The 53194-nt window shown below is 70.8% G+C and carries 34 protein-coding genes; 16 read left to right on the top strand and 18 right to left on the bottom strand.

Translation table 11 applies throughout. The features are described from left to right. Window positions 1-5512 (bottom strand): type I polyketide synthase (locus GTW40_RS01850; RefSeq protein ID WP_237525276.1); only part of this gene is annotated, 5512 nt, incomplete at its 3' end. Window positions 5513-5803: 291 nt separating this feature from the next. Here GTW40_RS01850 and GTW40_RS01845 point away from each other — a divergent pair. Together GTW40_RS01845 and GTW40_RS01840 are read left to right on the top strand one after the other, a co-directional pair. Beyond that, the gene (locus GTW40_RS01845; RefSeq protein WP_161178377.1) at window positions 5804-6193 is read left to right on the top strand and encodes a nuclear transport factor 2 family protein; all 390 of its coding nucleotides are present in this window, start codon (window positions 5804-5806) and stop codon (window positions 6191-6193) included. Between the two features lie 199 nt (window positions 6194-6392). After that, window positions 6393-7883: an aldehyde dehydrogenase family protein gene (locus GTW40_RS01840; protein ID WP_161178376.1), complete on the top strand. Its 1491-nt coding sequence runs from the start codon at window positions 6393-6395 to the stop codon at window positions 7881-7883. A 228-nt stretch (window positions 7884-8111) separates the two neighbouring features. Here GTW40_RS01840 and GTW40_RS01835 read toward each other — a convergent pair whose 3' ends face one another. After that, a complete protein-coding gene (locus GTW40_RS01835) occupies window positions 8112-9368 on the bottom strand; it encodes a cytochrome P450 (protein ID WP_161178375.1) in 1257 nt (418 codons plus the stop codon). A gap of 241 nt (window positions 9369-9609) precedes the next feature. Between GTW40_RS01835 and GTW40_RS01830 the strand changes: the two genes are divergently transcribed. The 3 genes from GTW40_RS01830 (at window position 9610) to GTW40_RS01820 (ending at window position 13366) form a co-directional block, all read left to right on the top strand. After that, window positions 9610-10377 (top strand): SDR family oxidoreductase, encoded by a 768-nt coding sequence (locus GTW40_RS01830; RefSeq protein ID WP_161178374.1) that lies wholly within the window; start codon window positions 9610-9612, stop codon window positions 10375-10377. Between the two features lie 278 nt (window positions 10378-10655). Next, entirely contained in the window at window positions 10656-11840 is a 1185-nt protein-coding gene (locus GTW40_RS01825; RefSeq protein ID WP_161178373.1) for an acyl-CoA dehydrogenase family protein, read from the top strand. 56 nt (window positions 11841-11896) lie between these two features. After that, complete coding sequence (locus tag GTW40_RS01820) at window positions 11897-13366, top strand: FAD-dependent oxidoreductase (protein WP_343245594.1); 1470 nt, start codon at window positions 11897-11899, stop codon at window positions 13364-13366. Window positions 13367-13466: 100 nt separating this feature from the next. Here GTW40_RS01820 and GTW40_RS01815 read toward each other — a convergent pair whose 3' ends face one another. Further along, window positions 13467-13988: a flavin reductase family protein gene (locus GTW40_RS01815; RefSeq protein ID WP_161178372.1), complete on the bottom strand. Its 522-nt coding sequence runs from the start codon at window positions 13986-13988 to the stop codon at window positions 13467-13469. 273 nt (window positions 13989-14261) lie between these two features. Here GTW40_RS01815 and GTW40_RS01810 point away from each other — a divergent pair, with 273 nt between their 5' ends. Together GTW40_RS01810 and GTW40_RS01805 are read left to right on the top strand one after the other, a co-directional pair. Then, window positions 14262-15878, top strand: a complete 1617-nt coding sequence (locus GTW40_RS01810; protein WP_161178371.1) for an aminotransferase class III-fold pyridoxal phosphate-dependent enzyme — start codon at window positions 14262-14264, stop codon at window positions 15876-15878. A 183-nt stretch (window positions 15879-16061) separates the two neighbouring features. Beyond that, complete coding sequence (locus GTW40_RS01805) at window positions 16062-16424, top strand: helix-turn-helix domain-containing protein (protein ID WP_161178370.1); 363 nt, start codon at window positions 16062-16064, stop codon at window positions 16422-16424. Window positions 16425-16654: 230 nt separating this feature from the next. Here the strand turns inward: GTW40_RS01805 and GTW40_RS01800 are convergent, their stop codons facing one another. Then, a complete protein-coding gene (locus tag GTW40_RS01800) occupies window positions 16655-19111 on the bottom strand; it encodes a BTAD domain-containing putative transcriptional regulator (RefSeq protein WP_343245593.1) in 2457 nt (818 codons plus the stop codon). 763 nt (window positions 19112-19874) lie between these two features. On the opposite strand from GTW40_RS01800, the gene GTW40_RS01795 reads away from it, so the two are divergent. From GTW40_RS01795 to GTW40_RS01780, 4 genes are all read left to right on the top strand, one after another. Beyond that, on the top strand, window positions 19875-20276 hold the full coding sequence (locus GTW40_RS01795) for a nuclear transport factor 2 family protein (protein WP_161178368.1): 402 nt from the start codon (window positions 19875-19877) through the stop codon (window positions 20274-20276). A gap of 197 nt (window positions 20277-20473) precedes the next feature. Continuing rightward, window positions 20474-20662, top strand: a complete 189-nt coding sequence (locus GTW40_RS01790) for a hypothetical protein (protein ID WP_161178367.1) — start codon at window positions 20474-20476, stop codon at window positions 20660-20662. A 3-nt stretch (window positions 20663-20665) separates the two neighbouring features. Further along, window positions 20666-22444 carry a fatty acyl-AMP ligase gene (locus GTW40_RS01785; RefSeq protein WP_161178366.1) on the top strand — a complete coding sequence of 593 codons (1779 nt, stop codon included), beginning with the start codon at window positions 20666-20668 and terminating at the stop codon, window positions 22442-22444. After that, the gene (locus GTW40_RS01780; RefSeq protein ID WP_343245592.1) at window positions 22441-23442 is read left to right on the top strand and encodes a beta-ketoacyl-ACP synthase III; all 1002 of its coding nucleotides are present in this window, start codon (window positions 22441-22443) and stop codon (window positions 23440-23442) included. The genes GTW40_RS01785 and GTW40_RS01780 overlap by 4 nt, the downstream gene beginning before the upstream one ends. 90 nt (window positions 23443-23532) lie before the next feature. Here the strand turns inward: GTW40_RS01780 and GTW40_RS01775 are convergent, their stop codons facing one another. Next, window positions 23533-24687, bottom strand: coding sequence for a glutathione-independent formaldehyde dehydrogenase (locus GTW40_RS01775; RefSeq protein ID WP_161178364.1), 1155 nt, complete (start codon window positions 24685-24687; stop codon window positions 23533-23535). 185 nt (window positions 24688-24872) lie between these two features. Continuing rightward, a complete protein-coding gene (locus GTW40_RS01770; protein WP_161178363.1) occupies window positions 24873-25364 on the bottom strand; it encodes a hypothetical protein in 492 nt (163 codons plus the stop codon). A gap of 121 nt (window positions 25365-25485) precedes the next feature. On the opposite strand from GTW40_RS01770, the gene GTW40_RS01765 reads away from it, so the two are divergent. From GTW40_RS01765 to GTW40_RS01750, 4 genes are all read left to right on the top strand, one after another. Beyond that, complete coding sequence (locus tag GTW40_RS01765; RefSeq protein ID WP_343245591.1) at window positions 25486-26451, top strand: endonuclease/exonuclease/phosphatase family protein; 966 nt, start codon at window positions 25486-25488, stop codon at window positions 26449-26451. A 169-nt stretch (window positions 26452-26620) separates the two neighbouring features. Further along, on the top strand, window positions 26621-27130 hold the full coding sequence (locus tag GTW40_RS01760; protein ID WP_161178362.1) for a BMP family ABC transporter substrate-binding protein: 510 nt from the start codon (window positions 26621-26623) through the stop codon (window positions 27128-27130). A 241-nt stretch (window positions 27131-27371) separates the two neighbouring features. Beyond that, complete coding sequence (locus GTW40_RS01755; RefSeq protein WP_161178361.1) at window positions 27372-38003, top strand: LamG-like jellyroll fold domain-containing protein; 10632 nt, start codon at window positions 27372-27374, stop codon at window positions 38001-38003. Between the two features lie 31 nt (window positions 38004-38034). Further along, complete coding sequence (locus GTW40_RS01750) at window positions 38035-38463, top strand: DUF4265 domain-containing protein (RefSeq protein WP_161178360.1); 429 nt, start codon at window positions 38035-38037, stop codon at window positions 38461-38463. Window positions 38464-38491: 28 nt separating this feature from the next. Here GTW40_RS01750 and GTW40_RS01745 read toward each other — a convergent pair whose 3' ends face one another. The 7 genes from GTW40_RS01745 to GTW40_RS01715 form a co-directional block, all read right to left on the bottom strand. Continuing rightward, complete coding sequence (locus GTW40_RS01745; protein WP_161178359.1) at window positions 38492-39115, bottom strand: HEAT repeat domain-containing protein; 624 nt, start codon at window positions 39113-39115, stop codon at window positions 38492-38494. 329 nt (window positions 39116-39444) lie between these two features. Beyond that, entirely contained in the window at window positions 39445-39969 is a 525-nt protein-coding gene (locus tag GTW40_RS01740) for an O-acetyl-ADP-ribose deacetylase (RefSeq protein WP_161178358.1), read from the bottom strand. Further along, window positions 39966-41375, bottom strand: a complete 1410-nt coding sequence (locus tag GTW40_RS01735) for an NAD(P)/FAD-dependent oxidoreductase (RefSeq protein WP_161178357.1) — start codon at window positions 41373-41375, stop codon at window positions 39966-39968. Before GTW40_RS01735 ends, GTW40_RS01740 begins: the two co-directional genes overlap by 4 nt. Window positions 41376-41575: 200 nt before the next feature. Further along, entirely contained in the window at window positions 41576-42421 is an 846-nt protein-coding gene (locus GTW40_RS01730; protein ID WP_161178356.1) for an inositol monophosphatase family protein, read from the bottom strand. Window positions 42422-42534: 113 nt separating this feature from the next. Further along, complete coding sequence (locus GTW40_RS01725; protein WP_161178355.1) at window positions 42535-44406, bottom strand: gamma-glutamyltransferase; 1872 nt, start codon at window positions 44404-44406, stop codon at window positions 42535-42537. Window positions 44407-44566: 160 nt separating this feature from the next. Continuing rightward, window positions 44567-45079 carry an SRPBCC family protein gene (locus GTW40_RS01720; RefSeq protein ID WP_161178354.1) on the bottom strand — a complete coding sequence of 171 codons (513 nt, stop codon included), beginning with the start codon at window positions 45077-45079 and terminating at the stop codon, window positions 44567-44569. Window positions 45080-45200: 121 nt separating this feature from the next. After that, on the bottom strand, window positions 45201-46358 hold the full coding sequence (locus tag GTW40_RS01715) for an alpha-lytic protease prodomain-containing protein (protein ID WP_161178353.1): 1158 nt from the start codon (window positions 46356-46358) through the stop codon (window positions 45201-45203). 305 nt (window positions 46359-46663) lie between these two features. Here GTW40_RS01715 and GTW40_RS01710 point away from each other — a divergent pair, with 305 nt between their 5' ends. After that, window positions 46664-47350 carry a hypothetical protein gene (locus GTW40_RS01710; protein ID WP_161178352.1) on the top strand — a complete coding sequence of 229 codons (687 nt, stop codon included), beginning with the start codon at window positions 46664-46666 and terminating at the stop codon, window positions 47348-47350. Window positions 47351-47452: 102 nt separating this feature from the next. On the opposite strand, the gene GTW40_RS01705 is transcribed toward GTW40_RS01710, so the two are convergent. From GTW40_RS01705 to GTW40_RS01685, 5 genes are all read right to left on the bottom strand, one after another. Continuing rightward, the gene (locus GTW40_RS01705; protein WP_161178351.1) at window positions 47453-48979 is read right to left on the bottom strand and encodes an NCS1 family nucleobase:cation symporter-1; all 1527 of its coding nucleotides are present in this window, start codon (window positions 48977-48979) and stop codon (window positions 47453-47455) included. Window positions 48980-49190: 211 nt separating this feature from the next. Then, the gene (locus tag GTW40_RS01700; RefSeq protein ID WP_161178350.1) at window positions 49191-50210 is read right to left on the bottom strand and encodes a TIGR03842 family LLM class F420-dependent oxidoreductase; all 1020 of its coding nucleotides are present in this window, start codon (window positions 50208-50210) and stop codon (window positions 49191-49193) included. 11 nt (window positions 50211-50221) lie between these two features. After that, window positions 50222-51625, bottom strand: coding sequence for a dihydropyrimidinase (gene hydA / locus GTW40_RS01695; RefSeq protein ID WP_161178349.1), 1404 nt, complete (start codon window positions 51623-51625; stop codon window positions 50222-50224). Between the two features lie 45 nt (window positions 51626-51670). Beyond that, window positions 51671-52513 carry a nitrilase-related carbon-nitrogen hydrolase gene (locus GTW40_RS01690; RefSeq protein WP_161178348.1) on the bottom strand — a complete coding sequence of 281 codons (843 nt, stop codon included), beginning with the start codon at window positions 52511-52513 and terminating at the stop codon, window positions 51671-51673. A 156-nt stretch (window positions 52514-52669) separates the two neighbouring features. Beyond that, window positions 52670-53194, bottom strand: a 525-nt coding sequence (locus tag GTW40_RS01685) for a helix-turn-helix domain-containing protein (RefSeq protein ID WP_161178347.1), incomplete at its 5' end; no start/stop codon positions are given.

Raw genomic sequence — 53194 nt, 5'->3', positions numbered from 1 at the left:
GGCGGAGCAGCGCCACGGCGGTGGCGGGCCGGGCGGTGCGGCCGGCCGGGTCGGTGCGGTCGTCGAGGCAGCGGGCGGCGAGGGCGGTGAGGACGGCGTCGGGGCCGCACTCGACGAATACGGTCGCGCCGTCGTCGTGGAGGGTGTTGACGGCGTCGGCGAAGCGCACGGGGCGGCGGATCTGGCGGGTCCAGTACTCCGGCGAGCGCAGCTCGTCCTCGTCGGCGAGCCGTCCGGTGACGGTGGACACCAGGGGCACGGACGGTGCGTGGTAGGTGAGTTCGGCGGCCGTACGCCGGAACTCGTCGAGCACCTCGTCCATGTGCGGGGAGTGGAAGGCGTGGCTGACGGTGAGGCGGCGCTGCCTGCGGCCGCGGGCCGCCCAGTGCTCGGCGATCTCGGTCACGGCGTCGGCGTCCCCGGAGACGACCACGGAGTCGGGGGCGTTGACGGCGGCAAGGGCGACCCGGTCCTCGTAGCCCGCCAGGGCGGCCGTCATCTCCGCCTCGCTCGCCTCGACGGCGGCCATGGCGCCGCCCTGCCGCGCGGACTGCATCAGCCGGCCTCGGGCGGCCACCAGCCGGGCCGCGTCCGGCGCCGACCACAGGCCCGCGACGTGCGCGGCGGCCAGTTCGCCGATGGAGTGACCGGCGACGGCGTCCGGGGTCAGGCCGTGGTGTTCGAGGAGCCGGTGGAGGGCCACCTGGAAGGCGAACAGGGCGGGCTGGGCGTAGCGGGTGGTGTGCAGCAGAGGAGTCGGGGCCTCGGTGTCGGCCGTGTCCGTACCGTCGTCGTCGCCGAACATCACGGCCCGCAGTGGCCGGTCCAGGTACGGGTCCAGTTCGGCGCAGATCGCGTCGAGTGCCTCGGCGAAGACCGGGAACGCGGCGTACAGTTCGCGGCCCATGCCGACGTGCTGGGCGCCCTGTCCGGTGAACAGCATGGCCGTGCGTCCGGCGCGGGCGACGCTGCCGTGGGCCAGCCGGGGGTGGTCCTGGCCCAGGGCGAGGGCGTCGAGCCCGGCGAGCAGGTCGTCGGTGCGGGTGCCGGTGATCACGGCCCGCTCCTCGAAGGCGGTGCGGGTCGTGGCCAGGGAGAGGCCGATGTCGGCCGGTCCGGGTGCGGTGCTCCCGCGAAGCTCGTCGCGCAGCCCGTCATGCAGCCGGTCGCGCAGTCGTTCCGCCTGGGCGCGCAGCGCCTCGGTGTCCCGCCCGGAGAGCACCCACGGTACCGGGGTCGAGACCTCGGTGGCCGGTGGGGCCGGGTCGGGGTCGCCCTGCTCGACGACGACGTGGGCGTTGGTGCCGCTGATACCGAACGACGACACGGCGGCCCGGCGCGGGCGGCCCGTGTCGGGCCAGTCCCTGGCCTCGGTGAGCAGTTCGGCGGCGCCCGAGGACCAGTCGACGTGCGGGGTGGGGGTGTCCACGTGCAGGGTGCGCGGCAGGACGCCGTGCCGCATCGCCTGCACCATCTTCATCAGTCCCGCCACGCCCGCGGCGGCCTGCGTGTGCCCGATGTTCGACTTCAGCGAGCCCAGGAAGACCGGCGCGGCGCCGTCCCGGTCCTGGCCGTAGGTGGCGAGGACGGCCTCGGCCTCGATGGGGTCGCCGAGGGTGGTGCCGGTGCCGTGCGCCTCGACGGCGTCGACGTCGGCGGGGGTGAGCCGGGCGTCGGCGAGGGCCTGGCGGATCACCCGTTCCTGGGACAGGCCGTTGGGCGCGGTCAGCCCGTTGGAGGCGCCGTCCTGGTTGACGGCGGTGCCGCGGATGACACCCAGCACCCGGTGCCCGTTCCGGCGGGCGTCCGAGAGCCGCTCGACGAGCAGCAGCCCGACGCCCTCGGCCCATGACGTGCCGTCGGCGGACGCGGCGAAGGACTTGCTGCGGCCGTCGGCGGCCAGGCCCCCCTGGCGGGAGAACTCGACGAACATCCCCGGTGCCGACATCACCGCCACGCCGCCCGCCAGCGCGAGCGAGGACTCCCCGGAGCGCAGCGAGCGCACCGCCATGTGCAGGCCCACGAGGGACGACGAGCAGGCGGTGTCGACGGTGACGGCCGGGCCGGTGAGGCCGAGCTGGTAGGCGATGCGGCCGGACATCACGCTCGCGGTGGTGCCGGTGAGCACATGCCCCTCCACCCCGTGGCCGGTGTCGTCCATGCGGGGGCCGTAGTCGAGCACCGTGCCGCCGATGAACACGCCGGTACGGCTGCCGTGCAGGGAGCGCGGGTCCAGTCCCGCGCGCTCGACGGCCTCCCACGCCGTCTCCAGGAGCAGCCGCTGCTGGGGGTCCATGCCGAGGGCCTCACGCGGCGAGATGCCGAAGAACGCGGCGTCGAACTCGCCCGCGTCGTGGAGGAATCCGCCGCGGTCGACCTGGCTGCCGCCGGGGCGGTCGGGCCGGTCGGGGTCGTACAGGTGCGGGTCCCAGCCCCGGTCGGTGGGGAAGGGGGAGATCGCGTCGACGCCGTCGGCGACCAGCCGCCACAGGTCCTCCGGCGAGGTGACTCCGCCGGGGTAGCGGCAGGCCATGCCGATGATCGCGACGGGCTCGTCGTCCTGACGGGCGACCGGGGCCGTGCCGGTGCCGGTACCGTGCGCGTCCTGGTCGCCGTCACCGCCCTGCAACCGGGACAGCAGGTGGTCGACGACGGCCGCGGGGGTGGGCCGGTCGAAGAGCAGACCGCTGGGCAGCCGCAGTCCGGTCGCCGTGGCCAGCGCGTCGCGCAGTTCCACGGACATCAGCGAGTCGAAGCCCAGGTCCTTGAACGTGACGTCAGGACCGATCCGCGAGCCCGTGTCGTCGTCCGCGTCATGGCCCAGCACCGCGGCGATGTGCGCGTGGACGGTGTCGGTGAGCGTGCGGCGGCGCTCGGACTCGGGCAGCGCCGTCAGGCGCACGGTCAAGCCGGCCGGTGCGGCAGCGGGGCGGGACACGTCCGAGAGGGGGTCCGGCAGCGGGGCGGGGCGCCGGGCTGCGCCGTCGATCCAGTGCCGGGTGCGCTGGAACGCGTAGGTCGGCAGGTCGACGCGGTGGGCGCCGAGGCCGTCGTAGGCGGCCGTGAAGTCCACCCGGCCGCCGCGCACGAACACGGTGGCGAGCGCGGTGGCCAGGGTTCGCGCCTCGGGGCGTCCGGCCCTGAGGGCGGGTACGGCCACGGCCGCCTCCGGGTCGCGCACCGAGGCGTCCACCATGGCCGCGCACACGCCGTCGGGGCCGAGTTCCAGGTACGTGGTGACGCCCTCGGCCTCCAGGGTCCGGGCCGCGTCGGCGAACCGCACCGGTCGGCGCACCTGCTCCACCCAGTAGTCGGGCGTGGCCAGTTCGGCGGCCCGTGTGGTCGTACCGGTGACGGTGGAGACGACCGGGACGCGGGCCGGACGGAAGTCCAGGGCCGCGATCTCCTCACGGAAGCGGGCCAGCATCGGTTCCATCAGGGGGGAGTGGAAGGCGTGCGAGACCTGGAGCCGCTTGGTCCTGCGTCCCCGTGCGGCGAGGGCGGCGGCGACATCCGCCACGGCGTCCTCGATGCCTGAAATCACCGTCGCGGCCGGGCCGTTGACGGCGGCGAGGCCCACCTCGTGCTCCCGCCCGGCCAGCAGCGCGGCGACCTCGTCCTCGGCGGCCTCCACGGCGGCCATCGCGCCACCGGCGGGCAGCTCCTGCATCAGCCGCCCGCGGGCCGCGACCAGCCGGGCGGCGTCGGCCAGGGAGAGCACACCCGCCACATGGGCGGCGGCGATCTCGCCGACGGAGTGACCGGCGACGAAGTCCGGCCGTACGCCCCACGACTCGGCCAGCCGGTAGAGGGCCACCTCCACGGCGAACAGGGCGGGCTGCGTGAAGCACGTCTCGTCCAACTCCGTTCCCGAGGCGATCACTTCGCGCAGGGGTCGCGGCAGCAGCGGGTCGAGCTGCGCGCACACCTCGTCGAAGGCGGCGGCGAACACCGGTGCGCTCTCGTACAGTTCGCGGCCCATGCCCACGCGCTGGCTGCCCTGCCCGGTGAAGACGACGCCGAGGCGGCCCGGCCGTACGGTGCCGGTCACGGCGTACGGCGACGGCTGTCCGTCGGCCACGGCGCGCAGGCCCCGCAGCAGCCCGTCGCGGTCCTCGGCGAGGACGACCGCGCGGTCGGGGTGGGCGGCGCGGGTCGCGGCCAAGGACCAGCCGATGTGGGGGAGTTCGGGTGCCTGCGGGGCGGCCGCGAGGTCGTGCAGCCGCGCGGCCTGGGCGCGCAGGGCGTCCCCGCCCCGCCCGGAGACCACCCAGGGCAGCACGCGTGGGCCGGCCTCGGGGGTGGCGGCCGGGGCGGCGGGGACGGTCCGGGGGGCCTCGGCGACCACGAGGTGGCAGTTGGTGCCGCCCATGCCGAAGGAGCTGACGCCCGCGACCAGGCGGCGGTCGGGATGCGGCCAGGCGACCGTCTCGCGCGGGACCGTCAGGCCGAGGTCGGCCAGCGGGATCGCCGGATTGGGGGTCTCGAAGGTGCGGTTGCCGGGCAGCAGCCGGTGCTTCAGGGCGAGCAGCACCTTCAGCAGCCCGGTCAGCCCGGCCGCGCCCTCCAGGTGCCCGACGTTGGTCTTGGTGGAGCCGATGAGCAGCGGGTCGCCGCTCGGGCGCCCGGCGCCGAGCACCGCGCCCAGGGCGGCCGCCTCGACCGGGTCGCCGACCGGGGTGCCGGTGCCGTGGGCCTCGACGTACTGCACCGTGCGCGGATCGACGCCCGCGCGCTCATAAGCCGCCCGGATCACCTGTTCCTGGGCGGCGGCGCTGGGCACGGTCAGGCCCGGGGTGGCGCCGTCGTTGTTGACCGCGCTGCCGAGGAGGACCCCGTGGACGCGGTCGCCGTCGGCCAGCGCGCGGTCGAGCGGCTTGAGGACGACCACACCGGCGCCCTCTCCGGGGACGAAGCCGTTGGCGCGGGCGTCGAAGGCGTAGCTCTCCCCGTCCGGCGACAGCGCCCCGAACCGCTCCTCGGTGAGGGTGGTCTCGGCCAGGAGGTTGAGGTTCACCCCGGCCGCGATCGCGGTGTCGGCCTCCCCGGAGCGCAGGCTCTCGCAGGCCAGGTGCACGGCGACCAGGGACGAGGACTGGGCGGTGTCCACGGTCAGGCTCGGCCCGCGCAGGTCCAGGAAGTAGGAGACGCGGTTGGCGATCAGGCCCCGGTTCAGGCCGGTCATCGTGTGCTGGGTGATCGCCTCGGTGCCGTGCTGGTGGACCAGGCCCGCGTAGTCGTCGCGGAGCGTGCCGACGAACACCGCCGTACGGCTGCCGCGCAGGGTGTCGGGGACGATCCCGGCGTCCTCCAGCGCCTCCCAGGCCAGTTCGAGGGCGAGGCGCTGCTGCGGATCCGTCGCGGCGGCCTCGCGCGGCGAGATGCCGAAGAACGCCGCGTCGAAATCGGCGATTCCGTCGAGAAATCCGCCGCGCCTGCCGTGCGGCCCTTCGGTGAGGGAGCTCCCGCCGTTCTCCAGCATCGTCCAGAACGCCTCCGGACCGGACGCCATCGGAAGTCGGCACGACATCCCCACGACAGCGATTTCGTTCATTCCCGTCCCCCAAAGAGGCTTCTGGAGAGCTTCTGGACAAGGCGATACGGCGGATCGTCCGCGAATGTGATCGCCAGTCTGCCGAAGTGCGCCCCAACACCCAGTAACGCACCGGTAATCCGGTTGTGCGGCGGTAAAGGTGAGCAGGGCGTTGCCCGGCGATGAGAAGGCGGTGGTGGGGGTGCGGTTACGTTCGAGCGGCGCTCACACACCGGCTTCGAGACCAAAGAAAGTGGGAGCAACCTCGCCATGTCCAGCACCCTCGAAGAACTCACCCGCGCCGCCGAAGAGCACGGCAGGCTCTACGTCGAGGCGTTCAACGCCGGCGACGTCGACGTCCTCAAGACCATGTACACCGAAGACGCCGTCTCGGTCTGGGAGCCGGGCAACCCGCTGACCGGAAAGGAGCGTGAGGCCTCGCTCGCCGAGTTCGTCGCGCAGCGGCCGAAGATGACGGCGACGCTGCGGGAGGCGCACGTCACGTCGAACACCGCGCTCCTGGTGGTGGACTGGGCGATCGACCTTTCCACGCCGGAGGGCGAAGAGCACCTGGAGGGAACGGGTCTCGACGTGCTGCGGCTCGGTCCGGACGGGAAATGGCGGTTCGCCATCGACAATCCCTTCGGCGCGCAGAGCTGACCCTCACGGCGATCCGGTGGCCATGACACGGAGGGGAATTTCCGCGTCATGGCCACATTTCCGCGTCATGGCCACATTTCCGCGTCATGGCCACATTGCCGCGTCATGGCCACATCGCCGTGCCCGGCGACATTGTCGTGCCCGGCCCACGGGCATTCACCGTTCCGTTTCCAGTACGTCCGACCCGTGAAGGGAAGCCGTGAATTCATCCGTTCCCCCTCTGTCGGCCGGGGCCGCCGCATTCGTGCGGCGCGCGCACGGCCTGTACATCGGCGGGGCGTTCGTGCCCGCCGCCGACGGCAGGACTTTCGCGACGTACGACCCGTCCACGGCGGCGCACCTCGCGGACGTCCCGTACGCGGGCCCCGCCGACGTCGACGCGGCGGTGGCCGCGGCCCGCTCGGCGCTGGACGGCGCCTGGGGCGCGCTGCCCGCGCTGGTGCGCAGCCGCCTGCTGGTCCGGCTCGCCGAGCTCGTCGAGGAGAACGCGGCGGAACTCGCCGAGATCGAGGCGCTCGACGGCGGCAAGCCCGTCTCGGTGAACGAGGCCATGGACCTGCCCGCGGCGATCGAGCACTTCCGCTACTACAGCGGCTGGCCCACGAAGATCGAGGGCGCGACGATCCCCGTGTATCTGCCCGACACCCTGTGCTACACGCGCAAGGAGCCGGTGGGGGTGTGCGCGCAGATCATCCCGTGGAACTACCCGCTGATGATGGCCGCGTGGAAGCTGGCACCGGCGCTGGCCGCGGGCTGCACGGTGGTGCTCAAGCCCGCCGAGCAGACCCCGCTGTCGGCCCTGCGCCTGGCGGAGCTGGTCGAGGAGGCGGGCTTCCCGCCGGGCACCGTCAACGTCCTCACCGGGGACGGCACGACGGGCGCCGCCCTCGTCGACCACGACGGCGTCGACAAGATCGCGTTCACCGGGTCCACGGAGGTGGGCCGCGAGATCGCCGCGCGGGCCGGGGCGCGGCTGAAGCGGGTGACGCTGGAACTGGGCGGCAAGAACCCGAACATCGTGCTCGCGGACGCCGACCTCGACGCGGCGGTGGCGGGCGCGTTCGACGGGATCTACTTCAACAGCGGGCAGACCTGCATCGCCGCGTCCCGGCTGTACGTGCACCGCAGCCGGTACGAGGAGATGGTGGGCCGGCTGGCCGAGGCGGCCGCCAAGGCCGAGGTGGGACCGGCGCTGGACCGGGCGACCCGGTTCGGACCGCTGGTCTCGGCCGAGCAGTACGACCGGGTCCGCGGGTACCTCCGGGACGGCGTGGCCGCCGGGGCCACCCTACGCGCGGGCGAGGTGCCCGCCGAGTCCCCCGAGGGCGGCTACTACGTCCGTCCGGCCCTGTTCACCGACATCACGCCCGGGATGCGGATCACTCGGGAGGAGATCTTCGGGCCCGTTCTGGTCGCCGCTCCGTTCGACGAGACCGACGAGGCGGTGGCGCTGGCGAACGACACCCCGTACGGGCTCGCCGCCGGTGTGTGGACGCGGAGTCTCGCGCAGGCCCACACCCTCGCCGCGCGTCTGCGCAGCGGCATGGTCTACCTCAACTCCTGGGCGTCCGGCGACCCGGCGGCCCCCTTCGGCGGTGTCAAGGCCTCGGGGATCGGCCGGGAGATGGGACAGGCCAACCTGGACGCGTACCTGGAGACCAAGACGGTGTGGACGAACCTCGCTCCGTGACACGCCCTCAATGCCGTACGCCCCCGGTCTCCGCACAGACCGGGGGCGTACGGGGTCTAGGGGGTGTCTCCCCGATCTTCGTGGATCAGCCCGCGGCGCCTGGTGCGGTGCCTCGGCGTGCGGTCGAGTCGTCCTCGTACTGGACGTACTTGGGCGATTCGGCCGTGCGGCGAGGTGCCGTGCCAGGGGGCGCGGGCCCACGAAGATCGGGGAGACACCCCCTAGGGGTCAGACCGTGTGCTTCGAGCGGGTGAACACCGGCAGGGTGGCGTGCCCGTTGGAGACGAAGGACTCCAACGAGCCGAGGCGGTCCACGGGTTCGGCCAGGGCCAGGTCCGGGAACCGCTCGAAGAGGGCCGGGAGCGCGATCAGTGCCTCCAGGCGCGCCAGCGGGGCTCCCACGCAGTAGTGCACGCCGTGCCCGAAGGACAGATGGTCGCCCCGGGTCGGCCGGGTGATGTCGAAGGTGTCCGCGCTGCCGCCGTGGACCTTCGGATCGCGGCCCACGCCCGCGAAGTTGACGAGGATGGCGTCGCCCTTGGCGATCACCACGTCGTCGAGTTCGATGTCCTCGACGGCGTACCTGAGCGGGAGGCTGCCGAGCGGCGAGTGCGCCCGCAGGGTCTCCTCGACGACGTCCTCCCAGGAGGCACGGCCCGTGCGCACCAGCTCCAGCTGCCGGGGGTCGCCGAGCAGGGCGCAGATGGCCTGGTCGAGCAGGTTGACCGTGGTCTCGTGGCCGGCGGTGTACATCAGGAACAGGGTGTCGATCAGCTCCCGCTCCGACAGCCCCGTGCCGCCGTCCTCCTGGTCGTCGCGGGCCGCGATGAGGTCGCTGGCGAGGTCGTCGCCGGGGTGGGCGCGCTTGTCGGCGATGAACTCGGCGGCGAGGGTGTAGAGCGCGATCTCGTTGGCCCGCGCCTCCTCCTCGGACGTCGTGGTCTGGAAGATGGTGGCCATCATGGTCATCAGCCGTGTGCGCACGTCGTCGGGTATGCCGAGCAGGTCGGAGATCACCCGCGTGGGCAGCGGGTAGGCGAACTCCTCGCGCAGATCGACGGGTTCGTCGCCCGGCGCGGCGGCCACGGCGTCCAGCAGCTGGGCGGTGACGGCCTCGATGCGCGGGCGCAGGGCGGCGGTGCGCCGGGCGGTGAAGGCCTTGGCGACCAGCTTGCGCAGCCGGGTGTGCTCGGCGCCGTACGCGGTGATCATGTTGCGGTCCTGGACCCAGATGGACAGGGGCCAGGTCTTGGCCAGCTCGCCCTCGCCGTTCTCCCAGGCGGGCCAGTGGCGGTAGGCGTCGCGGGAGACCCGGGGGTCGGTCAGCAGCCGCTTGACGAGGGCCTGGTCGGTGACGGACCAGGCGGGCACGCCGCCGGGCAGTTCCACCCGGGCCGCCGGTCCCCGCTCACGCAGCGCGGCCGCCTCCCCGTGGATGTCACGGCCCGTGGGATCGATGGCGAACGGGCAGGATTCTTCGGTCACGGTCGTCTCCCCTGGTGCGGTCGGTCGGAACTCTGCGAAGGTCGCGGGAAACCGCAGCCTAGAGAAGCCCTGTAATCCGCCGCTCACACCTCGGTCTTCCCTCTCTTTCACTTACCTCCAGGTAACCACTGACTTGCATGTTCGTACTTGTGACCACCGTTTCCATGCGTGAGTCTGAGACGACGACTGGAAGGCATGTCTTGGCTCATCGCTTTCCGCGCGGATCCGTTGAGAGGAATTCATGAGCACGTACGCGGGCAAGAAAGCCGTTGTCACCGGCGGAACCATCGGAATGGGCCTTGCCACGGCAAAGGCTCTGGTCAAGGCCGGCGGCGAAGTCATTGTCACGGGCCGGAACGAGAAGAACCTGGAGGCCGCCCAGACCGAACTCGGTCCCCGGGGCCACGCCGTCCGTTCCGACACCGCGCGGCTGAGCGACATCGACGCGCTGGGCGGGATCGTCGAGGAGAAGCTCGGCGAGATCGACCTGCTGTTCGTCAACGCCGGTTTCGCGCAGCCCGGTCCGTTCGGCCATGTGACCGAGGAGCTGTTCGACACCACGTTCGCGATCAACGCGAAGGGCGCGTTCTTCACCGCCCAGCGCCTCGCGCCGCTGATCAAGGACGGTGGCTCGATCATCTTCACCACGTCCGTCGCCAACGACTCGGGCAACCCCGGCATGGGCCCGTACGCGGGCTCGAAGGCCGCGGTGCGGGCGTTCACCAAGGTCATCGCGGCCGAGCTGCTGCCCCGGAACATCCGGGTCAACGCCGTGAGCCCCGGCTTCATCCACACCCCGACCGCGGGCATCACCGGCGCCTCGCCCGAGATGCTCCAGGCGTTCGAGAAGATCGGTGACGAGATCACGCCGATGCGCCGCCACGGCTCGTCCGAGGAGATCGCCCGCGCCGTGCTGTTCCTGGCCTTCGACGCCACGTTCACGACCGGCGAGGAACTGAACGTGGACGGCGGCCTCGGCCAGCGCATCAACCGGCCGCAGGGCCAGTGACGCTCCGTCGGCTCCACGGGGGGAATGCCTGACCCCGGCCGGAGAGCCGAAGACCGCGAAGCGGAATTACCGGGTGCCCGGACGAATCCCGAATTCGTCCGGGCACCCGGCTTTTCGGTGAAGGCCGCACGCGCGACTCTCTGGCGAAGGCCGTACCCGCGCTTTTCCGCCCCGCGCCCGAACTTCGGCCGAGAACAGCCGGTTACCGCGCCATGACTGCGTTCCGTGTCCGCTCTGCCAGGCTGCCGGTGTTGCCCCTGACGGACAAGGAGACGGCAATGCCGACGCATGCAGTCGACGTGGCATCCCTGGTGGATGCGGTGCGAGAAATCGCCCCCAGGCTCAAGGAGAACGGGCTGGAGGCGGAGGACCGCCGCTGGCTGCCCGAGGAGAACCTCCGGCTCCTCGAAGAGGCCGGTGTGTTCCGCATGGCCACCCCGAAGATCTTCGGCGGCCTGGAGCTCTCGGTCGCCGACCAGGCCGCGGTCCTTGCCGAGATCGCCCGCGCGGACGTGTCCACCAGCTGGATCGCCAGCGTGTGGGTGTCCAGCGCCTGGATGATCACGCTGTTCCCCGAGGAGATCCAGAAGGAGATCTTCGCGACGCCCGACGTGCGCATCTCCGGTGGGTTCACGCCGTCCGGCGTGCTGACGCCCGCCGAGGGCGGCTTCGTCCTGAACGGCTCCTGGAAGTTCAACTCCGGCTGCCGCGGCGCCCAGTGGAACGTGGCCACCTCTCTCGTGCACCACCCCGACGGCACGGTCGAAGAGGCGATCGCGATGGTGCCGATGCGGGAGTTCACCCTCGAGGACGACTGGCACACCTCGTCCGTCGCCGCGACCGGCAGCTCCACCTCGACGGCCACCGACGTGTTCGTACCGGCGCACCGCGTCGTGCCGACCGACCCGGCCGCGTTCGAGGCCGCGCTGGCGGACCTCCCGGCGGACTGGCAGCCCACGGGCCGCGAGTACGGGCTGTACAGCTACATCATCTCCCAGGGCGTGGCCACGCTGATCGGCGCGGCCCGGGGCGCCCTGGACGCGTTCGTCGAGCGGCTGCCCGGCCGGGGCATCACCTACACGTCCTGGACCGACCAGGCCCAGCACCCGCTCACCCAGATCCAGGTCGCCACGGCGGACGCGAAGATCGCCGCCGCCGAGGCCCTGATGCACCGCACGTACGAGACCCTCCAGCGGCGCGCCGACGCCGGTGAGCAGCTCACGCTGGAGGAGCGGGCGGCGGTGCGCGGCCACAGCGCCTACGCGGTGCAACTGGCCAAGGAGGCGGTGGAGGTGCTCTACAACGCCAGCGGCGCCACCGCGATCCAGCGCAGGGTCCCCATCCAGCGGTTCCACCGCGACATCCAGGGCCTCGCCCTGCACGGAATGATCCTGCTCTCCTCCAGCCTCGAGGTCCACGGCCGCGTCCTGCTCGGCCTCGACCCCGACACTCCGCTGCTCTAGACCGATCCCTCCTTCCGGCGTTCGCGTACGGGGGGTGCAACACCGAAGGATGCGATGTGACCAAAGACAGACGCCTGCCCACCGCTTCGGCGCCCCGCAGGCTGCCGCGTCGTACCGTGCTCAAGGCGGGCGGCCTCACGGCCCTCGCGGTACCGGCGGCGACCGCACCGGCGTTCGCCTCGTCCCTGGTGTCCCCCAGGGACGAGGCACCCGACACGGTCTACGACGTCATCGTGATCGGCGCCGGTTACGCCGGTGTCACCGCCGCCCGCGAGCTGCGGGCGAAGGGACTGCGGCCGCTGATCCTGGAGGCGCGCGACCGCATCGGCGGCCGCACCTTCACCTCCACCTTCCTCGACCAGCAGATCGAGATCGGCGCGCAGTGGATCGGCCCGACGCAGCCCCTGATCAACGCGGAGCTGAAGCGGTACGGCATCGGCACGCTCTCCGGCACACCGCCGACCCGCCTGATCATGCCGTCCGGCGGGGGCTTCAAGGAGTTCCCGCCGGACGAGGTCGACGCGCGGTACGGCGACCTGATGAACCGGCTCTTCGAGGGCGCCCAGGACCTCTTCCCGCGCCCGACCGATCCGCTGTACCGCAAGGACCTGGTCGCCGCGGCGGACGGGCTCTCCCTGCGCGACCGGCTCGACCGGCTGCGGCTGTCCGCCGACGACGAGAGCTGGCTCAGCGGTACGACCGCCGGGTACTCGGGCGGTTCCAGCGCCACCGGCGCCTACACGGCCCTCGCCCAGTGGTGGTCGCTGGCCGGGTACAACGTGGCGGGGTACGAGGCCGTCATGTCCCAGCGCCTCGCGGGCGGCATGACCGGGCTGCTGCAGGCCATGCTCAACGACGCGGGGGCCACACTGCGGCTGAACTCGCCCGTGGTCTCGGTGGCCGACGACGGCGGCAAGGTCAAGGTGACCGTGCGGTCCGGGCAGGTTTACCAGGCACGGGCCGTCGTGGTCGCCGTACCGGTGAACGTGTGGAAGAGCATCACCTTCCGCCCCGAACTGCCGAATGTGCACCAGACGGCCACCACCCAGGGCGTCGGGGTGCCCTACAGCGGCAAGCTGTGGATGCAGGTCAGCGGGCTCTCCGACCGGGTGGCGGCGCGCGGGGCGGAGGGCAGTCCGTTCACCACCCTGCTCTCCCAGGCGAACGTGACCGGCGGCCAGCTCATGGTCGGCTTCAACAGCCTGCCCGTCCTGGACGGCGCCGACACCGGCGCGGTGCAGGACGCCGTACGGAAGTTCCTGCCCGATGTGCGGGTGCTGGAAGTGCTGGCGCACGACTGGGGCAAGGACCCGTATTCCCAGGGAGGCTGGGCGCTCCGGCGGCCGGGGCAGCTCATCGCCCAGCTGCCCGCGATCCAGCAGCCGCAGGGCCGCGTGTCGTTCGCGAGCGGTGACATAGCCACCGGCTGGGTCGGCTTCGTGGAGGGTGCCATCGAGTCGGGGCTGCGGGCCGCGCAGCAGGTGCTCAAGATGACGAAGGGGGCGCGGAGCCTCACCGTCTCCTGACGGACGCGGTGGCGGAAGGGAACGGGCCGGTCCCCCAACCTGGTTGGGGGACCGGCCCTTTCTCATGCCGACCTCGGCAGCGGGTCCGCCGCGGCCTCCGTCAGGGCCCGGCCGTCACTCCCGCGTGGAAGCCGCCGTCGAAGAAGAGCAGGCCCTGCCGGCCGGGCCCGCTCAGGGAGTGCAGTACCGAGCCGATGAATATGGAGTGGTCGCCGGAGTCGTGCGAGTCGGCCAGTTCGCACTCCAGCCAGGCCAGCGCCCCCGCGAGCAGGGGTGCGCCGGTGTGCGGGCCCGGCCGCCAGTCGACGGAGGCGAACTGCGGCGGCCCGAGCGGGCGCGACTTGTCGGCGAAGTGGCGTGCCAGGCCCTCCTGGTCCGCTCCCATGATGGACACGGCGAACCGCCGCTCGGACGTGATCGCCTTGTGCATGACGGCGCTGTGGGCCACGCAGCACAGCACCTGCGGGGGTTCCAGCGAGACCGAGCTGAAGGCGTTGGCCGTCATGCCGTGCATGTGCTCGCCGCCCACGGTGAGTGCGACGACGCCGGTGGTGAACCGTGCCATGGCCTCGCGCAGTGAAGCGGGCACCACCATGGATGTCGAGGGCCCCTGATCGGACATTGCGTTCTCCCGTCGTTCGCGCGTTCGCGGCCGGTGTCCTCGCCCGAAATCCTGAACAGAGTCCACGACAACTTATCCGCGGGATCCGGGTGCCCCTCCATTCGCAGGTCATCCCGCACTAACCTCCGTCGCCGCAAGGGCGTTTACCGTCTCATGACCGCGCGCTGGCAACGCTTCCGCCCTTCTCCCGTAAGGTCGCCTCGATATGCCGGATTTCTCGGCGCGACCGACCGCCATGTCCCTGAGGACACTCACGACGGAAAAGGGGCCGACATGAACTCTCCTTCGCCCGAAGTCGAACTCGCGGAACCGCAGATGCTCGGATTCCTGGAGTTCCTGGGAATCGACGTGGAGTATGTGCGCGCGGAGGGCAATACGCTCTTCTTCCGCGACGGGAGCGGTCAGGAGATTCCGGTCCTCGACTACGCCGGCGGATACGGCGCGCTGATACTGGGCCACAACCACCCCGAGATCGTTGCTGCCGCAAGGGAGTTCCTCGACTCGGGCAGGCCCGTGCTGGCGCAGGCCTCGCGGCAGACCGCGGCGAGCGAGGTCGCCGCGGCCCTGAACCGAATCCTCCGGCGGGAGTTCGCCGACTCCGAGCCGTACTACGCGGTGTTCTCCAACAGCGGTGCCGAGTCGGTCGAAGTGGCACTGAAGCACGCGGAGTTCGACCGGGTGCTGAAGGTGCGGGCACTGGAGGCGGAGGTCGCCGTGCACATCGCCGAGGCGCGGGAGGCGGTGGCCGCCAAACGGGCGACGGTGGCAGCTGGTGCCCTGCGCTCGGTCACCCTCGAAGCGGACGCGCGGGGTACGGACACGCCCGGTACGGACGCGCGGAGCCTGGACGTCTTCGAGGACCTGGTGGCCGTGGTCCTGCGGCGCAATGCCGAACAGGCGGCCAGGCCACCGGTGTTCCTCACGCTGGAGGGCGGGTTCCACGGAAAGCTCGCGGGCAGTGTCCAGTTGACGCACAACGCCGCGTTCCGGCTGCCGTTCGCGGGCATGGCCGCGCAGGCCCGCTTCCTGCCCTTCGACCAGCCGCAGGCCGTGGCGAAGCTGACCGAGGAGGAGCGGGCCACCGTGCTGGACGTGGTCGTCGAGGACGGCGAAGTACGCCTGGTGGAGCGGCCGTTCCCGGTCTTCGCCGCGTTCGTGCTGGAGGTGGTCCAGGGTGAGGGCGGCATTCACCTGGTCTCCCCCGAGATGGCCCGGGCGGTGCGGCGGGCCAGTGACTCCGTCGGCTGCCCGGTCGTCGTGGACGAGATTCAGAGCGGTATGGGCCGCACCGGGGCGTTCTTCGCCAGCTCGCTCATCGGTCTGCGGGCCGACTACTACACGCTGGCCAAGGGGCTGGGCGGCGGGATCGCCAAGGCCGCGGTGACGCTGGTGCGGGAGAGCCGGTACCGCAAGGACTTCGAGCTCGTGCACAGTTCGACCTTCGCCAAGGACACGTTCTCCAACACGCTCGCCCTCAAGACCCTGGAACTGCTCGAGGCCGGTGACGGCGAGGCGTACCGGCTGGCCGGAAAGTGGGGGGAGCGGCTGCTGTCGCTGTTCGAGTCGCTGCGCGCGGAGTTCCCCGATGTCGTCAAGGACGTGCGGGGCAGGGGCCTGATGCTGGGGCTGGAGTTCCACGACCAGTCCGGTTCGGCGGCCACCGGGATCCGGGACGCGGCCGCCGCGGGCATCTTCGGCTACGCCCTCTCCGGCTATCTGTTCCGCGTGCACCGCGTTCGCACGTTCCCGACGGCAAGCGCGGTCGACACCCTTCGCTTCGAACCGTCGGTCCTGCTGACCGACGCCGAGGTGGACCGTCTGGAGGCGGCGCTGCGCGAGCTGTGCGCCGTACTGCGGGAACAGAACGAACAGGCGTTGTTCGGCGTGTGACGGTCCGGCATTCTCCCTCGCGCGGCACACCGGATGACACGGTCGACCACCGTTGTTTTTCGGCCAGTTAAGGGCTTGTTACAACGGGCCCGCACTCGTTCGGGCGAGGCTCTGCGTTACTCTGGCGGTTCTGGCTTCACCTGCACATGAACGGCCGCCTGAGACGGAGGCAGGGGTGGGAAAATGAGCGTGAGGGCACGGCCGGCCTTCTGCGGCCTGGACGCCGCGATGGAAGTCATCAGCGGCAAGTGGAAAGTTCTCATCCTCTGGGCTCTGCGTCACCAGCCCCACCGATTCGGGGCGTTGAAACGGCTCGTTCCGGGAGTGAGCGAGAAAGTGCTGATCCAGCAACTGCGCGAGCTGGAGGCCGACGGGATCGTGCTGCGGACGACGTTCGACCAGGCGCCGCTGCGGGTGGAGTACTCGCTGACCCCCACGGGGGTGGCCCTCAACGAGGCGCTCGAACCCCTCGGTGCCTGGGGCCGGGAGCATCTCGCGCCCCGGGAGGAGCGCGAGCCCGTGGCGGCCAAGGCCGCCAAGGTCTGACCGCGCACATCGCGCACACCGCTCGGCCCGCGGGCGAAGACACCCGGGCTGGGCGGCGTACGCACCACACCCCCGGACCGAACCCCGGACCGCAACCCCCGTCCCGAACCCTGGACCGCAACCCTCGGACCGCCCGCACGACCGCCCCGCACGCCCCACCCGGCCGACCACCCCGCGGCGAGCAGCTCGCGCGGGGCGGTCGGCCGGAAGGCGGTGACCGGCGGGAGCGGTCAGCCCGCCAGCGGACAGGGCATCCCGGGGCGGAATCCCCGGGGCGGCTGGATGCGCAGCAGTGAGCGGATGTAGCGCCGCCGGTCGTCCTGACGCCCGCCCAGGCGCACCCGCAGCGCCCTGCGGAGCCACTTGGCCGGGTCCTTCGCCTCCGTCCGCACGTCGTCGGGCAGCAGACTGTCGAGCAGCTGGTCCACGGCGGCGTCCGACAGCGGGTCCAGGGTGAGCGTAGTGACATGCCGCTTGCCGCCGCCCCATTCCGGGCGCAGCTGGAGCAGCTCGGGCCGGGCCGTGGCCACCACGAGGAGCGGTACGCCGGAGAAGTCCGCCAGGCCCGCGACGAAGTTCAGCACGGCGTCGTCGGCACCGTGCAGGTCGTCGACGAGCAGGACGAGCGGCCGCTCCAGCGTGGCGTGCTCCAGGAACCGGCGCCAGGCGGCCAGTTCGTCGCCCGTGTGGGTCAGGCGTACGGGGGACTCGGCGCCGGGGTCGACGAACTGGTGCAGGCACTCGAGCAGTCTCGGCATCCGCTCCTCCTCGACCAGCCGGCCCAGAGCGAGCACGAGTTTCTCCCGGGCGACCGGGAGGACGTCACCGGCCTCGATGCCGCACAGGGCGCGCACCAGCTGTTGCTGGATCCCGAAGACGCCGTCGGTGCCGGAGCGCCGTGCACGGCACACGCTCACGCTGGCCACATGGGCGCGGTCCTTGACCGTACGCCCGAACTCGGTGAGGAAGCGTGTCTTGCCGATGCCGGGATCGCCGAGGACGGTCACGACGTGCGGGGTCCCGCGATACCGGGTCCGCTCCAGCAGTTCGGTCAGCAGCGACAGCTCGAACTCCCGCTCCACGGTGGGCGTCCTGAGCGTTCCGACGTACTCCCGCTGGATGCCCTGCACGGCCCACTGCCCGCTGCCGTCCCCTTCTGGCAGGGGCTGGTAGCCGATCATGGTCTCGGTGGCCGTGCGGGTGCCGTCGCAGGCGCGGATCTCCCCGGCCTGCGCGCGGGAGAGCAGCGAGTCGCAGGTGTTCAGCAGCTTTCCGGTGATGGACGAGGGCTGTTCGAGGTCGCCGGGCCGGTAGCGCAGGACGGCCTCGCCGGTGGCGACGGCGGCCCGGAAGGACAGTCCGCCGCCGTCGGGGGCGCCCGGGAGGACGGCGGAGTGGAGGCCGTCCCGGGTCGCGAGCGCGGCGAGCACCGCCCGCTCGGCGTCGTCGCCGCCGTCCTCACCGGCGTCGAACAGCGCCATCAGGATCGAGCCGATCGCCGCGGTGACCCTGCCACCGAAGTACTCGATGTTCTGGTGCACCCACCGTGACACCGACTCCAGCAGTTCGTCGGCGGCCTCGGCGTCGCCGTCCACGGCGCTGGTGTCGACCTGGGCGCGCATCAGCAGGACGCTGACCTGCCGTCGTTCGGCCGCGTCGCCGCCCGGTCCGGCCGACGCACCGCGCCGCCGGTTCCCGGCCATCGCCACGTCGCCCACCGTCGCGGGGTCGGGGGCGGGCACGAGCGCCGCGACGGCGGGAGCCGGGACCACCGGCTCCACGGGACGGTCGTCCCCGCGCACATCGGGACGGCCGTCCGTCCGTACGTCGGGACGGTGGTCCGTCCGTACGTCGGGACGGTGGTCCGTCCGTACGTCGCGCGGGCCGGACAACGCTGTCGGGGTCCGGCCGGACGGGGCCGCGGTCAGCGAGGCGGCCAGCAGGGCGGAGGGTCCGGCGGGGGCGAGCCGGGAAGGGCCCGTGCGTATGCCCTCCCTCGGGGGTTCCGCGTACGGCTCCCGCGCTCCCGGCGCCGCCGGTACGTTCAGGCGGGGGTCGTGGTTCAGGATCGCCTGTTGCAGGGTCTGGAGTTCGCGGCCGGGTTCGAGTCCGAGTTCCTCCACGAGCACCGCGCGTACGCGGCTGTAGACGTTGAGGGCGTCGGCCTGGCGGCCGCTGCGGTACAGGGCGATCATGAGCTGCCCGCTGGAGCGCTCCCGCAGCGCGGTGTCCTCGACCATGGCCTCCAGCTCGCCCAGCACCGCGTGGTGGCGGCCCAGCGCGAGTTCCGCGTCGAAGTAGTCCTCCATGGCGTTCAGCCGGGCGTTCTGCACGGCGGACAGCTCGGGCCAGGCGATGCCGGACTCGACCAGGTCGGACAGGACGGGGCCGCGCCACAGTTCGAGCGCCTCGCGCAGCAGCGCCGCGGCGGCCTCGGAGCGGCCCGAGGTCAGGGCCTCACGGCCGCGCTCGGCCATGGTCTGGAAACGGTAGAGGTCGACGTCGTCGGAGTCGACGGTCAGTTTGTAGCCGGGCGGCTGGGTCACCAGGGGTGCCCGCGCACCCCCGCCCGGCGGAGTGAGGGCCCTGCGCAGGCCCCAGACGGCGTTCTGCAGGATCTTGCGCGCCGAGGTCGGCGCGTCGTCGACAGCCCACAGGGCGTCGAGCAGCTGGCTGGTCGGCACCACCCGGTTGGCCTGCAGGAGCAGGTATCCGAGCGTGGCCCGCTGCTTCGTGCCTCCCAGGCTGAGAGAACAACCATCGTCCAAAGCCTCCAGAGGCCCCAGGACGCGAAACTGCACAGCTCCCCCTAGTCGCTCGCATAGGACACATCGGCCGGTAGAAAACTGGTTTTCGTGCTCCATGAAGGTAGGCCCAGCCGTGCTCAGCCCGCACATTCCTGGATGTGAAGGAGAACACACCGAATCGGATCGACCATGCGATTCCCCGTTGAATTCGCAGTGAACGACTCGGGTACGGCGTCCAGGTTGCCTTTCCGGCCACCGGAGGCGTTTTTCAGCCGGGTCCCGCTGTCCTAGAAGATGACTTCCTATTCGAAGCCGGAGGGGCACGCCACCCGGAATCTCGCATTCCGGTGGGCCGGCGCGGGGAGACCCCGCTCATCAGGATTCGCCGCTCGGATGGTGCACTTTGTCCGCATTGGCCGACACGTCCTCCCCGTAAGCTACACGAGCCGACCTTAGACCAGTCGCCGACCCAGAGGTAAGTACTGACTTCCAGGTAACCGCCCACCGCGAGGTAAGCACCCGGGGTGACGCGAGCGGGTCGGCCACCGCACCCACCGCCGGGTAACCGCGAGGTCACCCGACTCCCGGGGAATGCGAAGTTACCCCACCGTGACCAGTCCGGGGTGGAATTCTGCGAGGCTTCCCGACGTCGCAATTCAACCCACCGGAACGTATACACGGAGAGCTGGGGAGAAGTATTTCCATGAGCAATCTCATCGACTTCGAAATTCCCGAGGACCCGGACAAGCTGAACGAACTCTTCGTCCGCGTCTTCAACTCGGGCGACGGGGCGCTTTACGACGCCATGTACACCGACGACGCCGTCTCCAACATCTCCGGCGCCCCCCTGTCGGGCGCGGCCCGCACCGCGTTCTTCAAGGAATTCCTGGCCTCCGGCCCGAAGATCGACTCCCGCGTGCTCCAGACGTACACCACCGGCGACACCTCCCTCCTCATCGTGGACTACTCCCTCGACGTCCCCACCCCCGACGGGCAGACCCTCCACATGCACGGCACCTGCACCGACGTGCTGATCCGCAACGAGGACGGCGAATGGCGCCTGGCCGTCGACCGCCCGGTCCCGGACGAGGCTCCCGCGGCCTAGCGCGCCTCGGGTCACGTCCGCCCCTGTGCCCGGGGCCACGGCTCTCCCGCGCACAGGGGCCTTTCCCCTCCCGCTCTTTCCCGCCCTTTCCCGTCCCTTCCCGTCCTTTCCCGGTCCCCTCCCGGACTTTCCGGAGCACGCGGTTACCGCGCCATGACCGCCCCGCGAAGGGGTGATCGACAGCGAAGGAGTACGCCATGGACCACCGAGCCGGGGCCGAACCGGTGCGCGGGAGCGGACCGGAGTCCGCGGCGGACGCGCGGCTGATCCCCAGCGTCCAGGAGCTGCTGCTGGCCGCGCTGATGCCGTTCGCCGTGCTCCCCACCTCCCCCACCGGCACGTCGTACCAGCCCGAGGCAGGAGCCAGGGCCGACAAGGAGCTCTGAAACGTGACGACCACCGGACCGAACCCGCACGTCGACGTACGCACCCTTCCCGACGCCCTGCGGCTGCGCAGTGAGAAGCAGCCCGACGAAACGGCCTACGTCTTCCTGCGCAACGGCGAAGACCCGGCCGAGTCGCTCACCTACCGCGAACTGCACGACGCCGCCCGGCTGCGCGCCGCCCGCTTCGCCGCCGCCGGGCTGTCCGGCCGCAGCGCCGTACTGCTCTATCCCTCGGGCCTGGAGTTCGTACGCACCCTCCTGGGATGCATGTACGGCCGCGTGGCCGGCGCTCCGGTACAGACGCCCCGGCGCCGCGACGAGGTGCTGCGGCTGCGCCGGATCGCCGACGACGCGGGCACGTCGACCGTCCTGACCACGACCGAGGTCGTCCGCGATCTGCGCGAACGCTTCGGCGACCTGCCCGAGCTGGCCGGACTCACCCTGCTCGCCACCGACGGCCCGGCCCCGGCCGCCGGCCGGCCGGTACCCGGCGAGGACATCGGCACACCGGCGCCCGAGGACATCGCCCTGCTGCAGTACACGTCCGGCTCCACCGGCGATCCCAAGGGGGTGATGGTCACTCACGCCAACTTCCTCGCCAACGTGGTCGAGACCGACGAGCTGTGGCCCTGTGAGCCGCACGGCACGGTGGTGAACTGGCTGCCGCTCTTCCACGACATGGGGATGCTCTTCGGTGTCGTGCTGCCGCTGTGGGCGGGCATCCCGTCGTATCTGATGGCCCCCGACGCCTTCATCCGGCGCCCGGCCCGCTGGCTGGAGGCCCTCGCCCGCTTCGGCGGCACGCACGCCGCCGCGCCCAGCTTCGCCTACGAGCTGTGCGCGCGGGCCGCCGCGGAGGGCAGGACCGCCGAGGTGGGCGATCTGTCGCGCTGGCGCGTGGCCGCCAACGGCGCCGAGCCGGTGCGCTGGGGCACGATCCGCTCCTTCACCGAGGCGTTCGCGCCGTACGGCTTCGACCCCCGTGCCATGTGCCCCGGCTACGGCCTGGCGGAGAACACCCTCAAGGTCACCGGCACCCGTCAGGACCGCGAGCCCGGCGTGCTGTGGCTGTCCGCCGAGTCCCTGCGCGACGGCGTCGCCGAACCCGTCGGAGAATCGGCCGAGGACGCCGTGCCCGTGGTCAGCAGCGGCGGCACGGTCGGGCGGACCCGGGTGCGGATCGTGGACCCCGTCACCCGGGAGGAGCTTCCCGAGGGGCGGATCGGCGAGATCTGGGTCTCCGGTCCCTGTGTGGCGGACGGCTATCTGGGCCGCCCCGAGGCGAGCGAGGACACCTTCCGCGCCCGCGTCGCCCAGGACGAGGGCTCCGCCCAACTGCGCACCGGTGACCTCGGCTTCCTGCACGACGGCCAACTGCACGTCACCGGGCGGCTGAAGGACGTCATCATCCGCAAGGGCCGCAACCACTACCCGCAGGACATCGAACTGTCGGCGGAGCACGCCGTGGCGGGTCTGCGCCCGAACTGCGCGGCCGCCTTCTCCTGCGACGACGGCACCCACGAACGGCTGGTCGTGGTCGTCGAGGCCGACGGCCGGGTGCTCAACTCCCTGGGCGCCGAGGCCCTGCACCGGCACGTCCGGGACGCCGTGCGCGAGGCGCACCGGATCACCCCGGACGAGGTCCTGGTCGTACGGCGCGGCGCGCTGTCGAAGACGTCCAGCGGCAAGGTGCAGCGCCGCGCGTGCAAGAGGCGTTACGAGAACGGCGAGTTGAGGGCCGTGACCGCACCGGCGGCCGCGCCCGCGGGAAGGCAGGCGTGATGGCCCGGCTCCGTGTGCCCGAGCGCAGCCCGGGATCGCGCATTCTCGGCGTGGGCGTGTACCGGCCGACGCGAGTGGTGGGCAACGACGAGATCTGCGCCCGCATCGACTCCAGCGACGAGTGGATCCGCCGCCGCTCCGGCATCGAGACACGGTGCGTCGCGGGCCCCGACGAGACCGTCATCAGCATGGCGGTGGAGGCGGCCCGCAAGGCGATGGCCCAGTCCGGCACCCAGCCCGACGACGTCGGCATGGTGCTGCTCGCCACGATGTCCTTCCTGGAGCAGGCCCCGGCCGCCGCGCCCCGGGTCGCCCATCAGCTGGGCGCCCGCTCCGCGGGCAGCCTGGACGTCGCCGCCGCGTGCTCGGGGTTCTGCTACGCCCTGGGGCTGGCCGACTCGCTGGTGCGCTCCGGCGACGCCCGCAACGTCGTGGTGATCGGCTCGGAGAAGATGAGCGACATCGTCGATCCGACGGACCGGGGCACGGCGTTCCTCTTCGGTGACGGCGCCGGAGCGGTCGTGGTCGGCCCCTCCGACACCCCGGGCATCGGTCCGGTGGTGTGGGGCTCCGACGGGGAACGGCACCACATGATCGCCCATGACCGCAGCTGGCTGCACACCCGGGAGACCCCGGGCCCGTGGCCGACGCTGCGGATGGCGGGCCCGGAGGTGTTCCGCTGGGCGAGCCGTGTCGTGCCGGACATCTCCCGGCAGGCGGTGCGGGAGGCGGGGCTGGAGCTCTCCGACCTCGCGGCCTTCGTGCCCCACCAGGCCAACGCCCGCATCATCGACGCCGCCGCCCGGTCCCTGGGCCTCGCCCCGCACACCGTCGTCGCCCGGGACGTCGTCACCGCGGGCAACACCTCGGCCGCGTCCATCCCCCTGGCGCTGGGTGCCCTGCTGTCCCGGGGCTCTCTGCCCAGCGGCGCCCCGGCCCTGCTGGTCGGCTTCGGCGCGGGGCTGGCGCACGCGGCCCAGGTGGTGTCGCTGCCCTGACCGGGCGGTCACTGGTCCGGGCGGTCACTGGTCGTGCCGTACCGCCGAGGGGGCCGTCGTGCCGTGCGGCGGCCCCCTCGGACGGCTGTCTCACGCGGCGAGGTCGTGACCCGGGTGGAGCACCACCTTGGTGTAGCCCTCGATCCGCTGGTCGAACTTCTCGTACGCCTGCGGGGCCTCCTCCAGCGGCAGTTCGTGGGAGACCACGAAGCTGGGGCGGGCGCGGCCGGAGGTGATCAGGTCGCGCAGCTGGCGGTTGTACCGCTTGACGTTGCACTGGCCCGTGCCCATCTTCTGGCCCTTCTCGAACATCTTGCCGATCGAGACCAGGAGTTGGCCGTGCTTGGCGTGCTCGTCGGGGCCACCGGGGTCGGACGGCACGTACAGGCCCGGGATGCCGAGCCTGCCGGTCGGGCGGACCGTCTCCACCAGCTGGTTGAGGACGATCGCGGGTTCCTCGTGGTGGGCCTCGTCGCCCTTCTGGGCCTGGTAGCCGACGGCGTCGATCCCCTTGTCGGTGCCCTCTCCGTTCGTCTGGGCCTTGATCTGCTCGGCCGGGTCGCCCTGGGTGAAGTCGATCGGGATGGCCCCGATCTCCGCCGCCTTGGCGAGCCGCTCGGGCACGCGGTCGACGACGAACACCTTGGACGCGCCGCGCAGCAGCGCCGAGTAGGCGGCCATCAGGCCGACCGGTCCTGCCCCGTACACCGCGACGGTCTCACCGGGCGACACCTGGGCGAGTTCGCAGCCGTGGTAGCCGGTCGGGAAGATGTCGGCCAGCAGGACGTAGTCCGTCTCGTTCTCGTCCCCTTCGGGCAGCTTCAGACAGTTGAAGTCGGCGAACGGCACCCGCAGCCGCTCGGCCTGACCGCCCATGTACGGGCCCATGGCCACATAGCCGTAGGCACCGCCCGCGAAGCCGGGGTTGACCGTCAGACAGAACCCGGTCTCCCCGGCGAGACAGTTCTTGCAGAACCCGCACGCGACGTTGAACGGCATGACGACACGGTCGCCCACCTTCAGCGAGGTCACGCCGTCGCCGACCTCCTCGATCACGCCCAGGTTCTCGTGGCCGAAGACGATGCCCGGCTCGGCCGCCGTGCGCCCCTCGTACATGTGCAGGTCCGAGCCGCAGATCGCGGACGACGTGACCCGGACGATCACATCGTTGGGGTGCAGGATCTGCGGGTCCTCCACCTCCGCGACCGTGACACTGAAGGGCCTCTCGTAGACAACGGCTCTCACCTCTGTCACCTCCCGCGTCTGACGCCGGATGACGGTGGCGAGCGCGGACCGCGCCGAGGGCGTACGCAAAGAGCGGGCCCCCGGTCGACACCGTGGCCTCGAACCCTCGCTTCACCGCCGGATACTTCCAGGTAACTCCGCCGACCCGACCGCCGCAAGCCTCGCAGGTGAGGGGGTCGGGCGTGTCACAGGTAGTCGAAGAAGCGGGTCCACCAGGTGGCCCGATCGGGCTCCTCGGCGGCGAGCCAGGTGCTCACACCGTCGTAGGGCCGGTGCAGCAGCCGTACGGGCACCGGTGTGTAGCCGAGGTCGCGGAGAGCGGTGTCGGCCATGCGCAGCGGTTCCGCCGCGACGGCGCCCTCCGGGCTCTCCTGGCCGAGGGGCCCCGGTACCGTCACGGCCGCCAGGTCACCGAAGTTGCTCAGCCGCAGGACGAGGGGCACGCCCGCACCGGTCGCCTCGCCCGGCACGTCGACCTCGCAGTAGTAACTGGCGTCCTGGTTCTGGTCGTCCAGGCGGCAGGGGTGGCCGAAGTCCCGGGTCAGGTGGTCCTTGAGCCGGATGGCTCGCGTCTTCGCCCGGGCGAGGTCGAAGCCGTCGGGAAACTCCAGGTGGTCGGGGCCGGGCAGCCGGTCCAGGGTGTGGAGCAGGGCCGTGATCCGCGCGTCGTCGTTCATCGCGGTCACCTTATGCAACCGGCGAGCGGTCACCCACCTTGTGCAACCGGCGAGCCATCGGCGCCGTCCCCCTTCACGGGCCGGAGTGATCACCTCCTGGGCTCGGGCGAGAGGTCGAGAGGTGGGGACAGTGAGCGTCGGCGGGCTCGGGAAGATCTTGGGGTGGGGCGTGGTGTTCGTCCCGCTGTCCGTCCTGCTCCTCGTGCGGGCGGGCGGGCTGGACGGGGGGACGCCGCTCGCCGTGCCCGTGGTGCTGTTCCCGTACGCCGCCGTGCTGAGCGTGCTCGTGCTGGTCCTGGTGCTCGCGGTGCGGGCGCTGCGCTCCCGGCCGGTGATCGTCGTCGCGGCGCTGCTCGCGGCCGCTCATGTGGCGTTGCTGGTGCCCCGGTTCGTACCGGATCGGCAGCACATCCCTTCCGGGGCGGCCGAGTTGAGGGTGGTCACGCTCAACACCCATGTGGGGAAGGCGGATGCGGAGGCGGTCGTACGGCTGGTGCGGTCCGAGCGGATCGATGTGCTGGCGGTGCAGGAGCTGCCGTCCGCCGGGGTGACCGCGCTCGCGAAGGCCGGGCTGGGGAAGGTGCTGCCGTACCGGGAACTGCATCCCGAGAACGACTCGTCCCTGTACTCCCGGCTGCCGTTGACGCACGGCGGCCCGTTGAAGGCCGACACCGCCTGGCCCCAGACCACCGCGCGGGTGACGGTCGGCGGCCGGACGGTACGGCTGGTGGCCGTACACACCTACTACCCGCTCGGTGACGCCGCCCGCTGGGGCCGTGACATGACCGCCCTCACCGAGGTCGCCCGCGCCGACGGCTCCGACACGGTGTTCCTCGGCGACTTCAACGCTTCCCTCGACCACGCCCGGATGCGCACCCTCCTCACCTCGGGCGGCCTCACCGACTCCCACGCCGAACTCGGCCACGGCTGGGCCCGCACCTGGCCCGTCGGCAAGTCCCCGATCCCGCCCCTGGTCCAGCTCGACCACGTCCTGCACGGCTCCGGTCTGGCGGCCCTCTCCGTGACGGAACGCACCGTCCCGGGCACGGACCACCGCGCGGTCGTCGCCCGGCTCGCGCTGCGCTGAAGGGTCGGCGCCCCGCTTCGACGGCGGAAGCGAAGTTCACGAGACGGAACCGCTGTTCTATTCTCGCCTCCTCGCGGGGTGATCATCACTCCCGGTGTTCCGGAAGGGGACGGACATGCAGGCGTCGTGGCGGTGGGTGGGGCGGATCCGAGAGGCTCTGCCGGGGCCGGTGCGCAGGCGTCCGGCCGCCTTCGGCGCGGGGCTCGGCGCCGTGGTGCTCGCCGGGGTGGCGGGAGTCTGCCTGTGGCCCGCGTCCGAGAGCGGGGGCGAGTTGCCGACGGCCCGGGTGTACCGGGACGTGGACGCCTGTCTGCTCGCCGACAGCCGCGGAGTCGCGCCGGGGGTGCCCGCGGCGCCGGTGTGGGCCGGTATGCAGGAGGCTTCCCGTGCGACCAGGGCGCGGGTGAGTTTCCTGTCGGCGATGGGGCCGGACACCCAGGCGAATGTCGTGCCGTACGTCAACTCCCTGGTGCAGGAGCACTGTTCGGTGGTGGTGGCCGTCGGTTCGGCGGAGGTCCGGGCGGCTCGGTCCGTGGCACCCCATCAGAAGGGCGTGCGTTTCGTGGTGGTGGGAGACGGATCGGATTCGGCAAACGTCTCAGTGGTGAAGGCGGGAAACGCGGCACAGGTGCGGGAAGGCGTGCGCGGAGCGGTGGCCTCTTTGACCGGCACCTCCTGACACATGCTCAACGATGCGATGCAACCCGGCCGCAAAAAAGGCATGTCGGCCGAATACGGAAGCCAGCGGTCCGCACGCTTAAGGATCAAGTAAGAAGATCAACTGACTATGGTCAGAGTGTGATCGTCTCGGGAACTATCGAGCTGTTTTGTGTTCGCTGTGTGTTCGCAAAGGACAGCTCATGTTTCCCGTCCCACGTCATCGGTCGGCACGATCGCCGCGTTGGTTGTATCGCCGCCGGATGGCGGCCCGTGTGCTCACCCTGGTGGTCTGTTTCATTCTGTCGTTCCTGCCGAGCGCCGACGAGGCGATGGCGCAGGGAATGACGCTGTCGGCGGTGAGCATGCCGAAGCTGTCGATGTCGGGGCTCTGGGACTGGTTGCACTCCTCGTCCCTGAAATTGCCCAGGCAGCTGGGCGGTTCGGCGAGCGGCCTCGGCCACACCGCGTCGTCGGCGCGGACCCGGGCCAGGGGCGGGCGCGGTCACAAGCCTGGCCGGGGCAAGGGGGAGCTGGCCGAGTACGCCCGGCACCGGCGCGGTGCGAAGCAGTCGGCCACGGGCGCGGCGGTGACCGACGGGCGTGACGGGTTCGTCGCCGCGACGAGCAGGCGTGACGCCGCCGCCTCGTCGGCGACGGTCGACCTGTTCCACAACGCGAACGGCACGACGACCCGGCGGGTGTACTTCTCCCGTCACAACTTCCGTGCCCCGGACGGTTCGTGGAAGCCGATCGACACCACGCTCGTGAAGTCCTCCGGCCGTTGGCAGGAGAAGGCCAACGACGTGGCGGTGGACCTGGCCGGCGAGGCCGGGGACACGCGGCTCGCGTCGGTGGAGTCGGATGCCGGGCAGCAGGTGTCGTACGCGCTGAACGACGCGGCGGACGTGCCGGGAAGCACGGACGCGGACGGCACGGTGACGTACGCCGGTGTGCTGCCGGACACGGATCTGAGGCTGGTGCCGCTGACGGACGGCGTGAAGGAGAAGCTCGTCCTGTCCTCGGCGCAGGCGCCGACGTCGTGGTCGTTCACGCTCGACACCAAGGGCCTGACGCCCCGGCTCACCCACGACGGGGCGGTCGAGTTCGCCGACGCCTCGGGTGCCGTGGCACAGCGGATTCCGCACGCGTTCATGCAGGACGCGAGCGTGAACCCCAAGTCCGGGGAAGCGGCGACCTCGCGCGCGGTCGACTACGGCCTCGCGCACTCCGACGGTGCCTGGACCCTGACCATGACGGCGGACCCGTCGTGGCTGGCCGACCCGGACCGGGCGTGGCCGGTCACCGTGGACCCGACGCTGGCCGTGAGCGACAGCACGTACGCCGAGTCCGGCGGCACCGGTGACCACTCGACCGAGGACGTGCTGAAGGTCGGTTCCTACGACTCCGGCTCGCACAGCGCGAACTCGTTCCTGCATCTGACGGGCCTGACCGACATGGTCAGCGGTCAGTCCATATCGGCGTCCAGTCTGCACCTGTTCGACATCTGGGCCGCGACCTGCACTCCGGAGCAGTTCTCCGTCGCCCCGATCAGCGCCTCGTGGTCGGGTTCGGCGGTCACGTCCTACCCGGGCCCGGCGTGGGACAGCACCGCGCTGGGACAGGTCACCGCCAACCCGGGCGCGGCGTGCACCAACAACAACGGGACGCGGACCACGGGCGCGTGGATGACGGTGCCGCTGGACAGCGCCTGGTTCAACGGCATAGCCGACGGCACCAAGAGCAACCACGGCCTCGCGCTGTACGCGCCCACCGACGACGGCCTGCACTGGAAGCAGTTCGACTCGGTCAACGCCCCCTCCGGCTACCGCCCCTATCTCGACCTGACGATGACGGCGAACACGGCGCCGCAGATCGACGCCTCGTACCCGCCGGACAACTACAACGCCCAGACGCTGAAGCCGGAACTGGTGGCGTACGGCTACGACTCGGACAACTACCCGGGCTCGGCGCTGAAGTACCAGTTCCAGCTCCTGAACGCCTCCACCGGTGCGGTGATCTCCGACTCGGGGCTGATCAGCGGCGGCGACTGGACCGTCCCCTCGGGGAAGATGGCCTGGGGCAGCACCTATCTGTGGCAGGTGCGCACCTACGACAGCCTGCTCTACTCGCCGTGGACGCAGAGCGAGATCACGGCCGTGGTGCCGCAGCCCGCCGTGACCTCGGGCCTGTCGCAGAACACCGACGGACACGACTTCGACCCGGCCGTCGGCAACTACACCACCTCCGACACCGACGCCGACGTGCAGACGGTGGGCCCCTCGCTGTCGGTCGAGCGTGACTACAACTCCCTGGACCCGCGCGTGGACGGCGCGTTCGGCGCGGGCTGGTCGACGGTCGCGGACATGGAGGCCGCGGAGGCCAAGGACTCCTCGGGCGCGGTGACGAGTGTCAACATCACCTACCCCGACGGCTCGCAGGTCGGCTTCGGCAAGAACGCCGACGGTTCCTTCACCCCGCCGCCGGGACGCTGGGCCTCGCTGACCGCGACCACCACACCGTCCGCCGGTTACAAGCTGGTCGACAAGGACGACACCGCCTATCTCTTCCAGACAGGGATCACGGGCAGGACCGGCGCGTACGCGATCACCTCGATCACGGACTACGCGGGCCGCGCGGAGACCTTCGACTACACCTCCGGCCAGCTCACCAAGATCACTTCAAAGGTCTCCGGCCGGACGCTGAACCTCACCTGGTCGAAGCCCTCGGGCGCGACCGTCTCCCACGTGGCGACGGTGGCGACCGACCCCTCGACGGCGGGCGACTCGAGCACCGTCGCGACCTGGAGCTACAGCTACAGCGGCGACAACCTGACGAAGGTCTGCCCGCCCGCTGACGCCACGCACTGCACCTCCTACGGCTACGCGGCCGGCAACCACTACCGCACCACGGTCCTGGACGCGGACCCGTTCGCCTACTGGCGCATGGGCGAGACGTCCGGCACGACGGCCACCGACGGCGTGGACACCAACGAGGGCAACCTCAACGGCACTTACCACAACGTCACCCTGGGCTCGGCCGGTCCGCTGGCGAGCAGCCACGCCGCGTCGTTCAACGGCACCAGCTCGTACCTGTCGATACCGTCCACCCCGGGCGCGACGCGCACGTACGCCTCGGTGTCCCTGTGGTTCAAGACGGCGCAGGCCGGCGGGGTGCTGTTCTACTACGGTGACAAGCCGCTGACCGACTCCAACCCGGTCGCCAACACGAAGTACAACACCCCGGCGATCTACATCGGCACCAACGGCAAGCTCCACGGCTGCTTCGCGACGACCGCCGGCTGCAACGCCCCGATCCAGTCCGCGACCACGGTCAACAACAACGCCTGGCACCACGTGGTCCTCACCTCCGCGGGCAACACCCAGTCGATGTACCTCGACGGCGCCCTGTCCGGCACCCTGGCCGGCAGCCTGTGGTCGTGGAACCAGCCGTACGTCACCTTCGGCGCGGGCGTGGACACCCATGGCTGGCCGGACATGCCCACCGACACCCTCGGGCACTACAGCGGCCTGATGGCCGAGGCGGCGATCTTCAACCAGCCGCTGGACGCCGCGACCGTCACCAACCAGTACACGGCCGCCACCGCGTCCGCGAAGGTGCTCCAGACCATCACCCTGCCGTCGGGCAAGACGCAGAACACGGTGCAGTACAACGCCGTCGACGACACCATCTCCCAGGAGACGGACAACAACGGCGGCGTGTGGAAGCTGGTCCCGCCGACGGTGACCGGGTCCTCCCAGGTCTACCGCTCCTCGGTGATGGGCGCCGGGCCCTCCGGTTACTGGCGGCTGAGCGACTCCTCCGGGTCCTCCGCGGCCAACGAGGTCAACACCGGCCGCGCCACCTACAACAACGTCACCCTCGGCACGGCCGGGCCGTACAGCGCCGCCGACGTGAAGGCGGCGACGTTCGCCAACGCCTCCAGTTCCTACGCCAGTCCGGGCAGGTCGGAGGTCGACACCTCCAAGAACTTCAGCGTCTCGGCCTGGGTCAACCTCAGCACCAACACGCGCAACTACACGGCCGTCAGCCAGGACGGCACGTACCACGCCGGGTTCTACCTCGGCTACGAGCACAGCCAGAACAAGTGGGCGCTGCGCGTACCGACGGCGGACTCCTCCAGCGGCAACCTGACCACCCAGGCCGTGTACTCGACCGCCACCGCGACGACCGGCCAGTGGACCCACCTCGCGGCCACCTACGACGCCTCGACCGGCCTGCTCTCGCTCTACGTCAACGGCACGCTCCAGGGCACGGTCGCACGGCCCAACGTGTGGTCCGCCACCGGCTCCCTGCAGATCGGCCGCGCGCTCTACGCGGGCAGCCAGACCGACTACTGGAACGGCTCGCTCGGTGACGTCGCCGTCTTCCGCTCGGCGCTGAGCGCCGCCCAGGTGTCGCAGGAGTGGACGGCGTTCAAGTCCTCCTCCGGCGTCGCCCCGGTGCGCACGGTGCAGATCCAGGTGCCGACCACCGACGGGTCGACGAAGTACATCACCTACGGCTACGACGTCGACAACGGCGACCGCGTCCTCTACCAGACCGACGCCCTCGGTAACCGCACCACCTACGGCTACGACACCTCCGGCTTCCTCTACACCACCACCGACCCGGACGGGAACACCACCACCACCGGGCACGACGTGCGCGGCAACGTGGTCTCCAAGACGACGTGCCAGAACCAGGCACAGAACCTCTGCGAGACGGACTACTACACCTACTATCCGGACGACACCACCGCGAACCCCACGCCGGACCCGCGCAACGACCTGCTCCTGACCGAGCGCGACGGCCGCTCCTCGGGCCCCACGGACAACACGTACCTGACGAGCTACGCCTACGACCAGTACGGCAACCAGACGACGGTCACCACCCCACCGGTCCCCGGCTTCCCCAGCGGCCGCACCACCACCACGACGTACACCACGTCGACCACGCCCGCGGCGGACAGCGGGAACGCGCCGGCGTATCTGGAGGCGTCGACGGTGACGCCGGGTGGGGCGACGACGACGTACTCGTACAACCACAACGGTGATCTGGCGCGGCAGACCGACGCCAACGGCGCGTCGGTGGCATTCGGTTACGACAACATCGGCCGGAAGCTGACCAGGACCGAGTTCTCCGACAGCTACCCGTCGGGTCTGACGACGTCGTACGCGTACGACAAGGACGACCAGGTCACCTCCGAGACCGCCCCGGGCGTCACCAACCGCGTCACGGGTGCGACCCACACCGCGCAGACGACGACGGTCTACGACGTCGACGGCAACCCGGCCCTCGAGACGGTCAAGGACCTGACCGGCGGGGACGGCCCGCGGCGCACGGAGTGGACGTACGACTCGGGCAACCACATGGCCACCCAGTCGGAGGTGTCGGCCTTCAACGCCGACGGCACGGACAAGACGCTCCAGACCACGACCTACACGTATGACGTGTACGGCAACGCGGTCAAGGAGGTGGACCCGTCCGGCAACGAGACGGACTACACCTTCGACGCCGACAACCGCGGGATCATCACCACTCAGCCCGGCTACATCGGCGACCCGGACAACCCCTCCGCCGCGCGCACCCTGACGCTGGACTCGCGCGCGTACGACCCGGCGGGACGTCTTTCCTCGGTCACGGACTCGATGGGCTTCACGACGTCCTACACCTACACGGACAACGGGCTCCCGGTGACGATCACGCGCACGGACGCGGTGACGGACCCGGCGCACCCCAAGTCGTTCGTGGAGCAGGCCAACACCTATGACGCGGCCGACAACCTGATCAAGGAAATCTCGAACGACGGCGCGACCACGACCACCTACGCGGTGGACGCGGCGTCCCGCACCACGACGACGACGCTGGACCCCTCGGGCGTCAACCGCAGCGACACGGTGTCGTACGACCCGGACGACCACGTGGTCACGTCCACGCACACCGGCGCGTCCGGTGCGCCGGAGACGACGTCCTACTCCTACGACGCGCTCGGCAACACCCTCTCGTCCACGGTGCACGACGGCACCACCGCGCCGGTCGGCCGCTGGAAGTTCAACGAGACCTCCGGCACCAACGCGGCGGACTCCTCGGGAGCGAACAACCCCGCGACCGCCACGAGCGCGGTGACGAGGTCCACCGACCACGGCGGCAGCGCCGTGTTCAACGGGACCTCCGCCTCCTACGCCGAGACCTCGAGTCCCGTCCTGGACACCGCGACCAGCTACACCGTCTCCGCGTGGGTCAAGCTCGGCTCCGCGGCGAGCAACTCCACCTTCCTCTCCCAGAACAGCGCCACCACCAGCGCCTTCCAGCTGTACTACTCCTCCGGGTCCAACAGCTGGGCCTTCGGCGGTCACTCCGGCGACACGGCCAGTGCCACCTGGACCGCCGCTTACGGCGGCACTCCCACCGTGGGCCAGTGGACCCACCTGACCGGTGTCTACGACGCCGGCGCGAGCCAGTTCAGCCTCTACGTCAACGGAACCCTGGCCGGCACCAAGGCCTTCACCACTCCCTGGAACGCCACCGGAAGCTTCGACATCGCCCGCAAACTGAGCGCGGGCAGCTGGGGCGAGTTCGCCAACGGCTCGGTCGCCGACGTCCAGGCCTACTCCAGCGCACTGTCCCCCGCGCAGGTCTCCAGCCTGTACGGCGGAACGCTCCCCGCGGCGAACTCGACCGTGCACACCACACGGGCGGACCTGGACCAGCGAGGACTCCCGGTCTGGGAGGCCGACGCGAACGGCAACGTCACGTCCTACGCCTATGACGAGGCGGGGAACCCCGCGGTCGCGACGGCGCCGACGGCGAACTCGGAGACGGTCGACGCGGCCACGGGCACCTCGACCGTCAATGCCTCGCACCCGGTGATGTACACCGGTTACAACACCTTCGGCGACGTGGCGGAGACCAAGGACCCGAGCGGCAACGTCGTCACGACCGGGTACGACCCACTGGGCCAGCAGGTCTCACAGACCCTGCCCTCGTACACGCCGCCGGGCTCCTCGACGCCGATCACGCCGGTGACGACCACGCAGTACAACACGGCCGGTCAGATCACCAGCGAGACCGACGCGCTGGGCAAGGTCACCTCGTACACCTACGACCAGCTCGGCGACCAGGTCGACGAGACACTGCCGGGCGGACGCACGGCCCACTCCGTCTACGACACCAACGGCGACGTGCTGTCGGTGACCGACCCCACCGGCGCGGTGGCCCAGGCCACCTACGACTACCTGGGCCACCAGCTCACCTCCACCCAGGTCGAGCGCCGGCCCTCCCAGTCCGCGTACACCACCACCAACCACTACGACGCCCCCGGCGCCCTGCTGTCCTCGTCGGTGTCGCCGAACGGTGTGACCACGTCGTTCACCTACAACGCGGCCGGTGAGCAGACCACGGTCGTGGACGGCGCGAACAACACCACCCAGTACTCCTACGACCTGGACGGCCGCCCGACCAAGGTCACCAACCCGGACGGCACCTTCTCGACGAGCACCTACGACTCCTTCGGCAACGAAGTCGGCACCGGGGAGTACGACGCGACCTCGATGCTGCGCCGCACCACCTCCGCGCAGTACGACCCTGCGGGCAACCTGACGTCCTCCACCGACGGCAACGGCCACACCACCACCCTCGCCTACGACGCGACGGGCATGGTGACCAAGGAGGTACAGCCGGTCGCGGCCGGACAGTCGATCACCACCTCGTTCGGATACGACCCGGTGGGCAACCTCACCCGGTTCACCGATGGCAACGGCTACGACGCCTCGGGCAACCCCGTGGCCGGACACGACTGGCTGACCACGTACAACAAGTGGGGCCTGCCGGAGTCGCAGATCGAACCGTCCACGCCGGCCTACCCGGCCGTCGCGGACCGCACCTACACCACCGCCTACGACGCCGACGCGCGGGTGACGCAGCAGACGTCCCCCGGCGGCGTGGCCGTCACCGACTCCTACGACCCGACCACAGGAGACCTGACCAGGCAGACCGGCAGTGGCGCCGAGGCGACGACCGCGGACCACACCTTCGGCTACGACGCCGACGGACGCGTCACCTCCGCCGCCGCCCCCGGCTCGGACGACACCTTCACCTACGACGACCGCGGCGACCTGCTGAGCACCGACGGACCGTCAGGTACCTCTTCCTTCGCCTACAGCGGCGACGGGCAGATGACCAGGCGCACCGACGCGGCGGGCACCTCCACCTACGGCTACGACACCGCGGGCCGACTGAAGACCATCAACGACGCCACCACCGGGTCCACCGCCACCGTCAGCTACAACCAGATGTCGCTGCCGACGGCCATCTCCTACGGCACCGGCAAGGCGAGCCGCGCTCTCCAGTACGACTGGGCGCACCGGCTCACCAGCGACACCCTGACCAAGCCGGCGGGCGGGACCGAGGCGTCGATCGCCTACGGCTACGACCTGAACGACAACGAGACCTCCAAGACCACGACCGGATTCGCGGGGGCCGCGTCCAACACCTACACCTACGACTGGGCCGACCGGCTCACCTCCTGGAACAACGGCACCACCACCGCCACCTACGGCTACGACGGCGCGGGCAACCGCACCCGGGTCGGAGCGGACACCTACACCTACAACGCCCGCAACGAACTGACCTACGACGGGCACAGCGACTACAGCTACACGGCCCGCGGCACCCTGCGCTCGGTCACCGACACGCAGGGCCAGAACATCGCCACGACCGCCGACGCCTTCAACCGGGTGATCACCTCCGGCACGAAGACGTACGCCTACGACGGCCTGGACCGGATGGTCACCGCCGGCATCGGGGCCGCCAAGCAGTCCTTCGCCTACACCGGCACCGGCAACGACCTCGCCTCCGACGGCACCACCACCTACAGCCGCGACCCCGGTGGCGCGCTGTTCGGCATCAACGCCGGCGGCACCAAGGTGCTGGCCATGACCGACGTCCACGACGACGTCGTCGGCCAGTTCACCGACTCCGGCGCGGCCCTGACCGGATCGACCACCTACGACCCGTTCGGCAAGGTCCTCGCCATGCAGAGCATGGTCGGGGCCCTGGGCTACCAGTCCGAGTGGACCGACCCGGACACCTCCCAGGTCGACATGGCCGCGCGTTGGTACAACCCCAACACCGGTCAGTTCACCTCCCGTGACACCGTCGCCAACAGCCCCGTCCCCGACTCGGTCAACGCCGACCGCTTCGCCTACGGCAGCGACAACCCGCTGATCAACACCGACCCGACCGGCCACTGGTCGCTGTGGGGCGCGGTGAAGCACGTGGCACACAAGGTCAAGAAGAAGGCATCCCACGCCTGGCACCACTCCAGCGTGCGACGCCATCTCAAGGCCGCCGTCAAGCACATCCACAACGTCATCAAGCAGGTCAAGAAGCACGGAATCGTCGGCGCGACCAAGCACTATGCCAAGAAGGCCGTCAAATACGTCCGGGATCACCATCCCGCCATCTATCACTACGCCAAGCACTACTACCATCGCGCCCGCCAAGTCGTGCACCACGCGATCAAATCCGCGACACGGCATTACCACAACGCCGTCAAAAAGCTGAAGAGCGCCGGCAAGGCGATCGGCGGTGCGCTGAAGAAGGCCAAGAAGGCCGCGGACAAGTTCATCAAGAAGCACAAGACGGCCATCGTCGCCACGCTCCTCACCGTGGCAGCGATCGGTGCGGCCGCCTGCATCGTCGCCACTGCCGGTGCCTGTATCGGCGCCATCGGCGGCGCCATGCTCGAAGGCGCCGCGTTCGGAGGCGTCGAAGGCGCGATCGCGGGCGGTGTCACCGCCGCGATCACGGAAGGCGGTTCAGCCCTCCTCGGTGCCGGCACCCTGGCATCGGCGGGAGGCGCAGCCGCAGTCGACGCCACTGTCGGGGAAGACGCGGCAGCGGGTTCCTCCGCGGCCAAGTCGGTCAGCTCCGGCGCGCCGAAGTCGGCCGGCGGAACCGCCAAGGCCGGCGAAGCGGGCGAGGGCGGTGGCCTCAAGGCGCCGAAGAAGTCGGCCGCCGGTGACGGTGAGTCTTCCGCAGGGAAGTCGTGCAGCTGCCCGTGCAGTTTCTCCCCGGACACCAAGGTCCTGATGGGGGGCGGCAAGACCAAGGCGATCGGGAAGATCAAGACCGGCGACAAGGTCGAGTCCGCCAACCCCAAGACGGGCAAGCACCAGGGCCCCCGCAAGGTCCAGCACGTCTGGGTCAACCACGACCACGACCTTCTCGACGTCACCGTCCGCACCAAGGGCGGCCACACCGCCACCCTCCACACCACCTCCAACCACCCCTTCTGGAACGACACCACCCACTCCTGGGTCCCCGCCGGCAAGCTCCACCACGGCGACGCCCTCAACACGGCCACCAACGGCCACGCCTACGTCGTCACCACGCGGGTCACCCCTGGCACGGCGGACCGCTGGAACCTCACCGTTCAGCAGCTGCATACGTACTATGTGCTGGCGGGCGCCACTCCGGTCCTGGTTCACAATGCCGACACAGATAAGCCGGAAGTCTGTCAGCTGCCGCTCTTCGTACTGCGAGACGGAGAAGTCGCTTCGCCTGCTCAGATGGCTGCCAGTCGTGGCGGACTGACGGCGGGGAAGACCGTTCCCACTTCGATCCGTGATGCGATGGTCGCCAAAGCCATGAAAGAAGGGGATGGTGTTCTTCGATGCTGGCGTTGCGGAATGAAAACCACCAACCCGGACAACGTCCAGATAGGTCACGCCAACGTGCCCAGGAGTAAGCGAGGAAACCTGGAGCCGGAGAATCTGTGCATAGAAGGGGCTGCGTGCAACAGCAGCGCCCAGAACCGAGGTGCTCCCACCAAGGGAAAGTCATGTGCCGAGAGAGGAGGTTGTGGTGCCGGATTCGGAAGATTTGACTAGCTGCAGCAGTTTCACTGGGATTCGAATCAAGGTGGAGTCCCAGCAGGGGGCCACTGCCGATGAAGTGGTGGCCGTCACCCCCGTCGACGACGGTCACTACCTTGTCCGCCTTTCGCCTGGATTTTGCAGAGGCATCGCGGCTGGTGATGTGATCGCGTACGACGAGCGCAACAAGAGCGCGAGGGTAGTCGAGCGGGGTGGGAACATCGCTGTCCAAGTGTTCCACGCAAGAGTTCCCGCCGATGTCATCGAATCCTTCAAGGGGAACGCGGCGACGATTGGCGGACGAGTCGATGGCGAGCTTGAGTCGCTCGTGGTTCTGACCTTTCCGGTCAGGGTCGGGTTCCCATCGATCGAGTCACTCTTGGCCACACTTCCCGAAGACGGAGTGGAATGGGAATATGGAAACGTGTTTGACGAGCAGGGAGAGCCTCTCACCTGGTGGAAGGACATAGCCTGACTTGTGATACACCAAAGGCGACGGTGATTCAGGGCTGCCCCTTCAGGCCTTGACACCGGCTTTCCAGGGACGTGGCCGCGGCGACGGCCACGTCCCTCCTGGGGCCTTTTGCGCAGGATTCCAGAAACATACGGGCTCGGCCACCGGGCCATTCTGTTGCCGCGACCGCAGCCCAATAACGGAGTCCGTCATAGGGATCGAGCGGATCGAGGAAGTCCAAGATACGGTCGACGGTCCCGACTTCGAGGTCCGCATGCATTGCCGCTACGGCACGAAGGGCGCCGTCAACAAGTGAGGGATCTCCGCGATCCATACACCATTCCAGCGGGGCTGCGTAACCCTCTTGAGCACTTCGCAGCCGGACGATCGAGTCACCCAGTGCCACGTACAGCGCGGTGTCGTCCATCGGCCGCTGAGCCAGTTCGGCCAGGAATGAGATGGCGGGTCGGTAATCGCAAGCCCCTAGAGCCATGACCATTTCGTACTGGGTTTCCCAGGTACGGCTGTCGCTGATTTCGCGCTGGAGCGCGTGCAGCAGCGCCGGGCCCGCCACCTCGTCCGCCAGTTCGCCGAGCCGCTTCGCAGCCGAACGACGTTTGGCCGATGCTCTGTCGCTCAGCTGAATAAGCGCCTTTTCTGAGGTCATTTTCATCTCGCACCCTCCTCAGGGTCTTGCCAATGAGTCAAACACTAACGAACGTGAATAGGTGATGTCTGGGTCGGCTGCCCGGCAGAGGATCTTCCCGTGAGCCGGTGCCTGCGTGGTGGCACCGGCTCACGGGATGCCGACTCAGCACCAGACGGGAGTGGAGCTCTGCTAGGAACGGGTCCGCGAAAAGGAGTGCGGTAGACAGACCAGCGCAGCACGAGCCAAACATTACTGAAAAGGGCTCAGTGACATGCAGGTCGTTTCCCCCGGCGCACGGCTCGACGCCCTCAAGAATTCGGGCACCCTCTCCCTACCCTCCCACCTGGCCCCCGTCAGCCCCCAGTGACCTCGCCGAGCACACCGGAGTACGCGCCATACGCCCCCTCGTCGAACACGACGAACCGGACCTCCTCCACCTCCGTCGGCGTCAGGCGGACCGATTCCACGGCGATCGCGGCCGCGTCGGCCATGGGCCAGCGGTAGACGCCGGTCGAGATCGCGGGGAACGCGACCGTGCGGGCGCCGAGTTCGTCGGCGACGCGGAGGGATTCTCGGTAGCAGGAGACGAGGGGGGCGGGGTCGCTGTCGGGGCCCTGCCAGACGGGGCCGACGGTGTGGATGACCCAGAGGGCGTCGAGGCGGCCGGCGGGGGTGGCGACGGCGTGGCCGGTGGCGAGACCGCGGCCGTAGGAGGAGGCGCGCAGGGCGCGGCAGGCTTCCAGGATGGCGGGGCCGCCGCGTCGGTGGATGGCGCCGTCGACGCCTCCGCCGCCGAGGAGGGAGGAGTTGGCCGCGTTGACGATCGCGTCGGCGCGCTGGCGGGTGATGTCACCCAGGACGAGTCGCAGCGTGGTCATCTCTGCCTCAGCCTCCTCCAGACCGCCTTGGCGGCGTTGTGCCCCGACATTCCGTGTACCCCGGGACCGGGCGGGGTCGCGGAGGAGCAGAGGAACACCGCCGGGTGCGGGGTGCGGTACGGGAACGCCGTCAGCCGGGGGCGCAGCAGGAGCTGGAGGCCGGAGGCCGCGCCGCAGGCGATGTCGCCGCCGACGTAGTTGGCGTTGCGGGCCGCCATCTCGGCGGGTCCCGCGGTGGCGCGGGCGAGGACGCGGTCGCGGAAGCCGGGGGCGAACCGCTCCAGCTGGCGTTCGATCGCGTCCGTGAGGTCGCCGTCCCAGCCGTTCGGGACGTGCCCGTAGGTCCAGAAGACGTGCTTGCCCTCGGGCGCGCGGGTGGGATCGGCCACGCTGGGCTGCACGGTGATCATGAAGGGTTTCTCGGGGGCGCGACCCTCGCGGGAGGCGGCGCGCAGCGCGTCGGCGATCTCGGCCCGGCTCGCGCCGATCTGCACGGTGCCCGCGATACGCGCCTCGGGGGCGGTCCACGGGACCGGGCCGTCCAGCGCGTAGTCGATCTTGAAGACGCTGGGGCCGTAGCGGTAGTGGTCGTAGTAGCCGCCGAAGCCCGCGATGCGGGCGAGCGCGGTGGGTGAGGTGTCGAAGACGTAGGCGCGGGCGGGCGGGAGGTCGTCCAGGCGTTTGACCTCGTAGTCGGTGTGCACGGCGCCGCCGAGGTCCTTCAGGTACGCCGCGAGCGCGTCGGAGATCGACTGGGAGCCGCCCTCGGCCACCGGCCAGCCCCGGGCGTGCGCGGCCAGGGCGAAGACCAGGCCGATGGCGCCGGTGGCGAGGCCGTTGAGCGGGGCCATCACATGGGCGACCAGGCCGGAGAAGAGGGCTTGGGCGCGTTCGTCGTGGAAGCGGCGCATCAGCGCGGTCGCGGGCGGGAGCCCGGCCAGGCCGAAGCGGGCCAGGGTGAGCGGGTCGCGCGGCAGCGCGGTGGACGGCAGGGACATGAAGTCCCGGATCAGGGTGTCCCAGCGGGGCAGGAACGGGGCGACGAGCCGCCGGTACGCGCCCGCGTCGCGTGGCCCGAAGGACGCGGCCGTCTCCGCCACGGACCTCGCCAGCACCGCCGCGCTGCCGTCGGGGAACGGGTGCGCCATCGGCAGGTCGGCGTGCAGCCAGCGCAGGCCGTACCGCTCCAGCGGGAGGGCGCGGAACGCGGGCGAGTTGATGCCGAGCGGGTGGGCGGCCGAGCAGGGGTCGTGGCGGAAGCCGGGGAGGGTCAGCTCCTCGGTGCGGGCGCCGCCGCCGACGGTGGACCGGGCCTCGAAGAGGGCTACGGAGAAGCCTCGCCGGGCCAGTTCGACGGCGGCGGTCAGTCCGTTCGGCCCCGCACCCACCACGACGGCATCGAGCATCGACGGCACCATGGGACCCCCTCGTCGGCCGGTGGCAACTCGGATCAGGATAGGCGGGCGGGCCGCCGCTCCCCCGGCGGGTGGCGCGTCGCCGCTGTCGGCGCGGATGGCTGCGCGTCCCGTTCAGGCGGGTGACTCCCCGCCCCGTTCAGGCAGATGGCTCCCCCGCTCCGTTCCAGGCACGTGACGCCCCGCCGGGTTCAGGACCCCGTGCGCAGCAGTTCGGCCACGCGGCGCGCGGTCGCGGCGTCGCGGGCGGCGGTGAACGGCAGGACGTTGCCGCCGGTTATGCGGAACGGCTCGCCGGTGAGGGTGAGATGGGCGCCGCCCGCCTCCTCGACGAGCAGCAGGCCCGCCGCGTGGTCCCAGGCGGCCTCCCAGGAGAAGGCGACGGCGTCCGTGTCGCCCCGGGCGATGGCCAGGTACTCCAGGCCGGCCGAGCCGCAGGAGCGCGGGGCGACGCCGTCGGTCCACAGGGCACGCAGCGCGCGCTTCTGTTCCTCGGTGGTGTAGTCGGGGTGGGACACGGCGACGGTCAGGTCCCGGCCGGGCTCGGGCGGTCCGGCGAACAGGCGCTCCCCGTCGAGATAGGCGCCCTTGCCGCGCACCGCGGTGGCCATCTGGTCGCGGACCGGCGCGTACGTCCAGGAGGCGAGCACGGTGCCCCGGTACGCGAGCGCGACCAGGGTGCAGAAGCCGTCCTTGCCGTGCACGAAGTGCCGGGTGCCGTCGACCGGGTCGATGATCCAGACCGGGGCGTCGCCCTTGATCGCCTCGTACGACGCCGGGTTCGCGTGCACCGCCTCCTCGCCGACGGCGACCGAGCCGGGCAGCAGGGCGCACAGGTCGGCGGCGAGGCGGCGCTCGGCGAGCCGGTCGGCGTCCGTGACCAGATCGTGCGGGCCGCTCTTCTGGTCGACCTCGTGCGCGGCGAGTCTGCGGAAGCGGGGCAGGATCTCGGCCGCGGCCGCCTTGCGGATCGCCTCCTCCACATCGGCGGAGTGCCGGGCGAGAAACTCTTCGAGGGCTTCCGTGTCGTCGATCATGTGTCCATGAGAACACGCCCGGCCGCCATTCCCCCGTCAGGCTGTGGACAACCCGGAAAACGCCTGGTCAGCGGCTTGTGGACAACTGGTGGAGACCTCGCCCGACGCCCATCTCAGCGGCCCACCGCGTACCCCTGCATCCCCCGCGGGTTCGCGGCCGCCGACAGCACGCCCGTCCGGGGATCGCGCGCGACCGCGCACAGCCGCCCCTCCGACCACGCGGGCCCCACGGTCACGTCGTGCCCCCGGCGCCGCAGCTCCGCGACCACGGCCTCCGGCATCCGGGACTCGACCGTCACGCTGCCCGGACGGCTCGTCCGGGGGTGGAAGGAACTGGGGAAGCCGTCGTTGTGCCAGTTCGGGGCGTCGATGGCGCCCTGGAGGTCGAGGGCGCCGCGCACCGGGGCGCGCAACGCGACGGCGAGGAAGAAGTGCAGCTGCCACTGGTCCTGCTGGTCGCCGCCGGGGGTGCCGAAGGCGAGCACGGGGACGCCGTCACGCAGCACGAGCGAGGGGGTGAGGGTGGTCCGGGGGCGGCGGCCCGGCGTCAGGGAGTTGGGCAGGCCCTCCTCCAGCCAGGCCATCTGAAGCCTGGTGCCGAGCGGGAAGCCGAGTTCGGGCACGACGGGGTTGGACTGGAGCCAGCCGCCACTGGGCGTCGCCGCGATCATGTTGCCCCAGCGGTCCACCACGTCGAGGTGACAGGTGTCGCCCCGGGTGGCCCCGTCGGCACTCACGCGCGGTTCACCGGACATCGCGGACACAGCGGTCTCCCCGGCTGCCCCGGCTGCCCCGATCATCGGCTCCCCCACACCGCCCAACCCCACGGTCGGCTCCCCCGCCCCCGGCGCACTCCCCGCACCCGCGTCCCCCCTCATCCCCGCCCGCACGGGCAGACGCGGCGCCCGACCACCCACCGCCCCCGGCCGCAGCTCGTACGACGCCAACTCCCCCACCAGCCCCCGCCGCCCGGCGTTGTACTCCCCCGACAGCAGCTCGACGACAGGGACTTGGGCGGCATCGCCGTACCACGCCTCCCGGTCGGCCATGGCGAGCTTGCAGTTCTCGATGAGCAGGTGGACGTACTCGGCGGAGCCGTACGCGGGCAACTCCGAAGGGAGCAAGGCAAGTTGCTGCAGGAAGACGGGGCCCTGGCTCCAGGGGCCCGCCTTGCACACGGTCCAGCCGTTCCAGTCGTAGGTGACCGGCTCCTCGTACGACGCGGACCAGTCGGCCAGGTCCGCTTCGGTGAGCGTGCCGGTGTGGCGTTCGCCGCTGGTGTCCAGGGTGGGGCGACGGGACTGGCGCAGCAGGGCCTCGGCGATGAAGCCGGTGCGCCACACCTCCCGGGCAGCGTCGATGCGGGCCTCGCGGTCGCCCGCGTGGGCGGTCTCGGCGAGGAGGCGCTTCCAGGTGGCGGCGAGGGCGGGGTTGCGCAGCAGTTCGCCGGGGCGGGGCGAGGTGCCGCCGGGCAGATACACCTCGGCCGAGGAGGTCCACTCGGTCTCCAACAGCTCCCGCACGCTCTCCACGGCCACGCCGACGTTCTCGACGGCCGGGTGTCCATGCTCGGCGTACCCGATGGCGTACTTCAGTACGTCCTCAAGGGACTTGGTGCCGTGGTCGCGCAGGAGCAGCAGCCATGCGTCGAAGGCGCCCGGTACGGCGGCGGCGAGCGGGCCGGTGCCGGGTACGAGGTCGAGGCCGAGCCCCCGATAGTGCGCGACCGTGGCCCCGGCCGGGGCGACACCCTGCCCGCACAGTACGCGGACCTCGCCACCGGCCGGGGCGAGCAGGATGGGCACCTCCCCCGCGGGGCCGTTCAGATGCGGCTCGACCACGTGCAGCACGAACGCCCCCGCCACGGCCGCGTCGAAGGCGTTGCCCCCGTCCTCCAGCACGGCCATCGCGGACTGGGAGGCGAGCCAGTGCGTGGAGGAGAGCATGCCGAAGGTGCCCTGGAGCGTGGGGCGGGTGGTGAACATGAGGTCTCCCGTCTGCGTGACCTGCGCCTGCGGAACGAGACTTTCCGCCCGGCGGCCCGCACGTCAACCACGCACCGCTCGCGCGTCAGCCACGCCCCGCCCGCCCCGCCGACACACCGAGCGCGCCCCGCCCGGCCCCGAGCCCCACTTCAGGCCAGGCTCACGATTCCGCCTCGGCCTTCACCCCGGCCAACGTCTTCTCGATCCCCGTGCGGAGCAGGGCGAGGCGGCCGTCGACGATCTGCTCCTCCCGCTCCGGGTACCGCTCGACGAAGGCGTTCAGCGGGCCACGACCGGGGCCGAGGCGCATCCCGTGCCGCAACCGGGTGCCCGCGCCGTCCGTGAGCGGCTCCAGGGTGAACGTCCAGATCGTCAACGGCCCACCGAGATCACGGTCGTTGTAGCGGACGACCTCCCAGGCGAAGACCCGGGGCTCGGCGAACTGCGCGATGCGGCTGACCGTACGCCACTCGCCCAGCACGTCGTTGTGGTTGCGGCCGGAGAAACACGCGCCGACGGCCGGTTCCTCGGCCCCGTCGAGCCACTCCACCTCCTGGAGTTCCGGGCTGTGGCGGGCCGGTGTGGAGATGTCCGACACGAGTGCCCACACCCGCTTCGGGTCGGCGGCTATCTCCGTCGCGCACTCCACGCGGGGAACGTCGACAAGTCGCATCTCTTCTCCTTGAGTTCCTGAGTTGTCGAAGACCGATGACCGAAGTATGTGCCGGAGCGCGGGGAAACACGGAGGAGCCCCACCGGTGTCGCACGACCGGCGGGGCCCCTGCGGATCGCGGTCAGGCCGTGTGCAGCGTCAACCCATACCGGTTCAGGATCTCGTTGATCGGCTGGAACCAGGTCTCGCCGCCGCTGGAGCAGTTGCCCCAGCCGCCGGAGGTGACGCCCTGGGCCTGGTCGCCGCTGATGAACGAGCCGCCGGAGTCGCCGCCTTCGGCGCAGACGTTCGTCTTGGTCAGCTGACGGACCGCTCCCTGGCTGTAGTTGACCGTCTCGTTGAGGGCGAGGACGGTGCCGCAGTGCCAGTGGGTGGTGGAGCCGGAGCGGCAGATGGAGGTGCCGGGCGGTGCCACGTTGGAGCCGCGCACCAGTTGGTCGGAGACGGTGCCCCAGCCGAGGACGACGGGTACGGTCCACCAGCCGCTGCCGACGTTGACCCAGGCGTAGTCGTTGTCCGGGAAGGACGAGCCCTGGAAGTTGCCGACGTAGGAGCGGTCCCAGCCGTAGACGGCGGCGGAGGGCTGGCCGCAGTGTCCGGCGGTGACGAAGCCGCCGTAGACCGAGAAGCCTATGGAGCAGCGGACGTTGCCGGTGTAGTAGGGGTCGCCGCCGACAGTGCCCGCGGCGAGGGTGCCCGCGGCCTTGGAGACGGTCTCGACGGTGACAGGTCCGGCCGCGCGGGCGTTCGCCAGGAAGCGCTGGACATCGTTGTCGGCACTCCGGCCGCGCACCACGTCGACGACGACGGTGCCCGCCTGGGGGTCGACGTGCCAACTGCTCACGCCCGACGGGGCCTTGAGCCGGTCGATGCGGGCCTTCGCCGCGTCCAGTTCACGGGCGCTGTGGCGGACGGTGCGGACCGTGGCACCGGCGTCGCGCAGGGCCGCGCGGGTGGCCGGGGAGGCGGCGTCGGTGACGGCCACGGTGAGCCGTCCGCTGTCCGCGTCGTACCAGGAGCCGCCGTACGCCGATCCGGCCGTCCTGCGGGCCTCGGGGTCGAGCTTCGTGGCCGCGCGTTCCGAGGCGAGGCGGGCCTCGGCCTGTTCCCTCGTCAGGCCGAAGTCGTGCCGCATCGCGGTGAGCAGGCCCTCGGAGGCGGGGGCCTTCGCGGTGGTGGCGGAGTCGTTCGCGGTGGCGGGGACGGTACCGGCCGCCGTCAGTCCGCCGAGGATGAGGAGTGCGGCCCCGGCCGCGCGCAGAAGTCGCTTGCGTCTCACGGGAGTTGCCCTTCATCGTTCCAACAAGGTGGGGGTGGAACAGCGGATGACTGAGAGCGCTCTCATCTGTGCGGGGCAGAGCCTAGTCGGCCCTTGATGACAGGTCCATACCAACGGACGGAATCCGCGCCACACATCCCGCCGGCCGGGCGATTCCCGGCATACGGCGCCTTCCTGAACGGGCTGGGTCACCGGCCGAGTACGCAGCGAGTTGGCCCTTCCGCGCCGGGGTCAGTCGTGTGAGACTGTCGTCTCCGTCCACCCTGCGGACCCTTCCGCACCCCCTCCCCCACGAGAAGTGCGCCGTGCGATCTCTTCCTCTGCCGCTCGCCCTCACCGCACGTCTGTCCCCCGTCGTCGTGCTGGCCTGCGTGGGCTGGACCCTGTCCTCCGGCCCGGCCACGCCCGCCGCCGCCGAGCACCGCTCCGCCGGACAGGAGACCGCCCCGGCCGCCTCCTCCGACGGCGGTGGCGGTGACTCGTCCGCCCCGGCGGTGAAGACCTACGCAGCGGCACCCGCGCCGTGCACCGGTGTGCCCGTCGACACCATCAAGTCCCTTGTGCCCGGGGCCAAGACGGCGGGCAAGGAGATCCCCTCCACCGACTCCACGCTGCGCCGCACCTGCTCCTGGAACGCCCTGAAAGGCTTCGACTACCGCTGGCTCGACGTCTCCTACGAGGTCACCCCGTCCGACCAGGAGGCGACCAAGGAGTACCAGCAGCGCGTCACCGAGAAGAGCGGCGGCGGCGTGGTCTCCGGTCTCGGCGACAGCGGCTACTCGGTCGTGAACCTCACCACCGAGGACAAGCAGCAGACCCGCGAGGGCCTGGTGATGGCCCGTGCTGCCAACGCCCTGGTGGTCATCACCTACAGCGGCAGCGACTTCGAGAACAAGAAGGCGCCCGCCACCGACGAGATCAACAAGGGCGCCATCAAGGCGGCGAAGGCCGCGATGGCGGCCCTCCAGGCCAGTGCGGGGAAGTCGGGCTGACCTGAGGCGGCGTCCGGCGACGCCTCTGGGCCGCCGCCGCACACCTCGGACAACACCACGGCACCCCGGCCCGACGCCGGGGTGCCGTGCTCTGCAACTCCCTTACGCCTCCTGCTCCTTACGACCCGTCGCCACCGTCAGCGCCAGGTACAGCACCAGTGACGTGCCCAGCCCGACCGCCCAGCCGTAGTCCGCGAGCGGCTTGAGGAAGGGGATGGGGCGGCCGTCGATCAGGGGGTGGAAGTCGGCGCCGCCGACGGCGAGGACGCCGCCGACCACGAAGGCGACCACGGCCCGCCAGTTCCAGCCGCCCGCGTACCAGTACCGGCCGTCCTCGCGGTAGAGGTCGGCGAGGTCGAGGCGGGTACGGCGCACCAGCCAGTAGTCGGCGATCAGGATGCCCGCGACCGTGCCGAGCAGGCCGCCGACCAGACCGAGCCAGGTGAAGATGTAGCCCTGCGGGTCGGAGTAGAGCCGCCACGGGAAGATCAGCACCGCGAGGACGGCGGTGATCAGGGCGCCGGTGCGGAAACTCACCTTGCGGGGCGCGATGTTGGAGAAGTCGAAGGCCGGGGAGACCAGGTTGGCCGCGATGTTCACCGAGAGGGTCGCGACGAGCACGGTGACCAGGGCGTAGAGCAGGCCCACCACGTTGTCGGTCTTGGCGGCGAGCTGGACCGGGTCCCAGATCGGCTTGCCGTAGACCGCCTGCGAGCCGGAAGTGACGAGGACCGACAGGAAGGCGAACAGGGTCATCGTCGTGGGCAGACCGAGCGCCTGCCCCCGGGTCTGGGCGCGCTGGCTGCGGCCGTAGCGGGTGAAGTCGGGGATGTTCAGGGAGAGCGTCGACCAGAAGCCGATCATGCCCATCAGGGAGGGCCAGAACAGCTTCCAGAAGTCGCCGCCCCAGCCCAGCTTGGAGGGCTGGTCGAAGAGCGGGCCGACACCGCCGGCCTGGACGCTCATCCACCACAGCATCACGAAGGCGCCGACCAGGACGAAGGGCGCGGCCCAGTTCTCGAACCGGCGGATGGTCTCCATCCCCCGCACGATGATGGCGACTTGGAGCACCCAGAAGAGGGCGAAGGAGAGCCACATCGTCCAGGCGTAGCCGCCGATGTGCGAGGCGTTCGACCAGCTGTCGCCGATCAGCTTGCCCGCGAGGAAGTAGATCGCCTCGCCGCCGATCCAGGTCTGGATGCCGAACCAGCCGCAGGCCACCAACGCCCGTACGACAGCGGGGAGGTTGGCGCCGCGTATGCCGAAGGAGGCACGGGCGAAGACCGGGAAGGGGATGCCGTACTTGGGTCCGGCGTGCCCGGTGAGCAGCATCGGCACGAGCACGATCAGGTTGGCCAGGGCGATGGTGAACACCGCCTGTTTCCAGTCCATGCCGACCGCGATGAGCCCCGAAGCGAGCGTCCAGGAGGCGGTGTTGTGGGCCATGCCGACCCACAGCGCGGAGAAGTTGTACGTGGTCCAGGTGCGCTTCGCGACGGGGACGGGGAGCAGGTCCTCGTTGGCGAAGCGGCCGCTGGGCTGGGGAGCGTCGGCGGGGATCTCCACCCGGCCGTCGGGGAGCGTGACCTGGTCGGTCGGCGGCGAGGCGGTGGGAGCGGTGTCGGTCATGGGACAGGCCAATCGGATGAGTGGGACGACGGGACAGGCCGTGCGGGTGGCGCCGATTGGGGGGTGCGTCCGTAAGTTCCGTACGGGCGTCCGGGCCGCCCCCTCCCGCGCAAGGGGCCTGCGGGGAGGGGGAGTTCGATCCGACTGCGGGCGGTCGGGCCGGCTGCGATCGGTCAGGCCGGTTGCGATCGGTCGGGCCGACCGCGGCCGGTCAGGCGTTGAGCGCCGGGATGACCTTCGTGCCGTAGGCGTCGATGGTCGCCTCCTGCGCGTCGTGCATGTCGTAGACGGCGAACTGGTCGACGCCCAGCTCGCGCAGCGCGGCCAGCTTCTCGATGTGCCGTTCGACGGGGCCGATGAGACAGAAGCGGTCCACGATCTCGTCGGGCACGAACTGGGTGTCGGGGTTGCCACTGCGCCCGTGGTGAGCGTAGTCGTAGCCCTCGCGGGACTTGATGTACTCGGTGAGTTCGTCGGGCACCTGGCCCGAGTGCTCGCCGTACTTGGCGACGAGGTCGGCCACGTGGTTGCCGACCATGCCGCCGAACCAGCGGCACTGGTCGCGGGCGTGGGCGAGGGCCTCGGGCGAGTCGTCCTCGGTGACATAAGCCGGGGCGGCCACGCAGATGGTGACCTCGGAGGGGTCACGCCCCGCCGCCACGGCGGCGTCCTTGACCGCCTTCACCATGTACTCGGTGAGGTACAGATCGGCGAGCTGGAGGATGAAGCCGTCGGCCTCCTCGCCGGTCATCTTCAGCGCCTTGGGGCCGTACGCGGCCATCCAGACCGGGAGTTGGGCGTCCGGCTTGGTCCAGGGGAAGCGGATGACGGTACCGCCGAGGTCGGCCTCCTCGCCCCGGCCGAGGGCGCGGATGACCTTCATGGCCTCGCTGATCCGGGCGAGCGTGTTGGGCTTGCGGCCCGCGACGCGCATCGCGGAGTCGCCCCGGCCGATGCCACACACCGTGCGGTTGCCGAACATGTCGTTCAGGGTGGCGAAGGTGGAGGCGGTGACCTCCCAGGTGCGGGTGCCCGGGTTGGTGACCATGGGCCCGACGGTCAGCCGCTCGGTGTTCGCGAGGATCTGGCTGTAGATGACGAACGGCTCCTGCCAGAGCACGGCGGAGTCGAAGGTCCAGCCGTACGTGAAGCCGTTGGCCTCGGCGCGCTTCATGAGGTCGACGACGCGGGAGGCAGGCGGATCGGTCTGCAGGACTAGTCCGAAGTCCATGAGCGCCACTCCTAGTTGAGGTACTGACAGGTGGAGCGCGGGGTGTAGACGCCGTGTCCGGCGTGGCCGGTGTACTCCCGCTCGGTGATCACGGGCACACCGCGCGAGAGCACGGTCTCGACGCGGCCGGTGATCCGCCTGCCCTCGTATGCCGAGTAGTCGACGTTCATGTGGTGCGTCTCGGCGGAGATCACCTGCTCGGCGTGCGGGTCGTAGATCACCACGTCGGCGTCGGCGCCGGGCGCGATGGTGCCCTTCTTCGGGTACATGCCGAACATGCGGGCCGGGGTGGCGCAGGCGATCTCGATCCAGCGGCGGCGCGAGATGTGCCCGTCGACCACGGCCTGGTGGAGGAGGTCCATGCGGTTCTCCACGCCCGGCATCCCGTTGGGGATCTTGGAGAAGTCGCCCCGGCCCAGCTCCTTCTGGCCGGAGAAGCAGAACGGGCAGTGGTCGGTGGAGACCACCTGGAGGTCGTTGGTGCGCAGGCCCCGCCACAGGGCGGACTGGTGCTCGCGCGGCCGCAACGGCGTGCTGCACACGTACTTGGCGCCCTCGAAGTCCGGCTCGGCGAGGTTGTCGGTGGACAGGAACAGGTACTGCGGGCAGGTCTCACCGAAGACGTTCAGCCCCTCGTCGCGGGCGCGGGCCAGCTCGGCCACGGCCTCCTGCGCGGAGACGTGCACGACGTAGAGCGGGGCGCCGGCGACCTGGGCGAGCTTGATCGCGCGGTGGGTGGCCTCCGCCTCCAGGAGGGCCTTGCGGACCTCGCCGTGGTAGCGGGGGTCGGTCTCGCCGCGCGCGAGGGCCTGCTCGACCAGCACGTCGATGGCGATGCCGTTCTCGGCGTGCATCATGATCAGCCCGCCGTTCTCGGCGGCGCGCTGCATCGCGCGGAGGATCTGGCCGTCGTCGGAGTAGAAAACGCCCGGGTAGGCCATGAACTGCTTGAACGAGGTCACCCCCTCCTCGACCAGAAGGTCCATTTCCTTGAGCGTCTCCTGGTTCACGTCGGAGACGATCATGTGGAAGCCGTAGTCGATCGCGCAGTTGCCCTCGGCCTTCTGGTGCCAGGCGTCCAGGCCCTCGCGCAGGGTGCCGCCGACGTTCTGGATGGCGAAGTCCACGATCGTGGTCGTCCCGCCCCAGGCTGCGGCGCGGGTGCCGGTCTCGAAGGTGTCGGCGGCGTACGTGCCGCCGAACGGCATCTCCATGTGGGTGTGGCCGTCGACGCCGCCGGGGATGACGTACTTCCCGGTCGCGTCGATGGTCCGGTCCGCGGTGAACGCCTCGGCCGCGGGGGTGCCGGTGGCGGCGAGGGCGGCGATTCGGCCGTCCTCGATGAGTACGTCGGCGTGGATCTCGTCGGAGGCGGTGATGACGAGACCGTTGCGGATGAGGGTACGGGTGCCCATGCTCCTACTCCTGGATCGAACGGCCTTCTGGACAGGACCTGTTGGTTACGGCGCCGTCAGCGGGCCGTACGCGTTCGGCTCGCGGTCGCGGTAGAACTGCCACCGGTCCCGCACCTCGCGCAGCTTCGCCATGTCGAGGTCGCGGACGACCAGTTCGGTCTCCTTGTCGCTGGCGACCTCGCCGACGAACTGGGCCTCCGGGTCCACGAAGTACGTGGTGCCGTAGAAGTCGTTGTCGCCGAGGTCCTCCACGCCGACCCGGTTGATCGCGCCGACGAAGTACTCGTTGGCGACGGCGGCGGCCGGCTGCTCCAACTGCCAGAGGTAGCGGGAGAGTCCGCGCGAGGTGGCCGAGGGGTTGAAGACGATCTCCGCTCCGGCGAGGCCCAGCGCGCGCCAGCCCTCGGGGAAGTGGCGGTCGTAGCAGATGTAGACGCCGATGCGGCCGACGGCGGTGTCGAAGACGGGCCAGCCGCTGTTCCCCGGGCGGAAGTAGAACTTCTCCCAGAAGCCCTGGACCTGGGGGATGTGGGTCTTGCGGTACTTGCCGAGGTAGGAGCCGTCGGCGTCGATCACGGCGGCGGTGTTGTAGAGGACGCCGGGCTGCTCCTCCTCGTACATGGGCAGGACGAGGACGATGCCCAGTTCCTTCGCCAGCGCCTGGAAGCGGCGGACGGTGGGGCCCTCGGGGATCTGCTCGGCGTACTCGTAGAACGCCTTGTCCTGGACCTGGCAGAAGTAGGGGCCGTAGAACAGCTCCTGGAAGCAGAGGACTTGGGCGCCCTGGGCGGCGGCGTCGCGGGCCGCCTGCTCGTGCACCTGGATCATGGACTCCTTGTCGCCCGTCCAGGCCGTCTGGAAGAGGGCGGCGCGGATCACTCGGCTCATCGGGACCTCCGTAGCTCGATGTGAGGGTGAGCCTAGGAAGGGCGGGTGGCCGGTTTTGAGTGGCAGGGTGTCACGTGTGCGGGGGTCGGCCGTGTCACCGTGTCACGAGTCGGCGGGGCCGTGTTTCAGCGCCGTTTTCCCAGGTCGTGGCGTGTTTCAACGTTGTTGCGCGTCGTGGGCGAGCAGGGCGATGTGCACCGAGGCCGCCTGCTCGAAGTCGTCGAGGTCGATGCCGAGGCGCGTCTGTATCGCCTCCAGTCGGCGGTAGAGGGCGGGCCGCGAGACGTGGTGGAGCTGGGCGGTGCGGGACTTGTTGCGGCCGGTCGCGAGGTAGGTGCGCAGCACGTTCAGCAGCTCGCCGCCCTCGGCGCACAGCAGACCGTCCAACTCCCGTTCCGCGAAGGACTGCACCTGCGGGTCGTCGCGCAACAGCCGTACCAGGCCACGCAGATGGACGTCCCGCAGCCGTATCACGGGCGGCCGGTCCAGGGCGGCGACGGCGCCCGCGAGGGCGTCCGCGACGTGCCGGGCCTCGCGCAGCCCGGCGGGCACGTCGTCCCAGACCTCGCGCGGCTCGGCGGCGGCGACGGAGAGGTCCGGCTCGGTCGTGCGCAGCCGGGCCGCGAAGCGGGCGGTGAGCGCCTCGGCGTCCTGGTCGTGGGCGAGGCTGAGCAGGGCGGC

This window comes from Streptomyces sp. SID4985 (genome assembly GCF_009863025.1).
Classification (GTDB): domain Bacteria; phylum Actinomycetota; class Actinomycetes; order Streptomycetales; family Streptomycetaceae; genus Streptomyces.
The sequence above is the reverse complement of the archived record's forward strand: the minus strand, read 5'-3'. Positions and strand labels throughout refer to the sequence as shown.

Excerpts from the sequence above, each read along its gene's own strand:
- GTW40_RS01810 (WP_161178371.1), top strand. The coding sequence starts at position 14,262 with ATGAACTCTCCTTCGCCCGAAGTCGAACTCGCGGAACCGCAGATGCTC.
- GTW40_RS01790 (WP_161178367.1), top strand. The coding sequence starts at position 20,474 with ATGGACCACCGAGCCGGGGCCGAACCGGTGCGCGGGAGCGGACCGGAG.
- GTW40_RS01755 (WP_161178361.1), top strand. The coding sequence starts at position 27,372 with ATGGCGGCCCGTGTGCTCACCCTGGTGGTCTGTTTCATTCTGTCGTTC.
- hydA (WP_161178349.1), bottom strand. The coding sequence starts at position 51,625 with ATGGGCACCCGTACCCTCATCCGCAACGGTCTCGTCATCACCGCCTCC.
- GTW40_RS01720 (WP_161178354.1), bottom strand. The coding sequence starts at position 45,079 with ATGCGACTTGTCGACGTTCCCCGCGTGGAGTGCGCGACGGAGATAGCC.
- GTW40_RS01795 (WP_161178368.1), top strand. The coding sequence starts at position 19,875 with ATGAGCAATCTCATCGACTTCGAAATTCCCGAGGACCCGGACAAGCTG.
- GTW40_RS01815 (WP_161178372.1), bottom strand. The coding sequence starts at position 13,988 with ATGTCCGATCAGGGGCCCTCGACATCCATGGTGGTGCCCGCTTCACTG.
- GTW40_RS01705 (WP_161178351.1), bottom strand. The coding sequence starts at position 48,979 with ATGACCGACACCGCTCCCACCGCCTCGCCGCCGACCGACCAGGTCACG.
- GTW40_RS01700 (WP_161178350.1), bottom strand. The coding sequence starts at position 50,210 with ATGGACTTCGGACTAGTCCTGCAGACCGATCCGCCTGCCTCCCGCGTC.
- GTW40_RS01690 (WP_161178348.1), bottom strand. The coding sequence starts at position 52,513 with ATGAGCCGAGTGATCCGCGCCGCCCTCTTCCAGACGGCCTGGACGGGC.
- GTW40_RS01725 (WP_161178355.1), bottom strand. The coding sequence starts at position 44,406 with ATGTTCACCACCCGCCCCACGCTCCAGGGCACCTTCGGCATGCTCTCC.
- GTW40_RS01825 (WP_161178373.1), top strand. The coding sequence starts at position 10,656 with ATGCCGACGCATGCAGTCGACGTGGCATCCCTGGTGGATGCGGTGCGA.
- GTW40_RS01740 (WP_161178358.1), bottom strand. The coding sequence starts at position 39,969 with ATGACCACGCTGCGACTCGTCCTGGGTGACATCACCCGCCAGCGCGCC.
- GTW40_RS01770 (WP_161178363.1), bottom strand. The coding sequence starts at position 25,364 with ATGAACGACGACGCGCGGATCACGGCCCTGCTCCACACCCTGGACCGG.
- GTW40_RS01830 (WP_161178374.1), top strand. The coding sequence starts at position 9,610 with ATGAGCACGTACGCGGGCAAGAAAGCCGTTGTCACCGGCGGAACCATC.
- GTW40_RS01730 (WP_161178356.1), bottom strand. The coding sequence starts at position 42,421 with ATGATCGACGACACGGAAGCCCTCGAAGAGTTTCTCGCCCGGCACTCC.
- GTW40_RS01845 (WP_161178377.1), top strand. The coding sequence starts at position 5,804 with ATGTCCAGCACCCTCGAAGAACTCACCCGCGCCGCCGAAGAGCACGGC.
- GTW40_RS01735 (WP_161178357.1), bottom strand. The coding sequence starts at position 41,375 with ATGCTCGATGCCGTCGTGGTGGGTGCGGGGCCGAACGGACTGACCGCC.
- GTW40_RS01805 (WP_161178370.1), top strand. The coding sequence starts at position 16,062 with ATGAGCGTGAGGGCACGGCCGGCCTTCTGCGGCCTGGACGCCGCGATG.
- GTW40_RS01745 (WP_161178359.1), bottom strand. The coding sequence starts at position 39,115 with ATGAAAATGACCTCAGAAAAGGCGCTTATTCAGCTGAGCGACAGAGCA.